At 70.7% G+C, this 57,671-nt stretch carries 51 protein-coding genes and 1 riboswitch (2 of these 52 only partly in view); of the genes, 39 read left to right on the top strand and 12 right to left on the bottom strand.

The window, feature by feature from the left end; genetic code table 11:
• On the bottom strand, positions 1–723 hold the 5' portion of the coding sequence (gene qcrC / locus E1P53_RS06350) for a cytochrome bc1 complex diheme cytochrome c subunit (protein WP_006900657.1). The gene continues 129 nt to the left of window position 1, outside the view; 723 of the gene's 852 nt are visible here — the first part of the coding sequence; the start codon lies at positions 721–723; its stop codon lies beyond the left edge, outside the window.
• Positions 724–842: 119 nt separating this feature from the next.
• Positions 843–1,454 carry an aa3-type cytochrome oxidase subunit III gene (gene ctaE / locus E1P53_RS06345; RefSeq protein ID WP_174320720.1) on the bottom strand — a complete coding sequence of 204 codons (612 nt, stop codon included), beginning with the start codon at positions 1,452–1,454 and terminating at the stop codon, positions 843–845.
• A 158-nt stretch (positions 1,455–1,612) separates the two neighbouring features.
• Between ctaE and E1P53_RS06340 the strand changes: the two genes are divergently transcribed.
• Both E1P53_RS06340 and trpD read left to right on the top strand, forming a co-directional pair.
• Positions 1,613–2,098, top strand: a complete 486-nt coding sequence (locus E1P53_RS06340) for a hypothetical protein (RefSeq protein ID WP_040526847.1) — start codon at positions 1,613–1,615, stop codon at positions 2,096–2,098.
• A 22-nt stretch (positions 2,099–2,120) separates the two neighbouring features.
• On the top strand, positions 2,121–3,197 hold the full coding sequence (trpD, locus tag E1P53_RS06335) for an anthranilate phosphoribosyltransferase (RefSeq protein WP_006900654.1): 1,077 nt from the start codon (positions 2,121–2,123) through the stop codon (positions 3,195–3,197).
• Positions 3,198–3,276: 79 nt separating this feature from the next.
• Here trpD and E1P53_RS06330 read toward each other — a convergent pair whose 3' ends face one another.
• Together E1P53_RS06330 and E1P53_RS06325 are read right to left on the bottom strand one after the other, a co-directional pair.
• Entirely contained in the window at positions 3,277–3,555 is a 279-nt protein-coding gene (locus tag E1P53_RS06330; protein ID WP_006900653.1) for an Lrp/AsnC family transcriptional regulator, read from the bottom strand.
• A complete protein-coding gene (locus E1P53_RS06325) occupies positions 3,552–5,390 on the bottom strand; it encodes a DEDD exonuclease domain-containing protein (RefSeq protein WP_131733743.1) in 1,839 nt (612 codons plus the stop codon). The genes E1P53_RS06330 and E1P53_RS06325 overlap by 4 nt, the downstream gene beginning before the upstream one ends.
• A 616-nt stretch (positions 5,391–6,006) precedes the next feature.
• Positions 6,007–6,240: riboswitch (cyclic di-AMP (ydaO/yuaA leader) on the top strand.
• A gap of 17 nt (positions 6,241–6,257) precedes the next feature.
• Between E1P53_RS06325 and E1P53_RS06315 the strand changes: the two genes are divergently transcribed.
• The 4 genes from E1P53_RS06315 (at position 6,258) to E1P53_RS06300 (ending at position 10,733) form a co-directional block, all read left to right on the top strand.
• Positions 6,258–6,935, top strand: coding sequence for a C40 family peptidase (locus E1P53_RS06315; protein WP_006900651.1), 678 nt, complete (start codon positions 6,258–6,260; stop codon positions 6,933–6,935).
• Positions 6,936–7,089: 154 nt separating this feature from the next.
• Entirely contained in the window at positions 7,090–8,169 is a 1,080-nt protein-coding gene (locus E1P53_RS06310) for a C40 family peptidase (protein ID WP_006900650.1), read from the top strand.
• 9 nt (positions 8,170–8,178) lie between these two features.
• Positions 8,179–9,609, top strand: coding sequence for a gluzincin family metallopeptidase (locus E1P53_RS06305; RefSeq protein ID WP_131733741.1), 1,431 nt, complete (start codon positions 8,179–8,181; stop codon positions 9,607–9,609).
• Positions 9,609–10,733 (top strand): glycosyltransferase family 4 protein, encoded by a 1,125-nt coding sequence (locus tag E1P53_RS06300; RefSeq protein WP_083900233.1) that lies wholly within the window; start codon positions 9,609–9,611, stop codon positions 10,731–10,733. Before E1P53_RS06305 ends, E1P53_RS06300 begins: the two co-directional genes overlap by 1 nt.
• Positions 10,734–10,779: 46 nt before the next feature.
• Here E1P53_RS06300 and E1P53_RS06295 read toward each other — a convergent pair whose 3' ends face one another.
• Positions 10,780–12,597: an AMP-dependent synthetase/ligase gene (locus E1P53_RS06295; protein WP_131733740.1), complete on the bottom strand. Its 1,818-nt coding sequence runs from the start codon at positions 12,595–12,597 to the stop codon at positions 10,780–10,782.
• A gap of 108 nt (positions 12,598–12,705) precedes the next feature.
• On the opposite strand from E1P53_RS06295, the gene E1P53_RS06290 reads away from it, so the two are divergent.
• The 6 genes from E1P53_RS06290 to E1P53_RS06265 all read left to right on the top strand — a co-directional run bounded on the left by E1P53_RS06290 (position 12,706) and on the right by E1P53_RS06265 (position 17,270).
• On the top strand, positions 12,706–13,146 hold the full coding sequence (locus tag E1P53_RS06290; RefSeq protein WP_131733739.1) for a hypothetical protein: 441 nt from the start codon (positions 12,706–12,708) through the stop codon (positions 13,144–13,146).
• Positions 13,146–13,583 carry an SRPBCC family protein gene (locus E1P53_RS06285; RefSeq protein WP_006900645.1) on the top strand — a complete coding sequence of 146 codons (438 nt, stop codon included), beginning with the start codon at positions 13,146–13,148 and terminating at the stop codon, positions 13,581–13,583. Before E1P53_RS06290 ends, E1P53_RS06285 begins: the two co-directional genes overlap by 1 nt.
• 20 nt (positions 13,584–13,603) lie before the next feature.
• Positions 13,604–14,812 (top strand): ArsA family ATPase, encoded by a 1,209-nt coding sequence (locus E1P53_RS06280; protein WP_131733738.1) that lies wholly within the window; start codon positions 13,604–13,606, stop codon positions 14,810–14,812.
• Positions 14,813–14,940: 128 nt separating this feature from the next.
• Positions 14,941–15,426 (top strand): hypothetical protein, encoded by a 486-nt coding sequence (locus tag E1P53_RS06275; RefSeq protein ID WP_131733737.1) that lies wholly within the window; start codon positions 14,941–14,943, stop codon positions 15,424–15,426.
• Positions 15,426–16,430, top strand: a complete 1,005-nt coding sequence (locus tag E1P53_RS06270) for an ROK family protein (protein ID WP_006900642.1) — start codon at positions 15,426–15,428, stop codon at positions 16,428–16,430. The genes E1P53_RS06275 and E1P53_RS06270 overlap by 1 nt, the downstream gene beginning before the upstream one ends.
• A gap of 132 nt (positions 16,431–16,562) precedes the next feature.
• Positions 16,563–17,270, top strand: a complete 708-nt coding sequence (locus E1P53_RS06265) for a lysophospholipid acyltransferase family protein (protein ID WP_109237824.1) — start codon at positions 16,563–16,565, stop codon at positions 17,268–17,270.
• A 174-nt stretch (positions 17,271–17,444) separates the two neighbouring features.
• Here the strand turns inward: E1P53_RS06265 and E1P53_RS06260 are convergent, their stop codons facing one another.
• Complete coding sequence (locus tag E1P53_RS06260) at positions 17,445–19,088, bottom strand: mannosyltransferase (RefSeq protein WP_131733846.1); 1,644 nt, start codon at positions 19,086–19,088, stop codon at positions 17,445–17,447.
• A 126-nt stretch (positions 19,089–19,214) separates the two neighbouring features.
• Here E1P53_RS06260 and E1P53_RS06255 point away from each other — a divergent pair, with 126 nt between their 5' ends.
• Together E1P53_RS06255 and E1P53_RS06250 are read left to right on the top strand one after the other, a co-directional pair.
• A complete protein-coding gene (locus tag E1P53_RS06255; RefSeq protein ID WP_109237643.1) occupies positions 19,215–19,709 on the top strand; it encodes a polyadenylate-specific 3'-exoribonuclease AS in 495 nt (164 codons plus the stop codon).
• 44 nt (positions 19,710–19,753) lie between these two features.
• Positions 19,754–21,154: a class II 3-deoxy-7-phosphoheptulonate synthase gene (locus tag E1P53_RS06250; protein ID WP_006900638.1), complete on the top strand. Its 1,401-nt coding sequence runs from the start codon at positions 19,754–19,756 to the stop codon at positions 21,152–21,154.
• Between the two features lie 35 nt (positions 21,155–21,189).
• Here E1P53_RS06250 and E1P53_RS06245 read toward each other — a convergent pair whose 3' ends face one another.
• Positions 21,190–22,425 (bottom strand): protein kinase domain-containing protein, encoded by a 1,236-nt coding sequence (locus E1P53_RS06245; protein ID WP_131733736.1) that lies wholly within the window; start codon positions 22,423–22,425, stop codon positions 21,190–21,192.
• 146 nt (positions 22,426–22,571) lie between these two features.
• Between E1P53_RS06245 and E1P53_RS06240 the strand changes: the two genes are divergently transcribed.
• The gene (locus E1P53_RS06240) at positions 22,572–22,937 is read left to right on the top strand and encodes an Rv2175c family DNA-binding protein (protein ID WP_006900636.1); all 366 of its coding nucleotides are present in this window, start codon (positions 22,572–22,574) and stop codon (positions 22,935–22,937) included.
• Here E1P53_RS06240 and E1P53_RS06235 read toward each other — a convergent pair.
• Entirely contained in the window at positions 22,925–24,457 is a 1,533-nt protein-coding gene (locus E1P53_RS06235; RefSeq protein WP_131733735.1) for an alpha-(1->6)-mannopyranosyltransferase A, read from the bottom strand. The genes E1P53_RS06240 and E1P53_RS06235 overlap by 13 nt on opposite strands.
• On the bottom strand, positions 24,454–25,641 hold the full coding sequence (locus E1P53_RS06230) for a polyprenyl synthetase family protein (RefSeq protein WP_131733734.1): 1,188 nt from the start codon (positions 25,639–25,641) through the stop codon (positions 24,454–24,456). The genes E1P53_RS06235 and E1P53_RS06230 overlap by 4 nt, the downstream gene beginning before the upstream one ends.
• Positions 25,642–25,652: 11 nt before the next feature.
• On the opposite strand from E1P53_RS06230, the gene E1P53_RS06225 reads away from it, so the two are divergent.
• Positions 25,653–26,630 (top strand): methylenetetrahydrofolate reductase, encoded by a 978-nt coding sequence (locus E1P53_RS06225; RefSeq protein WP_131733733.1) that lies wholly within the window; start codon positions 25,653–25,655, stop codon positions 26,628–26,630.
• Positions 26,631–26,689: 59 nt separating this feature from the next.
• On the opposite strand, the gene E1P53_RS06215 is transcribed toward E1P53_RS06225, so the two are convergent.
• The 3 genes from E1P53_RS06215 to E1P53_RS06205 are packed head-to-tail and all read right to left on the bottom strand — an operon-like array spanning position 26,690 to position 29,916.
• Positions 26,690–27,610 carry an LppM family (lipo)protein gene (locus E1P53_RS06215; protein WP_131733731.1) on the bottom strand — a complete coding sequence of 307 codons (921 nt, stop codon included), beginning with the start codon at positions 27,608–27,610 and terminating at the stop codon, positions 26,690–26,692.
• Between the two features lie 12 nt (positions 27,611–27,622).
• Positions 27,623–29,260 (bottom strand): phytoene desaturase family protein, encoded by a 1,638-nt coding sequence (locus E1P53_RS06210; protein WP_131733730.1) that lies wholly within the window; start codon positions 29,258–29,260, stop codon positions 27,623–27,625.
• Positions 29,257–29,916, bottom strand: coding sequence for a GNAT family N-acetyltransferase (locus tag E1P53_RS06205; RefSeq protein ID WP_131733729.1), 660 nt, complete (start codon positions 29,914–29,916; stop codon positions 29,257–29,259). The genes E1P53_RS06210 and E1P53_RS06205 overlap by 4 nt, the downstream gene beginning before the upstream one ends.
• Before the next feature lie 524 nt (positions 29,917–30,440).
• On the opposite strand from E1P53_RS06205, the gene E1P53_RS06200 reads away from it, so the two are divergent.
• The 23 genes from E1P53_RS06200 to E1P53_RS06085 all read left to right on the top strand — a co-directional run.
• Entirely contained in the window at positions 30,441–30,926 is a 486-nt protein-coding gene (locus E1P53_RS06200) for an SAV_6107 family HEPN domain-containing protein (protein ID WP_006900629.1), read from the top strand.
• Between the two features lie 179 nt (positions 30,927–31,105).
• The gene (locus tag E1P53_RS06195; RefSeq protein WP_006900628.1) at positions 31,106–31,507 is read left to right on the top strand and encodes an SCO2097 family morphological protein; all 402 of its coding nucleotides are present in this window, start codon (positions 31,106–31,108) and stop codon (positions 31,505–31,507) included.
• Positions 31,508–31,968: 461 nt separating this feature from the next.
• On the top strand, positions 31,969–32,412 hold the full coding sequence (gene mraZ, locus E1P53_RS06190; RefSeq protein WP_006900627.1) for a division/cell wall cluster transcriptional repressor MraZ: 444 nt from the start codon (positions 31,969–31,971) through the stop codon (positions 32,410–32,412).
• Positions 32,413–32,646: 234 nt separating this feature from the next.
• Positions 32,647–33,633: a 16S rRNA (cytosine(1402)-N(4))-methyltransferase RsmH gene (gene rsmH / locus E1P53_RS06185; protein ID WP_131733728.1), complete on the top strand. Its 987-nt coding sequence runs from the start codon at positions 32,647–32,649 to the stop codon at positions 33,631–33,633.
• 2 nt (positions 33,634–33,635) lie between these two features.
• Positions 33,636–34,538 (top strand): cell division protein FtsL, encoded by a 903-nt coding sequence (ftsL, locus tag E1P53_RS06180; protein WP_131733727.1) that lies wholly within the window; start codon positions 33,636–33,638, stop codon positions 34,536–34,538.
• Between the two features lie 83 nt (positions 34,539–34,621).
• Positions 34,622–36,568 carry a peptidoglycan D,D-transpeptidase FtsI family protein gene (locus tag E1P53_RS06175; RefSeq protein WP_006900624.1) on the top strand — a complete coding sequence of 649 codons (1,947 nt, stop codon included), beginning with the start codon at positions 34,622–34,624 and terminating at the stop codon, positions 36,566–36,568.
• A gap of 223 nt (positions 36,569–36,791) precedes the next feature.
• Positions 36,792–38,483 carry a UDP-N-acetylmuramoyl-L-alanyl-D-glutamate--2,6-diaminopimelate ligase gene (locus tag E1P53_RS06170; RefSeq protein ID WP_109237651.1) on the top strand — a complete coding sequence of 564 codons (1,692 nt, stop codon included), beginning with the start codon at positions 36,792–36,794 and terminating at the stop codon, positions 38,481–38,483.
• A complete protein-coding gene (locus E1P53_RS06165; protein WP_131733726.1) occupies positions 38,480–38,992 on the top strand; it encodes a UDP-N-acetylmuramoyl-tripeptide--D-alanyl-D-alanine ligase in 513 nt (170 codons plus the stop codon). The genes E1P53_RS06170 and E1P53_RS06165 overlap by 4 nt, the downstream gene beginning before the upstream one ends.
• Before the next feature lie 91 nt (positions 38,993–39,083).
• A complete protein-coding gene (gene mraY, locus E1P53_RS06160; RefSeq protein ID WP_006900621.1) occupies positions 39,084–40,181 on the top strand; it encodes a phospho-N-acetylmuramoyl-pentapeptide-transferase in 1,098 nt (365 codons plus the stop codon).
• On the top strand, positions 40,174–41,748 hold the full coding sequence (murD, locus tag E1P53_RS06155; protein WP_131733725.1) for a UDP-N-acetylmuramoyl-L-alanine--D-glutamate ligase: 1,575 nt from the start codon (positions 40,174–40,176) through the stop codon (positions 41,746–41,748). Before mraY ends, murD begins: the two co-directional genes overlap by 8 nt.
• A 5-nt stretch (positions 41,749–41,753) precedes the next feature.
• Positions 41,754–43,697 carry a putative lipid II flippase FtsW gene (gene ftsW / locus E1P53_RS06150; RefSeq protein WP_244941121.1) on the top strand — a complete coding sequence of 648 codons (1,944 nt, stop codon included), beginning with the start codon at positions 41,754–41,756 and terminating at the stop codon, positions 43,695–43,697.
• Positions 43,698–43,747: 50 nt separating this feature from the next.
• Positions 43,748–44,941 (top strand): undecaprenyldiphospho-muramoylpentapeptide beta-N-acetylglucosaminyltransferase, encoded by a 1,194-nt coding sequence (murG, locus tag E1P53_RS06145; RefSeq protein WP_083900163.1) that lies wholly within the window; start codon positions 43,748–43,750, stop codon positions 44,939–44,941.
• 74 nt (positions 44,942–45,015) lie between these two features.
• A complete protein-coding gene (gene murC, locus E1P53_RS06140) occupies positions 45,016–46,587 on the top strand; it encodes a UDP-N-acetylmuramate--L-alanine ligase (protein WP_006898377.1) in 1,572 nt (523 codons plus the stop codon).
• Positions 46,584–47,285: a cell division protein FtsQ/DivIB gene (locus tag E1P53_RS06135; RefSeq protein WP_006898378.1), complete on the top strand. Its 702-nt coding sequence runs from the start codon at positions 46,584–46,586 to the stop codon at positions 47,283–47,285. The genes murC and E1P53_RS06135 overlap by 4 nt, the downstream gene beginning before the upstream one ends.
• A 290-nt stretch (positions 47,286–47,575) precedes the next feature.
• Positions 47,576–48,748: a cell division protein FtsZ gene (ftsZ, locus tag E1P53_RS06130; protein WP_006898379.1), complete on the top strand. Its 1,173-nt coding sequence runs from the start codon at positions 47,576–47,578 to the stop codon at positions 48,746–48,748.
• Between the two features lie 6 nt (positions 48,749–48,754).
• Positions 48,755–49,477: a peptidoglycan editing factor PgeF gene (gene pgeF / locus E1P53_RS06125; protein WP_131733724.1), complete on the top strand. Its 723-nt coding sequence runs from the start codon at positions 48,755–48,757 to the stop codon at positions 49,475–49,477.
• A gap of 55 nt (positions 49,478–49,532) precedes the next feature.
• Entirely contained in the window at positions 49,533–50,285 is a 753-nt protein-coding gene (locus E1P53_RS06120; RefSeq protein WP_131733723.1) for a YggS family pyridoxal phosphate-dependent enzyme, read from the top strand.
• Positions 50,286–50,390: 105 nt separating this feature from the next.
• On the top strand, positions 50,391–51,077 hold the full coding sequence (locus E1P53_RS06115) for a cell division protein SepF (RefSeq protein ID WP_131733722.1): 687 nt from the start codon (positions 50,391–50,393) through the stop codon (positions 51,075–51,077).
• Between the two features lie 56 nt (positions 51,078–51,133).
• Positions 51,134–51,430, top strand: a complete 297-nt coding sequence (locus E1P53_RS06110; RefSeq protein ID WP_006898383.1) for a YggT family protein — start codon at positions 51,134–51,136, stop codon at positions 51,428–51,430.
• A 382-nt stretch (positions 51,431–51,812) separates the two neighbouring features.
• A complete protein-coding gene (gene wag31 / locus E1P53_RS06105; protein ID WP_109237659.1) occupies positions 51,813–52,598 on the top strand; it encodes a DivIVA-like cell division protein Wag31 in 786 nt (261 codons plus the stop codon).
• A gap of 35 nt (positions 52,599–52,633) precedes the next feature.
• Positions 52,634–53,488 (top strand): hypothetical protein, encoded by an 855-nt coding sequence (locus tag E1P53_RS06100; protein ID WP_131733721.1) that lies wholly within the window; start codon positions 52,634–52,636, stop codon positions 53,486–53,488.
• A gap of 388 nt (positions 53,489–53,876) precedes the next feature.
• Positions 53,877–57,095, top strand: coding sequence for an isoleucine--tRNA ligase (gene ileS / locus E1P53_RS06090; protein ID WP_371830988.1), 3,219 nt, complete (start codon positions 53,877–53,879; stop codon positions 57,093–57,095).
• A gap of 86 nt (positions 57,096–57,181) precedes the next feature.
• Positions 57,182–57,671, top strand: the start of a protein-coding gene (locus E1P53_RS06085) for an NAD(P)/FAD-dependent oxidoreductase (RefSeq protein WP_131733719.1). Its footprint extends 701 nt past the window's final position; 490 of the gene's 1,191 nt are visible here — the first part of the coding sequence; the start codon lies at positions 57,182–57,184; its stop codon lies off the right edge, out of view.

Genomic DNA, 57,671 nt, shown 5'->3' with positions numbered 1-57,671 from the left:
CACGTACTTGACGTAGGCGATGATGTCTTTCTTCTCATCCGGATTGAGCTGACGGTTCGAGAACTTCGGCATGTTCTGCGGACCGGTCAGCATCGCGGTGTAGATCTGCGCCTCGTCGACGCCGTCGAGGTTCGGTGCGAACTTGCCCGACGACAGGGCGCCGCCACGACCGGTGAAGTTGTGGCAGGACGCGCAGTTGAGGCGGAACAGCTCACTACCGCGGGCGATGCTGTCGCCACGCAGCGAACCCTCGGCGATCTCACCGTTGGCGTCACGCGGGGCACGGGGGCCACCGCCCTCGGCCTGGATGAAGGCGCCGAGCTGGTCGATCTGCTCGGTGGTGAACTTGGCGGGCTTGCGCTGCGCCTGTGCCTCACCACGGGCGGCCGGCATACGGCCGGTCGAGACCTGGAAGTACACGGCTGCGTCGCCGACGCCGAGCAGGGCGGGACCACGATCGGGCACACCCTGGAGGTTCGCGCCGTGGCAGGTGATGCACGAGGTCTCGTAGAGCTTGCGACCATCGTCGATCATGGCGGCGTTGCTCTCGTCGGCCACCGCGACCTGGGGGTCGGGGGTCAGAACCGAGGCGAGCACGCCGGCCATGACCAGACCGGCCAGGAGCAAGATGGTGCCGCTTGCACGTCGACGGAGCTTGCGTCGGGCCTTGGCGCGGCGGGCGTCGGTGCCGCTATCCGACGGTCGCGGTGGAGATGAACTCATCTGTGACTCTCTACTAAGCGGGACGGACTGATTCTTCTAGAGCTGGTTGCGCTGTGCGTTCGACAGGCGAGGTGCGCTCTGCTGCGGGCGTGGCCGCGAGGTGCGCGGGGTTGCCGGCGTCATCGGATGAAGTAGATCGTGACGAACAGTCCGATCCAGACGATGTCGACGAAGTGCCAGTAGTAGGAGACAACGATTGCGGCGGTTGCCTGCGCCGGGGTGAACTTCGAGAGCTTGGTGCGGATGAGCAGGTAGATGAATGCCACGAGACCGCCGATGACGTGCAGGCCGTGGAAGCCGGTCGCCATGTAGAAGACGGAACCGTACGCGCTCGAGCTGAGGGTCGTGCCCTCGTGCACCAGGGCGAAGTACTCGAAGATCTGGCCACCCACGAAGAAGGCACCCATCACGAACGTGATGATGTACCAGCGTCGGAGGCCGAAGACGTCACCCCTCTCGGCGGCGAACACGCCCATCTGGCAGGTGACCGACGACAGGATCAGGACCGTCGTCACCGGGATGGCGAGGGCCAGATTCAAGTGCGTCGGGGGCATCGGCCAGCCGACTGCGGAGTTGGCCCGGGCGACGAAGTACATCGCGAAGAGGCCAGCGAAGAACATGAGCTCACTGGACAGCCACACGATCGTGCCGACGCTGACCATGTTGGGACGGTTCAGCGAATGGACGCGCGAGGTGATGGCTGTTCCTGAGGTACCTACGGCGCTTGTCACAAGTGAAGTATGACGGTTCGTAGTAAGCGGTGACCACCCGGGTCGGAAATTGGGGGCTTATTTCTCTCTCCCCGCAGGTCGGGGGCCTGTCGGATGGGTTCCCGGCGTGTCTCGACGGCCGGTTCGCGGGCTCGGGGCCGGTGGCTACCGTGGGGGTCATGTCGAGTTCGGATGTCTCCGGTCCACGGGATCTCAACGGGCGGGTGGTCCGTCAGGGGCGCCTGGCCCGCCTGACGGCGAGGTTACGGGGCGGTTCGTCGTCGAAGCCGCTGGAACTGGCGGACGAGGTGGTCGTCGTCGCCGAATCCGACGACGACGCGGTCGCCAGTTCCACCGCGCTCGAGGGGTCGGACTGGCGGGCCGACGACGAGGTGATCCTCCGGCACGACCTCGAGCTGCCCTCGAACCGGGTGCAGGAGGCCGCGGAACTGGCGTCGCTCGACGGCTACGTGCGGATCCACGACGACAGGTGGGGGCCGCTGCCGGACGCGGCTGTCGCCGGACACGAGATGCTCGTGCTGGCGCGGGTGCAGACGCTCGACGCCCTGCATCTGTCCCAGGAGCGCTCCCGGATGGCCAGCCTCGGGTCCCGCCACGGCGGCATCGCGCGGCGGTGGGCCGTCCTTCAGCGTCCCGCGGGCTGATCGGGCATTAGGCTCAATGCCTGTGAACACCGCACAGCCCGCCTTCACCTGGCCGCAGATCCTCGGCAAGATCACCGACCGCATCGACCTGACCGCCGAGGAGGCGGGCTGGGCGATGAACGAGATCATGACCGACAGCGCGACCGGCGCCCAGATCGCCGCATTCGGCGTCGGGGTCAAGATGAAGGGCGCCGCGCCGACCGAGCTGGTGGGCCTCGCGCAGACGATGCTGGAACATGCGACGCTGGTCGACGTGTCGCGGCCCGCCGTGGACGTGGTCGGGACCGGCGGCGACCGTTCCCACACGGTCAACATCTCGACGATGACCTCGATCGTCATCGCCGCCGCCGGCATCCCGGTGGTCAAGCACGGCAATCGCGCCGCGTCGTCGAAGAGCGGCGGGGCCGACGTCCTCGAGGCGCTCGGCGTGGACATCTCGCTGCCGGCGCAGGGCGTGGCGCGCTGTGTCGAGGAACTCGGCATCGGATTCTGCTTCGCCCCGGTCTTCCATCCGGCGTTCCGGTTCACCGGCCCGCCGCGCAAGGAGATCGGCATCCCGACCGTGTTCAACGTGCTCGGCCCGCTGACCAACCCGGCGCGCCCGCGCAGCGGCCTGATCGGGTGCGCCTTCACCGACCTCGCGCCGGTGCTGGCCCAGGCCTTCGCCGACCGCGGCAACACGGCCCTGATCGTCCGGGGCGACGACGGCCTCGACGAGCTGACCACGACGTCGACCTCGACGGTGTGGCAGGTCGTCGGCGGTGAGGTCAACCAGCTGACCGTCGACCCGGCCGATCTCGGTATCGCACGCGTCGAACTGTCGGCCCTGCAGGGCGGCGACGCGGCCGCGAACGCCGTGATCGCGCGTGAATTGTTCGCCGGCACAACCGGTCCCGTGCGTGATGCGGTGCTGCTCAACGCGGCCGGCGCGATCGTCGCCTTCGAACAGACGGCTCCGATGACCTCGGCGGAGCTGGCCGCCGCGCTCGACGCGGCCCGCGGCCGCGCCGCCGAGGCCGTCGACTCCGGGGCGGCGGCGGAACTGCTCGACCGCTGGTCGATGCTGTCGACGCGCATTGCCGCGGAGCTGCGCGACTGACCGACCACGCAGACGCGCGCCTGATCGCCGCGTAGGCGACGGGATCAGGCGTTGCGCCGGCGAGAACTGTTGTGCGAGATCAGTTCTCGCCGATGGAGAAGCCGCCCTCGACGTCCGAGCTGGAGTAGCTGCGGAACGCGATGTGGGTGGCGCTCTTCACCACGCCCGGGAGCCGGTTGATCTTGCCGGTCACGACCGTGGCGATCTGCTCGTGATCGCGGACCCGGACCTTCGCGATGAGGTCGACGTCGCCCGCGCACGAGTACACCTCTTCGACGCCCGGGATGTCGGCGACGGCCTGCGCGGTCTCCGGGATCTGATGGATGTCGGCCTGGATGAGGACGATGGCAGTGATCATGGCGCAAGCCTAGTGGCCGGCCGCCCGCTGCTCGGGGAGCGCGGCGCGGTCCGTGGCGTCCGGTGCGGGGCCGAGAGCGCCTCGCGGGCCGCCTGCGACCACGTGCGGCGGCGCTCGGCGCATCCGGCGGGCAACGCGATCGGGTCCGTGGAGGACACGATGCGCGCCCCCGGCTCGGTGATCCAGCGATAGATCAGGGCCACCTCCTCGGCCGGCGCGCCTCGTAGCGGCCCCGGGGCCGGGATGACCGTCTCCGCCGACGCGACGAGGGCGTCGACGACCGGCATGGGGGACACCCCGCGCCGCGCCCGCCCGGCGGCCGCAAGGCGTCCGTGGCGGACCACGGCGAAGTGCCAGCCGCGCTCGTCGTCGGGGCGGGCGACGACGATCTCGGCGACTGCGCAGAGAGCGGCCAGGCGCTGGCACCGGGCGAGGGCGTCGATCGTCAGGGCGAGCCGATCGCGGAGCCGGGCGGCGGTCTCGAACATCTGGGCCTCGGCGAGGTCGGTCAGTCTCTCGGTGAGGCGGTCGAGCAGATCGTCGGCCTCGCCGCGCATCAGCCGCCGTGCGGCGGTGACGCGGGGCAGGTAGTCGGGAACGGTCTGCGGCCGTGCGGCGGCCGCATGACAGCCGCCGGGGCGCCAGACGCCGTCCTCGGCCGGGCACCAGTGGTGGCTCGACGCACCGAGGCGTGTGGTGCACGTCCGCAGGCCGGCCGCCGCGGCGATCACGTCGGCCACGGTCGCGGCGTCGTTGCGGTTGGCGATCGGGCCGATTGACTCGTCGGTGGGGGTGCGCCCGACCTTCAGGCGCGGGAAGCGCTCCTCGGTCAGGGTGACCCACCAGCCCTTGTGGGGCTGCGTCGACCTCCGGTTGTAGGCCGGGGCGTGCGCGGCGAGGAGCCGCAGCTCGCGCACGGCGGCCTCGAGCGCGTGGGAGCACTCGACGACGTCCACGCGCCTGGCCAGCAGGACCATCTCCGCGATACGGCGCCGCGGATCGCTGCCGTTGAAATAGGAGAGGACGCGACGACGCAGGTCCACCGCGGTCCCGACATAGAGGACCTCGTCGGCGGGGCCGCGGAAGAGATAGACGCCCGGTCGCGAGGGCACGTGGTCGGCGAGATGCCGCTTGGCGCGGAGTCGGGGGTCGGTGCGGGGGAGATAGGAGGTGAGGTCCCCGACCGTCGATATGCCCTGGTTGCCGACGCGCTCGAGGAGCTTGTGGAAGACCTCTACGGTGGCGCGGGCGTCGTCGAGCGCCCGGTGGGTGGGGCGGACCGAGACCCGGAACAACTCGGCGAGGTGGCCGAGCCTCACCGTGGGCGCCTCGTCGCGCGAGAGGATGCGCCGCGCCATCGTCACCGTGCACAGGCTGAGGCTGAACGGCCAGTCCAGGTGCAGGCGGAGCGCGTTCTGACGCAGGAATCCCATGTCGAAGCGTGCGTTGTGGGCGACGAGGATCGCGCCGCGGGCGAATTCGAGGAAGGCCGGCAGCACCGACTCGATGCGCGGCGCGTCGGTGACCATCGCGGTCGTGATTCCGGTGAGGGTGACGATCTGCGGCGGGATGGGACGCCCCGGGTCGACGAGAGTGGCGAACTCGCCGATGACCTCTCCGCCGCGGACCTTGACCGCGCCGATCTCGGTGATCCGGTCGTTGGCCGGGTCGGAGCCGGTGGTCTCGAGGTCGACGACGACGAGTGTGGTGTCGAACAGGGCGCGGTCGCTGAACTCGCCGGCGGATGCGTCGGGACCGGCGGCCCCGTCGGCAGCCTCCAGATCGGCGAAGGTGAGTTGCCCGGACGGGGATGCTTCTCCTCCTGTACGCGTCACCCGGCGAACACTAGTTCGACCCACCGACAGGCTGGAGTTCCAGTTTCGGTGTTACGCGTGTGACTGGTGAGTCGAACACTGTGCGAATGGTTTTGTCGGTGGCGGGTCCTAGTCTCCTCGGCGAGGTGAGAGCGCGCCGTGTCGTCTGCGGCGAACGCCGCCGCCGACCCGCCCGAGACGGGCCCGGATGGGCCCGGACGGCCAGATGAGATGGAGATCACACGATGCACGTCGACTGCGCCAGCTGCCCGGCCCGTCCCGTCGCCTGTGACGGATGCATGATGACGGTCCTGTTCGGCCCTCCGAGCTGGGACGATGTCCCGGTGCGAGGTGGAGCTACGGTAACGGCTGCACCCCTCGACGACGATGCCGAGCTGGACCTCGCGATCGGCGTCTTCGAGAATGCTGCATTGATCACACCTGCCGCTGCACGATCTGCAAGAGGGGCCAAAGTCCCACGTCAGAGGGCTTTCCGGGTCATCTCGTCGGCGGATTTGCGGGCAGGCTGATAACACGGCGTCCCGCGCCCGTCGGTCGCCTAGTGGACAGGGCGCCCACGATTTCGTAACCTTTCCGAGACCTTTGCGGAGCGTCCCGCTTCAACAGAAGTGGTCCGCACAAGTCGCCGCCTAATCGCCCTCGCGGGCGAACCGGGGAACCACTTACTTCGGGGCAGGGTGGTCAGCGTTTGCCCACGGGCATGACCTGCTGACACCAGTTCCGAATCGGGGTGAATCGCGTCGACGCGTATGCGTGTCCTCTCGGGGACACGCCTGTGCCGAAAACGCGTAGGGCCACTCTTCCGGCCCGAACCCGACAGCTAACTCGGTCGGCGGTCGAGGGAGAATTTGAAGGAGAACTCGCTTCGTGGCCAAACATCGTTTGGAAACCCCCAATCGCGGGAGCAAGGCCGCCAAGAAGGCGGTGATCGCCGGATCGATCACGCTCGGTTCGCTCGCCGCCGCCGGCGCCGGACCCGCTCTCGCCGCACCGGTGCACACCCCGCTCGGCACCTTCGAGATGCCGGCCCTGCCCGGTGACGAGAAGGCCCCGAAGGCCAAGCCGGTTGCCAAGGCGCCTGCGGCCACGGTCGAGATCCCGAACCTCGGGCAGTTCACCATCCCGGGCGTCGACCAGAACCAGATCCCGCAGCAGTTCCGTCCCAACGGTGGCGGAATCAAGAACTTCGGCCGGCCGCAGCTGAGCGTCGGCGAGAAGGCCGTCAAGGCCGCCGAGAGCAAGATCGGCTCCCCGTACTCCTACGGCGCGGCCGGCCCGAACGCCTTCGACTGCTCGGGCCTCGTCTACTGGTCCTACAAGCAGGCCGGCAAGACCATCCCGCGCGACAGCTACGGTCAGCTCGGCGGCGGTCGTCCGGTCTCCCTCGCCGAGGCCAAGCCCGGCGACGTGATGATCTTCAACGGTGGCGGCCACGCCGGCATCTACGTCGGCAACGGCATGTTCGTGCACTCCTCCACCTACGGCGTCCCGGTCAAGCGCGACGCAGTCAAGGAGTGGCAGCTCACGGGCATCCGCCGCTACTGACATCAACTGAACAACGAGCACGGACTGGGCGGATCGCGAGCTGGTGGCGGTCCGCCCGATCCGGTCCTCGGGGCCGAAACGACGCCGGAGGGGTTCGGGGGAGAACCATGATGGTGGTCCTGGGGAAACGAGCGGTAGAGGAGTGAGAAGGATCGTGCATTCCGGGGAGGGGCGAGTGAGCGCATCACGTCCACGCACACGATCGGGTCCGCTGACGCTCGTCGCATGCCTGTTGGCGGCCCTCGTCGCCGTCATCCCGCTCGTCGCCGGTGGTACCGGCCGCGTCGCCGCGGCGCCCGGACAGTCGTCGGATCAGCTGCTCGAGCGCTACAAGAAGCTCGGCGACGAGGCCGAGAAGACCACCGAGGCGATGCACAACGCCAAGATCGAGTACGACAAGCAGCGCGACATCGTCGCCACGGCCAAGAAGGCCGCGGCCGACGCGCAGGCGAAACTCGATCACAGCCGTGCGCAGCTGAAGGATCGTCAGGACCGCGTCGACGCCATCGTGCGTGCCAGCTACCAGGGTGCGCGGGTGAGCGGACTCTACGCCGTGATGGTCAGTGACTCCCCGCAGGCCCTCCTCGACCAGATGTCGGGCCTGGACATGATCGCCCGCCAGGCCTCGGCCGACCTCACCGCGGTCAAGAAGATGCGCGCGCAGACCGAGTCCGCCAAGAAGGACGCCGAGGCGAAGGCCCTCACGGCCTCTGAGGCCGTCTCCCGCGCCGAGCGTGTGCGTGGGGAGTTGCAGGCCAAGCAGGCCGATCTGCAGATGCAGGCCATCAAGATCCGGGCCATGTACCAGGCGATGACCGGCAAGCAGCTCGCTGCGCTCCGCGGTCAGAGCTTCGACTTCGACCCGCGACTGGTCCCCAAGGGCACGGCCCCGGCGCTCATCGCGGTCAACGCCGCCCTGACGCGTCTCGGCGACCCCTACGTGTGGGGCGCCACCGGTCCGCATGCGTTCGACTGTTCGGGTCTGATGGTCTGGGCCTACAAGCAGGCCGGCAAGACGATCCCGCGGTCGAGCCAGGCCCAGATGGCCGGCGGGACCCCGGTGTCGCGCGAGGACATGAAGCCCGGCGATCTGGTCATCTACTACCCGGACGCCCACCACGTCGGCATGTACATCGGCGAGGGCTACGTCATCCACGCCTCGACCTTCGGCGTACCGGTCAAGATCGAGCCGGTCGACGAGGCCGGCCCGTTCAACTCCGCCCGACGGTTCTAGAATCCTCTGGTGCTCTCACCCCGTGGGCGGTCGGGCCCGATGCTCGCGCCCCCGGTCCTGCTGCTGACCGGAGTTCTCGTCGTCACCGGTGCGCTCGCCGGATGCTCCGACGCCACGGATTCCGGTTCGGCGGCCTCGTCCTCGGCGGTCGCGTCGTCGACGACGACCGCGAACATCTACGAGCAGCAGCGCGCCGAGGGCGTGACGCGCCTGCTCGACGCGCTCACCGAGTCGATCACCTCCGGTGACGAGCGCGAGGTCGGCCGGCTCCTCGACGCCGCGGCCACGACGGACTTCCGCGACCGGTTCGAGACCGCGGCCGCCAACCTCCGCACCAGCGGTCCCTCGTCGGGCGGGGGAGCAGGCGCGGCGGACTCCGGCCCGCTGCGGTTCGCCCGATTCCGGTATCAACTGGCTCCCACCGAGGAGGCCGAGACGCTGGTTCCCGCGGCGATCCAGGATCGACTCGTCGCCGCCGGCAGCTCGGATGCCTGGGTCGCCCCGGTGGAGCTGCGATACGCGCTGGGAGGGCAACGGGCCCCGGGTGTCGACGAGCCCGAGGTGGTCGTGGCGACCCAGTTCGTGGTGGCACGCTACGGCGACGAGTGGAAGCTCGTGGGCGACTCCGCACTCCTGGACGCCGATCCCACTCCGGTCCAGTTGTGGGAGCTGCCCGGACTCGCCGCCTCCGACGCGCCCACCGCGGGAGGAACGTCGGTGATCGCCTCGTATCCCGAGACCTCGACGACGGTTCGGTCGCTGCGCCGCCAGCTACCCGGGGCCGTCGACGCGGTCACCGCGTTCTGGGGCCCGGACTGGCAACGACGCGCCGTCCTGGTCACCACCGCCGAGGCGGGGCAGTTCGAGGCCCTCGTGGCCCGGTCCCGAGGCGTGACCGGAACCGCCGCGGCGGCAACGATATTCAGCCGGGTCGACTTCCCGCAGCGAATCGCGACCGGCCAGCGGGTCGTCTTCACGCCGGCTGCCAACGACCTTGCCGAGCCGACGCTCGCGGTCGTGCTGCGCCATGAACTCACCCATGTCGCGGCACGGACGCAGACGGCGTTCGACGCGCCCCTGTGGATCACCGAGGGCGTCGCCGAGTACGTGGGGCGCAAGGGCACCTATCGTCGTCTCGCCGACGCCGCTCCCGACCTCGCGGCGGCGGTGCGTGCCGGTGCGACACCGGACGGGCTCCCCGACGACGCGATGTTCGCGACGAACGGGCCGTCCTCACAGATCGCCTATCAGAGCGCGTGGTCGGTGGCGGCATATGTCGCCGACCGCTACGGCGAGGCCCGGCTGAAGAAGCTCTATCTGGGCGTCGCGGAGAGCGCACAGCCCGAGCGCCGGGATGCCGCGATCCGCTCGGCCCTGGGCGTCGATCGCACGCAGCTCGTCGCCGACTGGCGTCGCTGGCTCGACGGGCAGGTCGGATGATGCCCCGAACACTGTTGATCACCAACGACTTCCCGCCGCGCCCCGGCGGAATCCAGTCGTATCTGGAGAATCTGGTCGACCTGCTGCCGCCGGAGGACGTCGTCGTCTACGCGCCGCGCTGGCGGGGTCGCTCGCACGTCGAGTACGACGCCCGGGCGCCCTACACGGTGTACCGGCATCCCACGACCCTGATGCTGCCCACGCCGTTCGTCGCCCGCCGGGCGGCGCAGATCATCCGGGACGAGGAGATCTCGACGGTCTGGTTCGGGGCGGCGGCACCGCTGGCGGTGTTGGCGCCGCTGATGCGGCGCGCCGGCGCACAGCGCGTCCTGGCGAGCACCCACGGGCACGAGGTGGGATGGTCGATGCTGCCGGGCGCCCGTCAGGTGCTCCGGTTCATCGGCCGCCACACCGACGTGATCACCTTCGTCAGCAAGTACACGCGCGGGCGGTTCGCATCGGCGTTCGGCGCCGACGCGTCGCTCGAGTACCTGCCGCCAGGGGTCGACGTCGACCGCTTCCGGCCCGATCCGATAGTCCGGCAGGAGTTCCGAGACCGTCTCGGGCTGGGGGAGCGGCCGACGATCCTGTGCCTGTCACGCCTCGTGCCGCGCAAGGGACAGGACGTCCTCATCCGCGCGCTGCCGATGATCCGCCGCACGATGCCGGACGCGGTGCTCGTCGTCGTCGGCGGCGGCCCGTACGCGGAGAAGCTGCACGCGATCGCCGCGGAGACCGGGGTGACCGATCACGTGATCTTCACCGGATCGGTGCCCTCAGAGGAACTCCCGGCGTATCACACCATCGCCGACGTCTTCGTGATGCCGTCGCGCACCCGCGGCGGGGGGCTGGACGTCGAGGGACTCGGGATCGTCTACCTCGAGGCCTCGGCGACCGGGGTGCCGGTGGTCGCGGGGCTCTCGGGCGGCGCGCCGGAGACGGTGATCGAGGGCGTCACCGGGACCACGGTCGACGGCCGGGACGTGGACGCGGTCGCCCTGGCCGTGCTGTCGATCCTCGGTGACCGGGGTGCGGCGGCCGAGATGGGCGCCGCGGGACGACGTTTCGTCGTCGAGAACTGGCAGTGGAGCCAGATGGCGGCCCGGTTGCGGCAGCTGCTCTAGGCCCTCGCCCGTCAGCCGTCCGCCGCAGACCGGGCGGCACATCACGTCACTTGGAGTAGATCGCCTCGATGTCGCCGTGGCGCTTCTCGACGACCACGTTGCGCTTGACCTTGAGCGTCGGGGTCATCTCGCCGCTCTCCTCGGTGAAGTCCGACGGCAGGATGCGGAACTTCTTGATCGCCTCGGCCGCCGAGACGGTCTTGTTGGCCTCGTCGACGGCGTGCTGGACAGCGGCGACGAGGTCCCCGTCGGAGATGAGATCGGCGACGGAGGCGTCGGCGGGCTTGCCGTGGCGCTCCTTCCACGCCGGGAAGGCCTCCGGGTCGATCGTGATGAGCGCGGCCACGAACGGCTTGGCGTCGCCGACGACCATGGCCTGCGAGACCAGCGGGTGTGCGCGGATGACGTCCTCGAGACCGGCGGGCGAGACGTTCTTGCCGCCCGCGGTCACGATGAGTTCCTTCTTGCGGCCGGTGATCGAGATGAAGCCCTCGGAGTCGACGGTGCCGAGGTCGCCGGTGTGGAACCAGCCGTCGACGATCGCCGAGGCCGTGGCCTCCGGGTTCTGCCAGTACTCCTGGAACACCACGGGTCCGCGCAGCAGCAACTCGCCGTCTTCGCCGACGCGGACCGAGTTGCCCGACAACGGCTTTCCGACGGTGCCGATCTTCCACGCGGACGGGGTGTTGACGCTGAACGCGGCGGTGGTCTCGGTCAGGCCGTAGCCCTCGAAGACCGGGATGCCCACACCGGAGAAGAAGTGGCCGAGGCGGGCGCCGAGCGGGCCGCCGCCGGAGATCGCCATGCCGCACTCGCCGCCGAGGGCGGCGCGCAGCTTCTTGTAGACGAGTGCGTCGAACACGGCGTGCCGGAGCTTGAGAACCAGTCCGATGCTGCCCTTCTCGCGGGCCTCGGAGTAGGCGATGGCGGTCTCGGCCGCGGCGTCGAAGATCTTGCCCTTGACCGGGCTCTCGTCGTAGGCCTTCTGCTGGGCCGAGTTGTACACCTTCTCGAACACGCGCGGCACCGAGAGGATGAGCGAGGGCTTGAAGACCGCGAACTCGTCGACGAGGGTCTTGATGTCGCTGGTGTGGCCGACCTCGGCGCCGGCCTCGATGGCGACCAGGGTGATGGCGCGGGCGAGGACGTGGGCCAGCGGCAGGAACATCAGCAGACGCTTGTGATCGCGCCGGCGGAGCTCGTCGAGGATGTCGCCGGCGAGGATCGCCTTCATCTCGGCGAGCATGTTCGAGTGGGTGAGGATGCAGCCCTTGGGGCGTCCCGTGGTGCCCGAGGTGTAGATGAGCGTGGCGGGAGTGCTCGAGCGCAGGGTCGCGCGCCGCTCGGTGACCTCGGCGTCGGCGATGTCGGCTCCGGCCGCGGTCAGCTCCTCGATCGCGCCCGGACCGCCGTCGGTGCGGTCGATCTGGAAGACCTTGACCGGCTGGGTGAGGGAGTCGATCGACTCGAATGCGGCGCGATGGGCGTTGTCCTCGAGGACGATCGCGACGGCTCCGGAATCGCGCATGATCCATTCGATCTGGCCGGCCGAGGACGAGTCGTAGATAGGCACGGTGATGGCGCCCGCCGACCAGATGGCGAAATCGACCAGGTTCCACTCGAGGCGGGTGCGCGACAGCAGCGCGACGCGGTCACCGGGCTGGACACCGGAGGCGATCAGGCCCTTGGCGATGGCGGTGATGCGGGCGGCGGCATCGGCGGCGGTGATCGGCGCCCAGTCGTTGCCCTGCTTGTGTCGGAACACGATGTGCTGGGGCGTCCGCTGCGCCAGCCCGAAGATGATGTTCGTGCAGTTCTCGTCGTCGGCGATCGAGAACTTCGCCGGCACGCTGTACTCGCTCATCGTGGTTACCCTCCAGTAGATGCCAATGAGGCGATGGTATCCCTGCAACCGAACGCTGTTGTCCGGGCCACCGCCTTCGGGTGCACTACCCTGCGCCGTCGGGAGTATGTGAAGCTAGTGGGCGTGACGAGCATCCAGGTGGCCGACGAGGTCTTCGTCGCCGCGGCACCGGCCCTGAGCACTGCCGTGATCGGCAATCCCGCCAACTGGCGTCGGTGGTGGCCCGACCTGCGACTGACGGTGACCGAAGACCGTGGGGAGCAAGGGGTCCGGTGGCGCGTCGACGGGCCGGTGGCCGGAACGATGGAGATCTGGAACGAGGCCGTCCTCGACGGTTTCGTACTCCACTATTTCCTGCACGGTGAGCCGACGGGACCGTTGCCGGGCGAGCGCAGAGACGACCCGCAGGCCCGTTTCGAGGCGCTGGCCGAGGAGAACAAGCGCCGGCGCGTCGCGGGCAAGGACATGTCGTTCGAGGTGAAACGACGCCTCGAGGAGGGCCGCCACGTCGGCGGGCCCGCCATCCCGGCACCGGCGGAGGTCGGGTGATGGCCGACCACACCGAACGCGACATCGTCATCGGGGCCGACGCCGCCGACATCATGGCCGTGATCGCCGATTTCGAGCACTACCCGGAGTGGGTGACCGCGGCGCGCGAGGTGCAGGTGCTGCGCACCGACGACGCGGGTCGCGCGCTCGAGGTCCGGTTCGAGCTCGACGCCGGCGTGCTGCAGGATACCTATGTGCTTGCCTACGAGTGGGATCCGGACGGCACCTCGGTCTCGTGGCGACTCGTCTCCAGCGACCTGCAGAAGGACCAGCGGGGCCGCTACATCCTCACCCAGCAGGTCCCGGGATCGACGAAGGTCACCTATCAGCTCATGGTCGACCTCCAGGTCCCGATCATCGGTCAGCTGAAACGCCGTGCGGAGAAGGCGATCACCGACGCCGCGCTGCACGACCTGAAGAAGAGGGTCGAAGGCTGATCGATCTCACACCCATCGATGTGGTGCTCGGTCCCGGAGGCTCCGGCGTCTCCGCTGTCGCCGCTGCGGCGGCGTCCCAGCGACCGGGCGCCTCACGGGATTCTCGTCGCGTCGTCAGCCGGCCGGAGCAGCACACGCTCCTCGTCACCGTCGACCGGTGGTCGCCGGTGTGCGAGTGGGCGCGGGTCTACCGCCGGCCGGGTGAGCCGCTGGCGGTGTCCAAGTACCTGCACCTGCTGACGCTGGACCGCCTCGACCTCGTCGAGAAGACCTGGTCGGCATTCGTCGACGTCCTCGAGCACACGGCCGGACGCAGCAAGCACGTCCTGCCCGGGGTGTCGACGCTGGCGGGCGTCGACGCCGCCGAGCTGACCTCCCTGCCCGGGATCGACGACTTCCTGCTGCTGCGCCGGATCCGCGACGAGGCGACGAGCGGCCGGTGGCACCGCATCGTCGTCGACGCCTCCGGCTGCGGCGACGTGTTGCAGTTCCTGCGGGGCGGGTCGGTGCTGAGTCAGGCGCTCAACCGGTTCTGGCCCCGGCACCGCCGCCTGGCGGCCGCAGCCGAGCGGCCGGTCATGGCGCAGCTGACCGCGGCCGTCGACGCCCTCGACCGCGACTGCGCCGACGTCGCCGAACTGTTCACCGATCCGCATGCGGTCGCGATGCATCTGGTCCTCGGCGCCGAGGACCGGTCCCGCCGGCTGGCCGAGCACTATCTCGCGGGCGCCGACGTCATGGGACTCCCGCTCGCGTCGATACTCGTCAACCGCGGGGTGGGGGCCGAGGACGCCGACGGCGTCGTCGCGCACGTCGGGTCGCTGCTCGGCGCCGGCGACGCGCAGGTGCGGGTCGGTACGGTCGAGCGGTCCGCCGAGGCGATCGACCGCATGGCGCGCGTGCGCAAGCTCGGGGTCCGGCTACCCGGGCCGCACGGCGTTCCGCGGGGCTCCGCCGCCTCGAGGGTCGACGTGCTCGGCGGCGAGGGGGCCCGGCCGGGCACGTCGGCATACCGGTTGTCCTGGCCCCAGCGGCTGCCCGACCCGGACTCGCTGGCGCTGGGCCGCAGCGGTGACGACCTGCTGGTGACGGTGTCGGGGTTCCGGCACCCGGTGCGGCTGCCGTCGGTGCTGCGGCGCTGCACGGTGACCGACGCGGCCTGGGAGCAGGGCCGGTTGTCGGTGGGCTTCGTGCCCGATCCCGCGGTGTGGCCCCAACGGCAGCCGTAGGGGGCGATCATCCGGCACCGCCGGTGGCCGTGGGGGCGGTGGCCTCCGGTACGTTCGAAGACCGCGTGAAGAGTACCCGCGCGGTACGGTGCCTGGGACGCCAGTGCAAGCGGAGGGGAGAGACGCGAATGGCCACGGACGACGGGACGTCATCCGGCGGCGGAGCCGGTCGCGACGAGAACGGTGGACACGCCGACCCGGTCCGGGACCTGCTGCTCGGACTGGCGAACCAGATCGACGCGCTGGCCGCTCTCTTCGCCGGTGGGGGCCATCACGGTGCCGCGTCCGACGACGGCACGACCGCCGGCTCGCCGCTCGCGGGTTATGCCGCCGCCTTCTCCGCCGACGGTCCGGTCGGGCACGCCCTGGCCGGTGCGTCCGGGGAGATCACCTCGCTGCTCACCGAGATCGGCGACCTGATCTCGCGTCTGCTGGCGGCGGTCATCGCGGTGCTGGAGGCGATCGCGGAGGCCTTGCGTTCCTCGCCGGCCACGACGACGCCGCCGCGGCACTACGAGCCGATCGCGGTGCGCGTCTCCGCGCCCGGGGCGCGGCCGGGCGGGAGCGATGTGCGCGGACTGACGACGAGTACCGGACCCGACCAGGAGCAGTGATGGGTGAGCTGACGATCGGCATCGACATCGGCGGCACGAGCGTGCGCGCCTCGGTGGTCGACGACCGCGGGACGATGCTCGACACGCTGCGCGCGCAGACCCCGTCGACCGTGGAGGCGCTCGAGCACTGCCTGGACCGCCTCGTCGGCGAGCTGGTCTCGCGCTGGGACGCCAAGGCGGTCGGCCTCGCCATCGCGGGGTTCCTGACCACCGACCGCAGCATCGTGCGATTCGCCCCGCACCTGCCGTGGCGTGAGGCCCCCGTCGCCGAGGACATGACGCGTCGCCTGGGCATCCCGGTCTACGCCGAGCACGACGCCAACGCCGCCGCGGTCGCGGAGGTGCGTTACGGCGCTGCGGCGCGCGGACACAACACCGTGGTTCTCGCGATCGGCACCGGTATCGGCGCGGGTCTGGTCATCGACGGCGAGATCTACCGCGGAAGTTTCGGCGTCGCACCGGAACTCGGGCACCTGACGATCGTCCCCGACGGTCGCGCCTGCGCGTGCGGCAAGCGCGGGTGCTGGGAACGGTATTGCAGCGGTACGGCTTTGGTCGACACCGTGGTGGAGCTGCTGGCCGACGGCGACTGGGGGCGCAGCCAGCTGGCCGCCGACGTCGCCGCCGATCCCGGTTCTCTCACCGGCCGGCGGGTGGCCGGTGCCGCGGCCGACGGCGACGCCGTGGCGCTCGCGGCCTTCGGGAGATTCGCGACCTCGCTCGGCCAGGGTCTGGCGATGATCGCCGACATCTTCGACCCCGACCTGATCGTGCTCGCCGGAGGGGTGGGCGCCGCGTCGGGCCTGTTCCTCGACGAGGCGCGGGAGCACTACGCCCGGCAGGTCACCGGCGCCGGCCACCGGCAGCTCGCCCGCATCCGCGGCACGCAGCTCGGGGAGACCGCCGGCGTGGTCGGGGCGGCAGAGGTTGCGCGCCAAGCATTTCGGGCCGCGCAGAACGAAAATGCGGAGCAAGCCGGAGGCAGTCGGGTCGCCCGCGGCTAGAAACCGGATCCCCTGCGCGGGGCCCGACGCGGGTATGGTTCTGATGTCGGGGCCACGCGTGCGGCGGTGGCCCCTTCGGATGGGTCCGCGGTCGGCGATGACGGCGGGAAAGTGCGCGGCGAGGAGAGTCTCATGTGGTACTGGGCGTTCAAGTACATCTTCCTGGGGCCGTTCCTCCGGTTGCTGGGACGCCCGACGATCGAGGGCCAGGAGAACATCCCCGCCGACGGCCCGGCGATCCTGGCGAGCAATCACCTGGCGGTGATGGACAGCTTCTTCCTGCCGCTGATGGTCAACCGTCGCATCTACTTCCTCGCCAAGAGCGAGTACTTCACCGGCACCGGCCTCAAGGGCGCCTTCCAGCGCTGGTTCTTCACCGCCGTCGGCCAGATCCCCATCGACCGGTCCGGCGCAGCGGCCGCCGAGGGCGCGTTCATCGCCGCCCGGCGTCAGCTGCGCAAGGGCAAGCTGATGGGCATGTACCCGGAGGGCACCCGCTCGCCCGACGGTCGTCTCTACAAGGGCAAGACCGGCCTCGCACGCCTCGCCATGGACACCGGCGTCCCCGTCATCCCGGTCGCGATGGTCGGCACCGACAAGTTCAACCCGCCCGGCACCATCCTGCCGCGGCCGAACAAGGTGACCGTGCGGATCGGCAAGCCCCTCGACTTCTCGCGCTACGAGGGCATGCAGGGCAACCGCTACATCGAGCGCGCCGTCACCGACGAGATCATGTACGAGCTGATGCAGCTGTCGGGCCAGCAGTACGTCGACGTCTACGCGGCGACGCTGAAGAACGCCAAGCCCGAGGTCACCCCGCCGGCGGCCGACGCCGCCTGAGCGTCACGCCCTGCCGGGGTGAGACCCGGCCCGGGCGCCCGCACCGGGCTGAGCGTCGCACCGGGCTGAGCACCCGCACCGGGCTGGGCACGGCACCCGGCTGAGCGTCGAATCGGGCTGCGTCGTTCCCGTCGAGCACCGGACCCGGCCGGCACGGACCCGGCCGGCACCTGATCAACCGGCGTCGCGGACCCGCGTCTCCTCGAGTGCGCGGCACAGATCCGGAATCCAGCCGCGGTCGGCCGGCACGACGTCCTCGGCGTCGAGCGCACGCAGTTCCGCGGCGGTGAACCAGCGCATCTCGAGGTGTTCCAGCGCGGCCGGGGTCCCCGACCGCAGCCGGGCCCGGTAGGCGTGCAGCGTCAGGCCGTTCGGCAGGGCCACCGGCGTCCCGATCCCGTCGCCGGCCTCGACCTCGGCGCCGAGCTCCTCGCGGATCTCCCGGACCAGCGCCTGCGCGTGGGTCTCGCCCGACTCGACCCGGCCGCCGGGCAACTCCCATTTGCCCGCGAGAGCGGCCGGGTGGGCGCGCTGTGCCAGCAGCACGCGATCACGGTCGATGACGGCCGCGGCGACCACGTCCCTCGGCCGGTCGTCGGACTCCGGGTTGGCGGCGGCCTCCGGGTTGGCAGCGGCCTCGGGGTCGTCGGCGGGGCCGGCGTCGCGGTGCGCACGGGTGGCGATGAGCCAGCCCATCGTGACGAAGGTGGCGATCGGCCAGGCCGCGCCGAAGACCGCCACGACCGCGTCGGCGGGCTGCGGTCCGTACTCGTCGAGCACGCGCAGCACCCACGGGACGCCGAGTCCGGCGATCACCACCCACATCGCGAACACGGCCCGGGCACCCGGGCGGCGGGCGCCGGCGCCGTGCACCAGCCAGATGCCGAGCGGGACGACCCACACCCAGTGGTGCGCCCAGGAGATGGGGGAGACGAGCAGCCCGAGGAACTGGACCACGAGCAGGATGCCGAGCAGGTCGGACACCGCGCGCCAGGCGAAGAACGCGACGACCGCCGCGACGAGGACCCCGACGAACCAGATCCACCCGTTGCCGACGTCGAAACCGACAAGGCGCGACAGCGTCCCGCGCAGGCTCTGGTTCATCACCTCCTCGACGGGGCCGATCCGATCCGCGTCGCCCAGCAGGGTCCCGTAGTAGGTGCGTGTCACCTCGGGGAACAGCAGCAGGCAGCCGAGGACGGTGCCGACGAAGGAGACGGCCGCCCACAGCGCGCCCCAGGGGCGACGGGCGGCGAGGTACCAGAGGCCGGAGACCGCCGGGGTCAGCTTGATCCCGGCCATCAGGCCGATGAGCACGCCTCCGGCGATGATCCCGCGATCGCCCGGCGAGCCGTTGGTGCGGCGGGCCCAGTAGATGGCCAGCAGGGTGCCGAGCATCAGGAAGATGTTGATCTGCCCGTAGTCGAGCGTCACCCGGACCGGCTCGCACCAGATCGCCGGCGCGGTCCACAGCGCGGCCAGGTAGTGGACGCCGGTGCTCCTGCCGGTCAGGCGCAGGGCCAGCACCACACACGCGTACAGGGAGGCGAAGGTCGCCAGCTGCCAGCCGACCGCCACGATGTCCCAGGGGATGAGCGAGAGGGGATAGAGGACCACCGCCGCGAACGGCGGGTAGGTGAAGGGAAGCGCGAAGTCGGTCTCGCCGGCGTAGGTGAACAAATAGAGCGACCCGTCGGCGAGGCCCGCCGAGCCATCGCGGTAAACATGCAGGTCGACGAAGTTCCTGCCGTTGACGGTCAGCGTGTCCCACACGAGCCGCGCGATGATCGACGCCGCCAGGAAAGCGGTCGCCAGCACAGACCTGGAGCGCACGGATTACCAGGGTAGCCAGCATGAGGTGCGGATGCCCAAATGTGCGTCGGACCCGCGCGGCGCCCGTCCGCGGATGCGGCCTCGCGGGCCGACGCCGTGAATACTGTCCCCATGCGGTTCTTCTACGACTCCGAGTTCATCGAGGACGGAAACACCATCGAGCTGGTCTCGATCGGAGTCGTCGGTGAGGACGGTCGCGAGTTCTATGCGGTGTCCACCGAGTTCGACCCCGGCCGGGCCGGGGACTGGGTGCGCGCGAACGTCCTGCCGAAACTGCCGTCGCCGTCCTCGCCGGTGTGGAAGGACCGTCGTCGCATCCGCGACGACCTCCTCGACTTCCTCACCGCCGACGGCACCGACATCGAGCTCTGGGCGTGGGTCGGCGCCTACGACCACGTCGTGCTCTGCCAGCTGTGGGGCCCGATGACCGCACTCCCGCGGGCGATCCCGCGGTTCACCCGGGAGCTGCGACAGCACTGGGAGGCGGCCGGACGCCCGCCGCTGCCGCCCGCGCCGTCGGATGCCCACGACGCGCTCAGCGACGCCCGCCACAACCTGCGACGCTGGGAGGCGATCGAGAAGGCGCGTGCGGCCCGCGGGAACTGACCCTGCCGGGTGTCCGGGCCGCGACGCTCCATTAGTCTGGAACGGTGGTGAACTGGACCGTAGACGTTCCGATCGACGAACTCCCCGAACTGCCCCCGCTGCCGGGCGGCCTGCAGGAGCGGTTCGACGCCGCGCTGAGCCGACCGGCGCTGCAGCAGCCGAGCTGGGATCCCGACGAGGCCCGCAGGATGCGCACGGTCCTCGAGTCGGTTCCCCCGATCTGCATGCCGGCCGAGGTCGAGTCGCTGCGCGATCAGCTCGCCGCCGTCGCCGAGGGGCGCGCGTTCCTGCTGCAGGGCGGTGACTGCGCGGAGACCTTCGCCGACAACACCGAGCCCCACATCAAGGCCAACATCCGCACGCTGCTGCAGATGGCCGTCGTCCTGACCTACGGCGCGAGCCTGCCGGTGGTCAAGGTCGCCCGCATCGCCGGCCAGTACGCCAAGCCGCGGTCGTCGGACACCGACGCCCTGGGCCTGCCGTCCTACCGCGGTGACATGGTCAACGGTTTCCCGGCCGACGAGGCCGTGCGCCGCCACGACCCGTCACGCCTGGTGCGCGCCTACGCCAACGCCGCCGCCGCGATGAACCTGGTCCGCGCGCTCACCCAGGCCGAGGCCGACCTGCACCGCGTCCACGACTGGAACCGCGAGTTCGTGCGGACCTCGCCGGCCGGCGCCCGCTACGAGGCGCTCGCCGCCGAGATCGACCGCGGCCTGCGCTTCATGGACGCCTGCGGCGTGACCGACTCGAGCCTGAAGTCGGCGGCGATCTACGCCTCCCACGAGGCCCTCGTCCTCGACTACGAGCGCGCGATGCTGCGCCTGGCGGACAGCCCGCGTGGTGCCGAGGGCGCCGAGAAGGTCCTCTACGACCTGTCGGCCCACTTCCTGTGGATCGGGGAGCGGACGCGCCAGCTCGACGGCGCGCACATCGCCTTCGCCGAGCTCATCAACAACCCGATCGGTGTGAAGATCGGCCCGTCCACCACTCCCGAGCAGGCCGTCGAGTACGTCGAGCGGCTCGACCCGCACAACCAGCCGGGCCGTCTCACCCTCGTGGCCCGCATGGGCAACAACAAGGTGCGCGAGGTGCTCCCGGCGATCGTCAGCGCCGTCGAGGCGACCGGACACAAGGTCATCTGGCAGTGCGACCCGATGCACGGCAACACCCACGAGGCGTCGACCGGTTACAAGACCCGTCACTTCGACCGCATCGTCGACGAGGTGCAGGGCTTCTTCGAGGTCCATCGCGCGCTCGGCAGCCATCCGGGCGGTGTCCACGTAGAGCTCACCGGCGAGGACGTCACCGAGTGCCTCGGCGGCGCGCAGGAGATCTCCGACGCCGATCTCGCGGGACGTTATGAGACCACCTGCGACCCGCGCCTGAACACCCAGCAGTCGCTGGAGCTGGCATTCCTCGTCGCGGAGATGCTCCGCGGCTAGTCATTGCGAGGCGGTCGGACGGTCGCCGGGCGTGGTCAGAACACCGCGAGATAGGTGGCGCCCACGTAGAACCCGGCGGCGCCGAGGCCTGCGACCACCAGCAGCACGAACAGGATCCACAGCACCGAACCCAGGCGGCTGCCGCCGATGAACTCGGGTTCGAGGTCGGTGCGGTCGTCGAGCTCGGCGGACCGGCGCGGCGCGGGCCGCTCGGGTCGGGGCGGTGCCGGCGACGGATCGCCGACCGCCGCGACCGGACGGGGCGACTCCACGGGGGCCGGGGCATCCGCTGCGGAGTTCCCCGGTTCGTAGGGTCCCGGACGCGACTGGACCCGGGTGCCGTGACCGGCCGGCGCGGCCGCGCGGTAGCGCGCACGGATCTCCCGCTCCCGCGAACGGCGCGGGGCCGGGACCGTGTACGGCGGCAGGTCGAGTTCGTCGGCCACCGCGAGCAGCGCCGCCTGCATCTCGAAGCCGTCCGCGTACCGGTCGTCGGGGTTCCGCTCGGTGGCGCGCAGCACGATTTCGTCGAACTCGGCCGGGACGCCCGCGATCACGTCGCCGGGCGCGGGCACGTCGTAGGACAGTCGCTGGTAGGCCAGGGCGAGCGGCGAATCGCCGTGGAAAGGCGTTCTGCCCGTGAGGAGCTCGAACATCATCACGCCCATCGAGTAGACGTCGCTGCGGGCGTCGGCATGGGTGGACTCGACCTGCTCGGGGGAGAGGTAGGCGGCGGTGCCCAGGATGACGCTGGCCGAGGTCACGCCCGCCTCGGCGACCGCCCGCACCAGTCCGAAGTCGGCGACCTTCACCTCGCCGGCGTCCGAGATGAGCACGTTCTCGGGTTTGACGTCCCGGTGGACGAGTCCGGCGGCGTGCGCCGTGCCGAGACCGCCGAGGACCGGATCGGCGACCGCCACGACGGCATGCGGCGGCATCGGGCCCCGCTCGCGGAGCAGCTCGCGGAGGCTGCCGCCGTCGACGAGTTCCATGACCAGGAACGCGATCCCGCCGTCGATGCCCTGGTCGTAGACCGCGACCAGCCCGGGATGCTTGAGTCCGGCGACCGCCCGGGCCTCGAACTCGAAGCGGCGCAGGAACTGTGGGTCGGCGGAATACCGCGGGTCCATGACCTTGACCGCGACGTCGCGTCCCAGCCGCAGGTCGACACCGAGATAGACCGCCGACATGCCGCCCCGTGCGATGGGTGCGTCGATGCGGTACCGGTCCTCGAGGACGGTCCCGAGCATCGTGTCGACGGGGGAGTTCACGACGCTGAATCTACCTGCACGCCCGCGCGGTCGGGGTCATCGGAGCCGGTGATCCCGACCGGTGTCGGCCGATCGTGCGGATCGACCGACACCGGGTGCCGGTGCTGCGGTTTCACCGGCCCCGCGCAGCCGCTACGCTGCATCACGTGGGTTCCCTACCGTTGTCCCCGGACACTCTGCCCCCTGATGTCGAGACACTCTCGGTCGAGGATGTCGCCAAGCGTCTCGGCGTGTCGTCGAACCGTGTCCGCACCCTGATCCGCGACCATCACCTGCTCGCCGTCTCCCGCGGCGGTCAACCGGCCGTCCCGGCGGTGTTCTTCGACGACCTCGGAGTGGTCAAGCACTTCTACGGTCTCGTCGAGGTGCTGCTCGACGGCGGCTACACGCGCGACGAGGCGCTGGCGTGGCTGTTCACCGTGCAGGAGGATCTCGGCCTCCACCCGGCCGCCGCGCTGCACACGCACTCCGCGCGCGAGGTCATCAGACGGGCGCAGGCTCAGGCCTTCTGACCGGTGACCCCGGCCGGGGTTCCCGCGGCGTCCTCGGCGCCCCACGCCCAGCGGCCGAACCGGCCGAGCCGCAACGGATCCGGCCGCACGAGTGACCAGGCCGCGAGTCCGGCGAGCGCGAACGCCAGCACGAGTTCGAACGGCTTGTAGAAGACGATCGCGTCGTCCGGCTGGAAGACGATCAGCAGGAACGTCGACGCCCCGACCACCGTCGCGTACGTCCAGCGGTGCAGCGTGAACGCCACCGCGACCACGAGCACCCACGTGTAATACCAGGGGAGCGTGGACGGTTCGAGCACCAGGACGGCGAGCATCGCCCACGCGATGCCCGCGACCGCGGTCCGCTCGTCGTGACGCTTGCGCCACCACAGTGTGACGAGGACCAGCGCCAGCACCGCCGAGCCGATGGCGCGCGTGATCTCCAGCACCGGTTGCAGATTCAGCGCGACGAAGGGCGCCGCGACGAGGGTCACGACGTGCGCGACGAGGGTCGGGATCGTGAACCAGTTGATGATGACGTCGGCCCACCCGAGTCCGGTCAGCCAGCCGACGCCCAGCCCGACGACCAGCGTCCAGAAGCCGAACACGGCCAGCGAGATCGCCACGATCGCGGCGAAGACCCCGACGACGTCGCGCGGGGTCACCGGACGCCGGGACCGGATGTGCGACAGCCAGATCCACAGCACGAACGGCACCGCGACCCCGGCGGTGATCTTGATCGAGACCGCCATCGCGAGAACCGCCGTGCCCCAGGCGTGGCGCCCGGCGACGACCAGGGCGAGGCCGGTGGCGAGCACGCCCATCATGAGCATCTCGACGTGCGGGCCGGCGACGATGTGGATGAGCACCATCGGGTTGAAGAGGGCCAGCCACAGTCCGGTCTGCGGGGACGCGCCGAAATGAGCCGCCAGGCGCGGGATCGCCCAGAGCGACAGGAAGAGTCCGGGCAGCAGGACCAGCCGGATGGCCAGGACGCCGAGCACGACGTGGTCGCCGGTGACGTCGGTGACCACCCGGAACAGGCCCATCGTGAACGGTCCGTAGGGGGCCGTGGTGGTGGCCCAGACCGTGGCCATGGAGTCGACGAGGGGCCCCGGGTTGTGCGCGGGCCCGTCGGCGTAGGGGTCGAAGCCCGCGCCGAACACCGCGCCCTGCGCGAGGTAGGCGTAGACGTCGCGGCTGTAGACCGGCGCGGCGACCAGCAGCGGTGCCGCCCAGGCCAACAGCCAACGCTGCAGCGTCCGGGTGCCCGGCGCGGGCGGTGCGTCGTCCCCGCCGTCCGGTCGTCGAGCCGCACGGAGGAGTCCGCGCCCCAGCCGGACCCACGCGAACACCATGCAGAAGACCCCGGCCCAGAAGAGGACGCCGGAGACGTTCTTGCCGTGGCCGTAGGTGATCCAGCTGATCCCCAGGTCGGTCAGGACGGTCCAGTTGCGGGGCGGGTCGCCGACGCCGAAACTGCCCAGGCACACCAGGACCGAACCCAGTGCGCCGATCAGGAGATCGCGGCGGATGGTCATGCCTCGCGATGCGCGGTCCGGTGCGCCACCGCGGTGAGTTCGGCCCGGATGTCGTCGCCGATGTCCGCGGAGTCCAGTGCGGCGAGTGCGTTGCCCAGCAGGTCGTCGATGGCGGTCTCGATCTCGGCGACCGCGCCGACGTCGACGAGAATGCCGCGGGCCGAATCCAGTTCGGCGTCGTCGAGCGGGCGTCCGATCAGCTCGCGCAGATGCTGCCCCAGTGCCGGGTCGGTGTCGTCGGCGCGCCGCAGCGCGGTCCCCAGCAGGGCGGTGCGCTTGCCGGACACGAGGTCGTCGCCGGACGGTTTGCCGGTGCGGGCGGGATCGCCGAAGACGCCGAGCAGGTCGTCGCGCAGCTGGAACGCGATGCCGAGGTCGTGGCCGATCCGGCGCAGCGTCGCCACCAGGGGCTCGGACGCACCGGCCAGGCGGGCGCCGAGTTCGAGCGGGCGGGCCACCGTGTAGGCGGCGGTCTTGAACTCCATCACCCGGTATGCCGCCGCGGCCGACTCGTCGCCGCTGGCCTCGTTGACGATGTCGAGGAACTGCCCGCCGAGCACCTCGGTGCGCATCGACGCCCACGTGGCCCCGACCGCCGGGGGCAGTGCGCGATACCGCCGGTCGGCGCCCTCGGCCGATTCCGTCGGTGCCCCCGGCCGGTGGTCGTGCACGAGGTCGTCGGCCCAGGCGAGCGCGAGGTCGCCGGCGAGGATCGCGGCCGCCACGCCGTGCTCGGCGGCGTCACCGGCCCACTCGGCCTCCACGTGGCGCGACTGGAAGACGCGGTGCAGCGTCGGGTTCCCCCGGCGGGTGTCGGAGTGGTCGATGATGTCGTCGTGGATCAGGGCGCAGGCCTGGACCAGTTCGAGTGCCGCACCGACGCGCAGGGCGTCGGAGGCGTCGCGGCCCACCGTGGGGTCGTCGAGACCGGAACCGTCGGCCGCAGATTCGTCGGGCCGCGCGGATTCGGTCATCCCGCAACGCCAGCCCGCGAAGGCGAACACCGGACGGATGCGCTTGCCGCCTTGCAACACGAACTCGCGGACGAGCCCGGCCGCGGCGCCCACCACCGGGGCGATCTCGGTGGCCGCGGGCACCGCGGTGTCGAAGAACGTGCGCAGTTCGGCCTCGACGGCCGCCGGGACCGCATCGAGCGAGGCCGGCATGGGGATGGCGGAGGTCACCCTGCCAGGCTATGCGAATCGCTCTCTACACTGAGCGGGTGACCCCAACCGCTCCGGCACCTTCGATCGTCGAACGCCTGTCCGCTCCGCACCGTGGACCGGTGCCGTTCTCCGTCGAGTTCATGCCCCCGCGCGACGCCGACGGCGAGGCCCGGCTGTGGCGCGCGGTGCGCATCTTCGAGCGGTTGTCCCCGGCCTTCGTGTCGATGACCTACGGTGCGGGCGGGTCCACGCGCGACCGGACGGTGCGCATCACCGGCGAGCTCGCCGCCCAGACCACCCTGCTGCCCGTCGCGCACCTGACCGCGGTCAACCACAGCGTCGACGAGCTGCGCGCGCTGGTCGGCGCCTACGCCGATCAGGGCATCACGAACCTCCTCGCCCTGCGCGGCGACCCGCCCGGTGATCCGCTGGGCGAGTGGGTCAAGCACCCCGACGGCGTCGAGTACGCCGTCGAACTCGTCCGGCTCATCAAGGAACTCGGCGACTTCCACGTCGGCGTCGCCTCCTTCCCCGAGGGGCACCACCGCGCGATCGATCTCGAGCACGACACCGCCAACCTGGTGAACAAGCTGCGTGCCGGTGCCGAGTACTCGATCACCCAGATCTTCTTCGACGTCGAGGACTACCTGCGCCTGCGCGACCGGGTGAGCAAGGCCGACCCCGAGCAGGGCGCGAAGCCGATCATCCCGGGCATCATGCCGGTGACCTCCCTCGCGAGCATCAAGCGCATGGCCTACCTGTCGGGCTCGGTGATCCCGCCGGCGGTGGAGGAGCGATTCGCGAAGGCCGCCGGCGACGGGCCCGAGGAGAACCGCGAGGCGGTCCGCGCCGTCGGCATCGACTTCGCGACCGAAACCGCCGAGCGGCTCATCGCCGAGGGCGCGCCGTGCCTGCACTTCTGCAGCCTCAACTTCGCGAAGGCGACCACCGAGGTGCTCGGCCGGCTCGGCGTCGACGTCGACGCGGTGCTCCACGTCCCGGCCTGACGTCCGCTGCCGGGCGGGCCCGCTGGGCCTGCGATCCCGGGTTGCCGGTTCGGCGCCGGTCAGGCGTCCTTGCCGGAGGCCTCTCCCGACGAGTTGTTGCCCGATGATCCCTTGCCCGCGGTGGCCGGGGGAGTCGGGTCGGCCGCGGCCGACAGTCCTTCGGCGGACAGCGAGGTCGACGTGGTGTTCTTCGTCGGACGTCCCGGGCGCGGGCCCTTGTAGCGCATCCGGTAGGCCATCCGCGCGATGACGGCGACCACCAGCAGGCAGACGATCGCGAGGAACCACGACCAGCTGCTCACCGCCGCGGTCGCCGGATCGGGGTAGGTGGCGTCGGCGCTGAGGTCCGACGGTTCGCCCGGCTTCGGTGTCCAGGTGACGGTCGACTCGCCGACCTGCTCGCCGTTGGTGGCCGTGACCGGCCCGCCGAAGGTCACCGTGAGCTGCACGTGGTCGCGATTGGGCACGAGCTCGGAGAGGTCGGTGTCACCGCGGAACCGGACCACCTCGCCGCTGCGCTTGGCGGTGAGGTCCATCGTCAGCGAGGTCTCGCCGTAGGCGTCGGCGACGATGTCGCCGAGCTGACCGAACTGGCCGGCGGTGAGATCGGTGAAACTCGCGCGGGTGCCGACCCGGGTGACCTTCTCCTCGTCCTTCTCGTCCCCGCTCTTGTCGTCCCCGTTCTCGTCGTCCGGGCTCTCCTTGTATTCCGTCACCGAGACCTGGCCGAGCATCGATTCCGGGATGTCGAGCTGGGGCGCTCCCCGCGGGTTGTCCGGGGAGGTCGCGACGATGACGTTGCCGGAGTAGCGGTCGCCGACGGTCGTCGACCGCTCGAGGCAGCCGGCCGTCAGCGGCGACAGCAGCAACGCCGCGAGGAGGACCGCCAGCGGTGTCAGGCGGCGACGGGACCGGTGGCCGCGAGCGGCATCGAGGGTCGGTGAATCCGTATCGGGAGTCGACGATCGCACGCTGCTCATCGTGCCAGACGCTCAGCCGAAGAGCCGTCTGCGCCGCAAGACGGCGTGGGCGGCGATGTATCCGCTGGCGCCGGTGACGCCGCCGCCGGGGTGTGTCGACGCCCCGGCCAGGAACAACCCGTCCGCGCCGGGCACGCGGTGACCGGCGAGATCGGGCGTGGGACGCCACATGAACATCTGGTCGATCGACATCTCCACGTGCATGATGTTGCCGCCGATCATGCCCAGCTCTTCCTCCAGGTCGGCCGGCGTCTGGACGAACCTGTGATCGATGGACTCCGCGAAACCGGGTGCGTGCCGGTCGACCTCGGCGCACACGGCCTCGGCCGCGGCGGCACCGGCGTCCGCCCAGTCGCCTGCGGCGAGCCGGTACGGATGCCACTGCGCCCACAGGTTGATCGCGTGCCGGCCCTCGGGGGCGAGGCCCGGGTCGATCGCCGAGAAGCTCATCGCGACCACCGCCGGTCGCGGCGGCAGCTCACCGCCCGCCGCCGCGGAATGCGCGCGCACGAGGTGCGACCGGTCGGTGACGAGGAGTCCGAGGGCGGAATGCACTCCGTGCGCGGGCAGGTCGTCGGGCAGGCCCTGGTACTCGGGCAGCGCGGTGGTGCCCAGACGCACGGCCATCCCGATCCCGGTGCCGACGACGATGTCGCGTCGCCAGCGCTCGATGGTCGCCGGGTCGAATCCGCCCGCCGCGAGCAGGTCCAGCGTCGTCAGGACGTGGCACGCGCTGATCACCGTCGGCGTGCAGCGGCGATCACCGGACGCGGTCTCGACCCGCCAGTGGTCGCCGCATCGCGTGATCGACACGGCGGGGTCGCCGCACGAGATCTGCCCGCCGTCGGCGCCGATCCGGCTCACGAGCGCGTCGGTCAGGGCCCCGCTGCCGCCGACCGCGCGTCCCGGGGGAATCCGGTGCATGAGTGCGGCGAAACCGATCATCGGCGCGGTGCCCGGCGCGCTCATGGGCGGGCCGGACTGCGCGCCGAACCAGGCGAGGCCGGCCTTGAGGTGCTCGGAGTCGAACCAGCGGTCGAGCAGCGCGTCGCCGGGGGCCATGAGCTCGGCGGTCAGGTTGAGCATCTCGCCCCCGCGGCGGCCGATCACGCCGGTGCGGGCCGACGACGCGGTGGACCCGAGGCCGAGGAAGGAGCGGCCGAAACGGCCCATCGTCGCCGGCTGGTAGAACGCGTCCATCACCGCCGCGGCCCGCGGGGTCCAGGTCGCGACGAACTCCCGGTAGGCGGCGGCATCCCTTGCGCCGCAAGAACGTTCGATCGAAGCGCAGGTGGCGTCGAGGTCGGTGCGGAAGACGATCGCCGGAGCCGAGTCGGTGGCCGGGACGAATGCCCACGGGTCGCAGTCGATGTACCGCAGCCCGTGGGCGGCGAGGTCGAGGTCGTCGAGGACGGGGGAGTGCCGGATCATCAGGTGCGCCGACGAGCCGCGGTCGATGCGGTGTCCCGGAAAGCGCTCGACGGTGGACACCGCGCCGCCGGGGATGGCGTCGCGCTCGAGCACCTCGACGTCGCGCCCGGCCTGCGCGAGATAGGCCGCGGCGATGAGACCGTTGTGGCCGCCGCCGACGATCACCGCATCGCGCCGGAGGCCGTGCGGTGTGGCCGACGGGGTGCGCGGCGCGGTCATCCCGCCTCGCCGGCCTGCGGGCGGAACTCGAGGGGCAGCGGGCGGCCGAGGAAGGCGAACGGGCGCGGGTCGCCGGTGAAGGTGAAGCTGCGCAGGACGTCCTGGAAACCCATGCGTCGGTACAACGACCAGGCCCGGTTGCGCTCGGCCGGGATCTCCGGGGTCGACAGCAGGACGTGGCGTTCCGGACGGTCGGCGAGCAGGTTGACCAGCAGCCATTGTCCGATGCCGTGCCCCTGGGCGGTGGGGTGGACGTGGAGCTCGGTGAGCTCGAAGTAGTCGCGCGCGATGGCCTCGATGTCCTCGGGGGAGCGGCCGGTCTGGCGCAGTCCGAGTCGCAGCTGCTGGTTCCACCACTGGCCGGTGGCGCCGGTGTAGCCGTAGGCGATGCCGACGAGGACGTCGCCCGGGCCCCGGCCGACGGGCGGGGCGACCCGGCGCCGCGCGGCGGGCATGGCCTGCGCCTCGTCCGGTGGGATGGTCGCGATCGCCCCGATCGCGCGCCAGCCGGGCCGGGCGATGTGCTCGCGCCACAGGGCGGCGCGATGGATCTCGGTCCCGCGGGGGTATCCCATCGCGGTCACGTACACGTCGAGCGCCGGCTCGAGCCAGATGTGCGAGTCCTGACCGCTCAGGGTCACCAGCCGGATGGTCACGGCCGGGCCGCCTGTCGATCGGCGCCCGTCGTCCACACCCGGTGGGTCGCGGTGTTCTGGACCATGCTGGTGGGACTGTCCTCTCGGTGCAGGCTCCGCCCGTGGCCCCGAACCCGCCGGTCGCGGAATTCGGGCCGTGGGCCCTGGTGTTGAACCAGTTGCGTTCGATCCACGTGCGTGTGCCGATCGGCCGATCCGCGCCCGCACGAAGGTGACGGTCCACGTCTTGAAGAGGTGCCCGTCGCTAGCTATATTGAACGTGTCGAACGGGTGTTCGATGAATGTGCCTCCGCAAGCTGTTCGCGTTCATCCGACGACTCGGGCGGTCCGGTGGCGGACGAGGGAAGCGTCTGCCGCCGGACACGCCTCGCCGCCGCACGTGTGGTGCACTCCGCCGAGTGAGCGGGCCGAGCGATGTCAGACCCTTCCGGCAGGCTTCGGTACGACACAGCCCCGGCGGCACGGAACGCCGGGTGTTGCCGGCCCGGTGCACGAGAGGGGTGCACGGCAGAGAGGAGGACGCCATGCCCAGCAGGACCACCACCCGCCGGTCTGCATCGGGGTCGCGCCGCGGGGTTCCCGTCGACCCGGTCATGGTCGGTCGTGCCCGGGATCTCCTCCAGCGCGCGCATCTGCTCCTCGACAACGCCGACGGTGTCACCGACGACGCCGAGCGTTTCCGGCAGCTCTATCTGGTCGCGCTGCGTGCCGCAGGTGCGGCGCTCGCGATCGGCGAGCCGCCGACCACGACGCGGCGCAGGACCTCCAACGCGTGGACGCGCATCGGGGTCGTCGTGCCCGAGCTGGCCGGTCCCGCCGCGCGCTTCGCATCGCTGTCGTCTGTACGCATGAAGATCGAGTCGGGGATCATCCGGACTCTCGATCCGGAGAGCGTCGCCGGCATGCGGTTGCTCGTCGTCGACTTCCTTCGCAAGGTCGAGACCCTCGTCATCGCCTACGAACAAGGCAAATTCGGGACGGACGAGGTCCATATCGGGCAGACCGCGTGAGGTGCGGCACGTTTCCTGTGTGCTCGGCATGAAACCGTGATCGGTTCGTCCCGTACAAGACCCGGTTATGGTGGTCGCGGCCGATTTCACCTCGTATCATGGGTGTATATATGGCGCAGACGCCCTACCGGTCGCGGTTGACCGACGTCGGCGTCGCGGATCAGGGAGAAGGAGGGTCGGTGCCACTTTCGGAGCACGAGCAACGCATGCTCGAACAGATCGAGAGCGCTCTGTACGCGGAAGACCCCAAGTTTGCGTCCAGCGTCAAGAGCCGTCGGCTGGGCAGGTCGAGTGGCCGTCGCCGCCTGCAGGCCGTGGCGATCTTCGCCGTCGGCCTGGTACTGCTCGTCGGCGGTCTCATCGTCAAGATCGACATCGGGGGTTTCCCGATCGTCAGCCTCCTGGGCTTCCTGGTGATGTTCGGCGCCGGACTCTTCGCCCTGTGGGGTGACGATTCCGACGACGCGACGGTGACCCCCATCGGTCGCGGCGCCCGCAAGCCTGCCGGTGGCCGCGGAGGCAAGCGCAAGCTGTCCGAACGGATGGAGGAGCGCTTCAACCGCCGCTTCGAACAGGAGTGAGGCCCCACCGCGCCCCCTGAGGGCGTCGGTGGCCCCGATACGACTCAGAGACAGAGCCGCGTCCCGTCTCGGGACGCGGCTCTTTGCGTGTATGTCGGACCCGGTACCGCGGCTGCCGGCCCGACGGTACGCGGCCGCCCGCCACGCGTTCCCCCACTGCTCCCCACCGGGAGTCCCCACTTCCCCCCACCTGGGCTCCCCACTTCGCCCCACTCCGGGACAAATGCAGGTCGCAGACGCCTCTCACGTCACATGAGGCTCGGGTGTAACCGCGGTTCGACGTGGTCCGATCGTCGGGACACGCAGATCGACCCAAAATTTCACCCTTCTGAACTGGGGATTTACTGCCGATGGGAGATCGAGTGGGCACCTGGGGTGGAAAGTGGGGGAAAGTGGGGTACTGTGACAGCACTGGGTGAAGCGATCCGGAGCGTGAATCCCAGGGGGCAGGAGGTGTCGACATGTCGTCTGTGCGATTTGTCGGCGAATACCGGCCCAAGTTGGACGACAAGGGGCGACTCACGTTGCCTGCGCGGTTCCGCGACGATCTGGCGGGAGGATTGGTGGTCACGAAAGGCCAGGATCACAGCCTGTCGGTGTATCGGACCGAGGAGTTCGACGCGATCGCGGCGAGGATCGTCGAGGCGTCACGCAGCAACCCCGATCTGCGTGCGTTCCAGCGGACGTTCTTCGCCGGTTCGGAAGAACAGCGGCCGGACGGTCAGGGCAGGATCGTCCTGTCCGCCGCCCATCGGACCTACGCGGGACTGTCCAAGGAATGCGTGGTGTTCGGCGCCTACGACCACGTCGAGATCTGGGATTCGGCCGCATGGGACGAGTACCAGGCCCGGCACGAGGAGGACTTCTCGGCAGCCAACTCGGCCGCGTTGAACGCGGTCCTGTAGCCGAGGGGCCGCAGAAGAGGACCACGGCTTCGGGTGGCACGAGGCCCCGGTCCGGCACGACCCTGGCGTACTTCCCCAACGCCAGGTGCGTGATCGGACCGGGACCCCGCTCCATCCGGAACCCCGGACCCGCACTCTGCGACCCTGCCCGAGACGTCACCTCGGTGACACAGATGGAAGAGCCGACACGAACCTGCCGAACGATCAGGCCGAAACGCCGATGGGGGCCCTCGAGTGGATGACACTGGTGACGACACACGCCGGTCCGGCGAGTTCGGCCACATCCCGGTCATGGGGCGCCGGATCGTCGAACTGCTCACCCCGGCACTGGAATCGGACGAGACCCGCGTCTTCCTCGACGCCACTCTCGGAGCCGGCGGGCACAGCGAACTCATCCTGAACGCCTTCCCGAACGTGCGGGTCATCGGCATCGACCGGGACTCCTCGGCACTCGACATCGCGCGGCGTCGGCTCGAGCCGCACTCGAACCGGATCTCGCTGCACCAGGCGACCTTCCACGAGATCGACGACGTCCTCGCCGAGGCGGGGGAGACGTCGATCGACGCCGCCCTGTTCGACCTCGGGGTCTCTTCGATGCAGCTCGACCAGGCCGGCCGCGGCTTCGCCTACTCCGTCGACGCCCCGCTGGACATGCGGATGAATCCCGCCGACCCGCTGACCGCCGCGGACATCCTCAACACCTACTCGCACGGCGAACTGGCCCGGGTCCTCTCCGAGTACGGGGAAGAGCGCTTCGCGGGCAAGATCGCCTCGGCCGTCATCCGGGAGCGGGAGAAGGAACCCTTCACCACCAGCGCACGCCTGGTGGAGCTGCTGTACGCCACCATCCCGGCGGCCACCCGCCGCACCGGAGGGCATCCGGCCAAGCGGACCTTCCAGGCCCTGCGCATCGAGGTGAACCACGAACTCGACGTTCTCCGGGAGGCGCTTCCGGCCGCGCTCGACGCCCTCGTCGTCGGCGGACGGGTGGTGGTCATGAGCTATCAGTCGCTCGAGGACCGGATCGTCAAGCGGGAGTTCGTCGCCCGTACGACGTCGAAGTCGCCGCCCGGGCTTCCGGTCGAACTGCCCGGCATGGCGGCCGAATTCCGTCTCGTGACGCGCGGTGCCGAGCGTCCGGACGAGGAGGAACTGACCAGCAATCCGCGATCCGCCCCGGTGCGGGTCCGGGCGATCGAACGAGTCGAGAAGAAGGGCTGAGCATGACTGTCGCGCAAGAGGCCCCGACGCGCTCGGGCTCACGACGTTCGGAGTCCAGGCGGTCGGACGCCCGCGGTCGGGGCGACGCGGGACGCGGATCACGACGCGGCGCCGCGGCCGGTGACACCCGGCTGTCGCGGCGTGCCCGGATGGAATCCGAGCGGGCCACCCGGTCCAAGGCTGCGCAACGTGCCCTCGATCGCAGGCGCAAGCGCATGGCGGCGACGACACCCGCAACCCGCGGGGGACTGTCGCTGGCCGGGGTGTCGTTCCGGGAACGGTTGCAGCACACGCCTTTCGTCGTCCCGGTGATCGCGCTGCTCGTCCTCGGGCTCGGACTGAGCCTGTGGCTGTCGACGAAGGCGGCGCAGGACTCCTACCGTCTCGGGATCGAGCGGGCGGAGAACCAGGCCCTGATCGACCAGCGGGACGCCCTCAAGCGCGATTACGAGTCAGGCAACTCGGCGCCCGAGTTGTCCCGGGAGGCAACACGTCTCGGCATGATCCCGGCGCAGAACCCGGCCCGGATGATCGTCGACGATCCCCGTCGGCCGCGGATCGTCGGCAAGCCCGCGCCGGCCTCCGGCAAGCCGATGGTGGACCTGAACCCGCAGCCCACCCCGGACCCGACCGAGAAGATCGACCCGAAGCAGGTGGACGACTCGATCGGTCTGGGCGGAAGCGCTGCGGCCGCCCCGGCGAACCCGCCCGCCCCGGCGCCCTCCGGACAGCCGGCGCCGCCGTCGCCCTCCGGACAGCCGGCGCCACCGGTGAACACGCTCCCGCCGACCCCGGGGGCAGGCCAGGCACCTCCGAGCCCGGACCCCCGGTCGCCGGCGCAGCAGTCCCCGGCGCCGCGACCGACGACGCCCGTACCGGCCCCGAACGTGGTGCCCCGCACCTGAGGTGGCGGATGCGCACGGACGAATCGCGAACCACCGAAGCCAAATCCCTGATACGACCCTGAAGCGGTGAAGAATTGACCAGCATGACACGTGCGACCTTCGAGCGAGTCGGCCAGGGGCCGTCCCGCCCGGGACGTCGCCCGGGCCGCGGTTCCGGCGGGAGCGCCGGACGATCCGGTTCCGGCGGCAAGCCGCCACGTTTCGGCGGAGGCGGCCCCCGCAACGGCGGGGGTTTCTCCTCGTTCGGCTTCCGGACACGCGTGTTCGGCGTCGTCGTGCTGCTCATCGTGCTCGCGGTCGCGACCAAGATGATCGTCGTCCACACCATCCAGTCGGGCTCGATCTCGGCCGAGGCCGCCCAGCAGCGCGAGTACACCCAGGTGCTCACCGCCAAGCGCGGTTCGATCCTCGACCGCAACGGCCGTCCGCTCGCCTACACCGACGAGGCGCGGGCGCTGACCTTCCTGCCCAAGGCGGTGCGCAAGTCGATCGCCGACGAGCACGAGAAGAACCCGGAACTGCCCGACGTCGACACCCGGCTGAAGGAGATCGCGCGTGGCGTCTCGGAGATGCTCGGCGGGTCGATCGAGGAGAAGGACCTCCTCGAGAAGATCACCGGCGACGAGACCTTCGTGTACCTCGCACGGTCGGTGAGTCCCGATGTGGCGTCGCGGATCACCGAGAAGTACCCGGAGGTGGGCGCCGACCCGCAGAGCATCCGGCTCTACCCGGGCGGCTCGCTGGCCGCGAACGTCGTCGGCGACGTCAACTACGACGGCAACGGGCTGATCGGACTCGAGGCGTCGCTCGACGCGATCCTGTCCGGAACCGACGGGTCCCGCACCTACGACCGGGGTTCCGACGGCGCCATCATCCCCGGCAGCATGCGCAACGTGCACCCGGCGATCAACGGCGCCACGGTCCGGCTGACCCTCGACTCCGACACCCAGTGGTTCGTCCAGAGCGAGGTCATGAAGGCCAAGCAGCTCTCCGGCGCCAAGTCCGCCTCGGCGGTGGTCCTCGACGCGAAGACCGGCGAGGTCCTCGCGATGGCCAACGACGGCACCTTCAACGCCTCGCTGCCGCTGTCGGAGCAGCCGAAGGCCGAGCTCGGCAACCCGTCGGTCACCTCGCCGTTCGAGCCCGGCTCGGTCAACAAGATCGTCACCGCGGCCGCCGCGATCGAATACGGCCTGACCACCCCGGACACCGTGCACAAGGTCCCCGGCAGCATCCAGATGTCCGGGGTCACCGTCCGTGACGCGTGGGCGCACGGCGTCGAGCCGTACACGACCACCGGCATCTTCGGCAAGTCCTCCAACGTCGGCACCCTGATGCTGGCCAAGAGGGTCGGCGAGGAGCGCTTCGCCGAGATGCTGTCCAGGTTCGGGCTGGGGCAGCGGACCGGCGTCGGCCTGCCCGCCGAGAGCGCCGGCGAGGTCCCCGCGCTGAGCCAGTGGTCGGGCGGTTCGTTCGCGAACCTGCCCATCGGACAGGGCCTCTCGATGACGCTGCTGCAGATGACCGCGATGTACCAGGCCATCGCCAACGACGGTCTGCGCATCCCGCCGCGCATCCTCATCTCCGAGGAGCGCGACGGGCAGGAGCCCGAGGAGCGCGCGCGTCCCGAGCCGATCCGGGTGGTGAGTCCCCAGACGGCACGCGTCGTCCGCGACATGTTCCGCTCGGTCGTGCAGGACGACCCGATGGGCGAGCAGATGGGCACCGGCGCCAAGGCCGCGGTGAGCGGCTACCAGATCTCGGGCAAGACCGGCACCGCGCAGCAGGTCGACCCCTCGTGCGGTTGCTACTCGAACTCGCGCTACAACATCACGTTCGCGGGGATCGCGCCGGCCGACAACCCGCGCTACGTCATCGGCATCATGCTCGACAACCCGCGGCGCAGCTCCGACGGCTCCGGGGGACAGTCCGCGGGCCCGTTGTTCTCGACCATCGCCTCGTGGATGCTGCAGCGCTCGCAGGTGCCGTTGTCGCCGCCGGCCCCGCGCCTGACCCTGACCGCGCGTTGAGGCCCGTCGACCGACGCCGAGTCGCCGGGATCGGGTCGATGGGGGTCGGGCACTAAGGCCCACCGCGTCCCGGCACGGGTTCGACGGGTCGGTATCGTGAGTGGGATTCTGCGCTCCGCACGCAGTACCCGACCGGCAACGGCCGGGACCGTTTCCGCCCGCCCGGCCGACGGCCGGTGACACCGACCAGAACACCCGACCAGGACGAGGAGGCGAGATACGCATGGCGTCTCGTGGCTCTGCCGGTAAGGGGACCGGTGGCAAGAAGAAGGGCGCCAAGGTCCCCGGCCGCCCGCGCGAGGTCGCGCCCACCGCGGTGACCGTGCTGTCGACGGCGACCGGCGCCCGCCTCGACCTCGTCGGCGGCGCCGACCGGGACACCGCCGTCCGCGGCGTCACACTCCGGGCCCAGGACGTCCGGCCCGGCGACCTCTTCGCCGCGCTACCCGGCGCGTCGACCCACGGTGCGCGATTCGCCGACCAGGCCGTCGCGGCCGGGGCGACCGCCATCCTCACCGATTCCGCGGGCCGCGCGGAACTCGCGCGCGTGCTGCCGCCGGAGACCGCGGTCGCGGTCCTCATCCATTCCAACCCGCGGTCGGTGCTGGGCAGCGTCTCCGCCCGCGTGTACGGCAACCCCTCGCAGCGGCTGAAGCTCATCGGCATCACCGGAACCTCCGGCAAGACCACCACGTCGTACCTCGTCGAGGCCGCCCTGTTGGCCGCGGGTCACTCGGTGGGTCTGATCGGCACCGTCGAGACCCGCGTCAACGGGGTCGCGCAGCCCAGCTCGCTCACCACCCCCGAGGCGCCCACCCTGCAGGCCCTGCTGGCGTCGATGCTCGAGGACGGCGTGGACGTCGTCGTCATGGAGGTGTCCAGTCACGCCCTGTCGCTGGGGCGCGTCGACGGTGCCCACTTCGCGATCGGCGCCTTCACCAACCTGTCGCAGGACCATCTCGACTTCCATCACTCGATGCGCGCGTACTTCGACGCGAAGGCGCAGCTGTTCGCGCCGGCGTCGCCGGTGCACGCGGTGCGGTCGGTGATCTGCGTCGACGACGACTGGGGCCGGCGCATGGCCGAGATCGCCCGCCGGCCCGGCGAGGCGCCGCACATGCAGCCGGTCACCGTGTCGACCGGGCCGACCCCGGCCCACTGGCGGGCGGGGGAGTCGGTTCCCGCCCCGGACGGCACCACGCACACGCCGATCGTCGAGCCCGAGGGTCGCCACGAGCTCGTGATCCCGTTGCCGGGCCGCTACAACGTGGCCAACGGCCTGCTCGCCGTCGCGGTGGCGCACGCCGCCGGGGTGCCGGTGAGCACGGCTCTCGAAGCGGTCGCGAAGGTGAGCGTGCCCGGACGCCTCCAGCGCGTCGACCTGGGACAGCCGTTCCTCGCGCTCGTCGACTACGCCCACAAGCCCGGTGCCGTCGAAGCGGTCCTGACCACCTTGCGCGGACAGCTCGGCGGGACGGAGTCGTCGGCCGGCCGGCTCGCCGTCGTGCTCGGCGCCGGCGGCGACCGTGACGCGGGCAAACGGCCGCTGATGGGTGCGGCCGCCGCGCGCGGCGCCGAGCTGGTCGTGGTCACCGACGACAACCCGAGGTCGGAGGACCCGGCCGCGATCCGAGCTGAGGTCCTGGCCGGCGCCCGCGGGGTCGACGAGGCAGATCGCCCGCCCGGTGCGGAACCCGTGCGCGAGGTCGGCGACCGGGCCGCGGCGATCGCCGAGGCCATCGCCTGGGCCCGGCCGGGAGACATCGTGCTGGTCGCGGGCAAGGGACATGAGACAGGGCAGGAGATCAACGGCGTGAAGCATCCGTTCGACGACCGGGAGGTCGTCGCTCAGGCGCTCGAATCGGTCATCGGGGACGCCTCGGCGTCGACCCCGGCGGCGGAGGGCGATCGATGAGCGACGCGTTCGTCACGGTCATCCGCCCGGATGCGCCCGTGTCGGTCGACGACGCGCGAATCCTGCTGCGCCGCCTCGTCGAACGCGCGGCCGCCGAGCGCGCCGTACCCGGCGAGGGGCCGCGCACCTGGGCGGTCATCGCGGAGGTGGCGACGCCGGAGGGGATCGAGGAGAATCAGCGGGTCGTCGAGCACGACCTGCTCGGTCGTCAGGCGGTCCGCCTCGCCGTGGACAAGACCCTGTGCGTCGGAGACTCACGCTGTGTCCACGCCCTCCACCAGGGCGCGGTCATGGAGGGGTCGTGGGGCGACGAGGCCCGGATCGTCGACTCGGTCGAGGCCGCCGCGGCGCTGCCGGCCGCCGAGCCGGACTGGCGCCCCGCCGCCGGCGACGTGATCCTGCTGGCCGCCGCCACCGCCGACCTGCGGTCGGTGATCGAGGCATGGGGCGAGACCTGCGGGTGGCGGATCCGGTTCGAGGATCCGGAATCCGAGGACGCAGACGCATGACGGCGCGCACGCCGGCGCGGCCGGACAACAGCACAGGAGTCGGAGAGACAGGCGTGGTCGGGAACAGACGAGTCAACACGGGGGCAGCACGGTGACCCAGATCCTCCTCGCGGGTGCGATCGCGATCGCGGTGTCGATCCTGCTGACCCCCGTCCTCATCAAGGTGTTCTCCCGCCAGGGATTCGGTCAGGAGATCCGGGTCGAGGGCCCCAAGAGCCATCAGACCAAGCGCGGCACGCCGTCGATGGGCGGCGTCGCGATCCTCACCGCGCTGTGGGCCGGCTACTTCGGCTCGCATCTCGTCGGCGTCTTCACCGACCCGGGCAACGGACCCACCGCCTCGGGCCTGCTGGTGCTCGGTCTCGCCACGGCGCTGGGCCTCGTCGGCTTCCTCGACGACATGATCAAGATCCGCAAGCACCGCAACCTCGGCCTGAACAAGACCGCGAAGTCGGTGGGGCAGTTCATCGCCGCCATCCTCTTCGGCGTGCTGGTGCTGCAGTTCCGCAACGACTACGGACTCGCGCCCGCGAGCACCAACCTGAGCTACGTCCGCGACATCGACGCGATCGGCCTCGGCGCGGTGGTCTTCGTGATCTTCTGCTGGCTGGTCGTGGCCGCCTGGTCGAACGCGGTGAACTTCACCGACGGGCTCGACGGCCTGGCCGCCGGCTCGATGGCGATGGTCCTCGGCTCGTACGTCCTGGTGACGTTCTTCCAGTTCGTGAACGCCTGCGCCGGCGGCGCCAAGCCGCCGAGCGAGATCCCGACCGGCTGCTACCAGGTCCGCGACCCGCTCGACCTCGCGATCATCGCGGTGGCCGGCGGCGGCGCCTGCCTCGGCTTCCTGTGGTGGAACGCCGCACCGGCCAAGATCTTCATGGGCGACACCGGTTCGCTGGCCCTCGGCGGCCTCCTGGCGGGCCTGTCCATCACCACCCGCACCGAGCTCCTCGCGGTCGTCATCGGCGCCCTGTTCGTCGCCGAGATCATGTCGGTGGTCATCCAGATCGCGTTCTTCCGCACCACCGGACGCCGCGTCTTCCGGATGGCGCCGTTCCACCACCATTTCGAACTCGGGGGCTGGGCGGAGACCACGGTCATCATCAGATTCTGGTTGCTGACCGCCATCGCCTGCGCGCTCGGCCTGTCGCTGTTCTACGGCGAGTTCCTCACCTCCAATGGCTGACGGCTCGATGGATGACCTCGGCCGGACCGGCGACGACCCGTTGGGCCTGACCGGCCGGACCGTGGTGGTCGCCGGTGCGGGAACCGCGGGCCTGTCCGCGGCGCGGTATCTGCTGACCCGCGACGTCCGCCTGGTGCTGGCCGACGACCGGTTCGCCGCGGCCGATGCCGATGCCGACGCCCGCCGGGCCGCCGTGGACGCCGTCGCCGGGGCGGCCGAGCTGGTCGAGCAGGGCGCGCGGGCGGTGTCCGTCGGCGATCTCCTGGCCGACGACGGCTGGGCGTCGGACACCGCGGTCGTCATCGTCTCGCCCGGGTTCGCGCCGACCCACCCCCTCGTCGTCCGCGCCGGGGAAGAGGGAGTCCCGGTCTGGGGCGAGGTCGAGCTGGCGTGGCGAGTCGACGCGGCCGGGCTGCTCGGCGAACCCCGCACCTGGCTGGTGGTGACCGGGACCAACGGCAAGACCACGACCACCTCGATGCTCGCCGAGATCGTCGAGCGGTCGGGCCGATCCGGCGCGGCCTGCGGCAACATCGGCCTGCCGGTCCTCGACGCGATGCGGGCGACCCCGCGCGTCGACGTCCTGTGCGCCGAGCTGTCGTCGTTCCAGCTGCACTGGGCCCCGTCGGTGCGGCCGGCCGCCGGAGTCGTGCTCAACATCGCCGACGACCACCTCGACTGGCACGGGGGCTTCGAGGCGTACGCGGAGGCGAAGACCGGCGCGCTCCGCGGGGACATCGGCGTGGTCGGCCTCGACGACGCCGTCGCCTCGACCCTGTCCACCGCAGGACGCCGTGTCGGGTTCACGCTCGCGCCGCCGGAGGACGGTCAGCTCGGCGTCGAGGACGGCCGGCTCGTCGACCGCGCGTTCGGCGCCGGCGAGCTGGTCGAGGCCGACGCCATCCGGCCGGCGGGCCCCTCGGGGGTGGCCGACGCCCTGGCCGCGTCGGCCCTCGCCCTCGCGATCGGGGTGTCCCGCGACGCCGTCGGGTCGGCCCTGCGCGACTTCCGTCCCGGTGCCCACCGCGGCGAGGTGGTCGCCGAGCGCGACGGGATCGTCTTCGTCGACGACTCCAAGGCCACCAACCCGCATGCCGCGCAGGCCGCGGTGTCCGCGTTCGGCCGGGTGGTGCTGATCGCGGGCGGTCTCCTCAAAGGGGCGTCGATGGACGACATGCTGACCGCGGTCGGCGACCGGCTCGCCGGAGTGGTCGCCATCGGCCGCGATCGTGACCTGGTCGTCGAATCAATTGCACGACACGCCCCAGAAGTCCCAACAGTCACAGTATTCACAGGGGACGATGGCACTGTGAACGTGCATCGCCCGGGACATGCCGATCCCGTCCCCTTCTCGATCGATTCGTCGGGTGTGGACACCGCCGTCGCCGTGATGGAGCGGGCGGTCTCCGAGGCCTGGGAGCTCGCGGTCGCGAGAGACCCGGCGCCCGACGCGGTGCTCCTCGCACCCGCCGCGGCGTCGCTGGACATGTTCGCCGGATACTCCCGGCGCGGCGACGCCTTCGCCGATGCGGCCCGACGCATCGCCGGCACCAGCGCTCGGCGGTGAGCCGGATGCGCACCGACGACGCGGTCGACGCCACCGCGTCGGATGACGCCGTCCCGACCGGTCCCGACGAGCACGAATCCGAGAACGGATCTGCGATGAAGGACGAGAACGACACCACTGCGAAGCGGTCCCGGCGAACGCGGGACGCGGAGTCGAAGGACGCTGCGGCTCCGGCCTCGACGGCCGCCGCGCGCGGCTCGGACGCCGCCGCGATCACCGCGTCGATCCCGGCGATGGTCGTCGACGCGGTGCGCAACCTGCTCGCGCGTCCGCTCGCGTCGTACCAGCTCGTCCTGACCCTGGCCTTCCTGCTCACCGCGTTCGGCCTCGTGATGGTTCTCTCGGCGTCCTCGGTGGAGGGCTACTCGCAGGACGGTTCGGCCTACGGGCTGTTCACCACCCAGGTCATCTTCGCCGGTCTCGGCCTGATCGTCTTCTACATGATGCTGCGGCTGCGGGTGAGCCTGATGCGCCGCTTCGCAGCTCCCGCGATGGTGGTGACGATCGTGCTCCTCGCGTTGGTCCTCGTGCCCGGCATCGGCACGTTGAGCCAGGGCGCCCGGCGCTGGTTCGTCATCTCCGGCATCTCGGTGCAGCCCTCGGAGCTGGTGAAGGTCGCCCTGTGCGTCTGGGGCGCCCACCTGCTGGCGTCGCGCCGCCGCGACAACGCCTCACTGAAGGAACTGCTGATCCCGCTCGTGCCGGTCGCGCTGCTGATCTGCGTGCTGATCATCCTCGAGCCCAACCTCTCCACGACGATCACGATCGCGATCATCGTCGGCGCGCTGCTGTGGTTCGCGGGCCTGCCGATCAAGGTGTTCGCCGCCTTCGCGGCCACCGGCGTCGCGCTCGCGGTGACCCTCGCGCTCGTCGAGGGCTACCGCTCGCAGCGCGTGATGAGCTTCCTCGGCAACGTCGACGACCCGCAGGGTGCGGGCTACCAGGCGCGGCAGGCCACCTACGCGCTCGCCAACGGCGGCGTCTTCGGCGTGGGACTCGGCCAGTCCAGCGCCAAGTGGAACTATCTGCCGAACGCCCACAACGACTTCATCTTCGCGATCATCGGCGAGGAGCTCGGCCTCATCGGCGGCTTGTTGGTGGTGTTCCTGTTCGTCCTGCTCGGCTACGTGGGGTTCCGGATCGCGCACCGGTCCACCGATCCGTTCCTGCGCCTGATGACCTCGACCATCACCGTCCTGATCCTCGCCCAGGCGTTCATCAACATCGGTTACGTGATCGGGCTGCTGCCGGTGACCGGCATCCAGCTCCCGCTGATCTCCGCCGGCGGCACGTCGACGCTGACCGTCCTGGCGATGCTGGGCCTGCTCGCCAACGCGGCGCGGCACGAACCCGAGGCGGTCGCGGCGCTCACGGCCGCCCCGCCGAGCCGTGTGGCGCGGTGGCTGCGGCTGCCGGCCCCGGTCGCCTACCGGCAGTCGCGGGTCGAGATGGCTCGCGAGCGGCTCGACCGTCGCCGGAAGGCGGCCGGGCAGGCGAGGGGCACCTCGTTCCGACGCGAGCCCGGACCCTCGCGTGGACGCGGGGCCGCGCGCGGCGACGGACGTGTGGACGGTCGCGGCGCGAGAGGCGGCCCGGCGACCGTCCGCCGCGGCGCCGCTCCCCGCGCGCGGGCGGCCGGCGAGGCCGCTCACGGCCGGTTCTCCATGCCGTGGAAGCGAGGCGAGAAGCAGGACGTGACGGGCGCGAAGGCGCCGGATCCGGCGTACGGGCGACGCGCATCGACGCGGCACCCGGGTGTGGGCGGGCGCACACGACCTGCGCCGACGGCCCGCACCGGCGTCGACTACCGTGGCGGGTATCCCGCCGCCGGCGCCATGCGTGGCTCGGCGTCCCCGGGATGGCGGGCGGGCGCGCACCAGCCGCGTACGTCGCGGTCCGCCGATCCCGGGCGCGGCAGGTCGTCCCACGGCCGCGCGGGACGCCGCTGACGAAGGCGGGACAGACGTGCACAGTGGCTGGGGATGGAGTGACGACGCCGGTGAGTTCGGCTGCAGGACAATCTGATAAGACCGGAACGCCGAACGGGCGAGGCCTGTCGGTCGTGGTCGCCGGTGGCGGCACGGCCGGGCACATCGAACCCGCGCTCGCCGTGGCCGACGCCATCCGGCGCCTCGACCCGACCGCACGCGTCACCGCTCTCGGCACCAGGCGCGGGCTCGAGGTCGACCTCGTCCCCGAGCGTGGCTACGACCTCCGGCTGATCCCGCCGGTCCCGCTGCCCCGCAAGCCCGGGGTCGAGCTCGCGAAGACGCCGGGCAGGCTGGTGTCCTCGGTCGCGGCGACGCGCAAGGTCCTCGCCGACGTCGACGCCGACGTCGTGATCGGTTTCGGCGGCTATGTGTCGGTCCCGGCCTACCTCGCCGCCCGCATGCACCTGCGCGGCCGTCGCCGCGTCCCCATCGTGATCCACGAGGCCAATGCCTCGGCCGGCATCGCGAACAAGGTCGGCGCGCGATTCGCCGACCGCATCCTGGCCGCGGTCGAGGGTTCCGGTCTCGACGCGACCGTCGTCGGCATGCCGGTCCGGGGTGCCCTCACCGAACTCGACCGGCCCGCGCTGCGAGCGAAGGCGCGCCACTACTTCGGGCTCGACGAGCACGCCCCGACGCTGCTGGTGTTCGGCGGTTCGCAGGGCGCCCAGCGTCTCAACGCGGCCGTCTCCGGCGCCGCCGAGGCCCTGGGCAAGGCCGGTATCGGCGTCCTCCACGCCTACGGCCCCAAGAACTCGATCGACCCGGTGGCGGTCGACGGCGCGCCGCCGTACCGCGCGGTCAGCTACCTCAAGCGGATGGATCTCGCCTACGCCGCCGCCGACTTGGTGATGTGCCGGTCCGGCGCGATGACGGTCGCCGAGGTCTCGGCGACCGGGCTGCCGGCGATCTACGTCCCGCTGCCGCACGGCAACGGCGAGCAGCGACTCAACGCGCGGCCGGTCGTCGAGGCGGGCGGCGGGTTGCTCGTCGAGGACTCCGAGGTGGATGCGGAATACGTCGAGCGCGAGGTGATCGCGCTCCTGCAGGATTCCGAACGACTGCAGAAGATGTCGGCGGCCGCAGCCGGGACCGGGCATCGGGACGCGGCCGCGGTGGTGGCGGAGGCCGCTCTCGAGCTCGCGCGCGACCACCGCGCGAACACCGGTGGGGCCTCGCGGCGATCGGCACGGCGGCGGTGACGGGCAGACGTGGCGGTGAGATCGGTGACGCGGCAGACGACAACGGGTCGGGACACGACGCGGGAGGTGACGACATGAGCAACACGACCGGCGGGGAGCTGCCCCCGGAGCTGTCCCGGGTGCACATGGTCGGCATCGGCGGCGCGGGGATGTCCGGACTCGCACGCATCCTGCTGGCGCGCGGCGGCCAGGTGTCCGGCTCCGACGCCAAGAACAGCCGCGCCATCCTCGAACTCCGCACCCGCGGGGCGCGCGTCCAGGTGGGGCACGATCCCTCCGCCCTCGACCAGATCCCCGGCGGCCCGTCGGTGGTCGTGACCACGCACGCGGCGATCCCCAAGACCAACCCCGAGTTGGTGGCGGCCCGGTCCCGGGGGATCCCGATCCTGCTGCGGCCCCGGGTGCTGGCACAGCTGATGGAGGGGCAGCGGACCCTGCTGATCGCCGGGACCCACGGCAAGACGTCGACGACCTCGATGTCCGTCGTGGTCCTGCAGCACGCCGGCAGCGACCCGTCCTTCGCCATCGGCGGCGAGCTCAACGAGTCCGGCACCAACGCCCACCACGGCGGCGACCCGGTGTTCGTCGCCGAGGCCGACGAGAGCGACGGTTCGCTGCTCGAGTACACCGCCGACGTCGTGGCGGTGACCAACATCGAATCCGACCACCTGGACTTCTTCGGGTCGGTCGAGGCCTACGTGCAGGTGTTCGACGACTTCACCGGACACATCCGCAGCGGCGGCACGCTGATCGTCTGCCTCGACGACCCGGGCTCGGCGGCGCTCGCCGGCCGGGTGTCCGCGACGCTCGCCGACCGCGGTGTCACCGTGCTCGGTTACGGTCGCGGAACCCACGCCGACCTCGCGCCCGGCGTGCCCAACGCTGCGACGCTCCTGTCCTGGGAGGCCCACGGGAGCGGGGGAGCGGCCCGTGTCCGCTTCGACGCCCCGGTCGCCGCGGGCACGACGCCGGTGGAGCGCGAGCTGGTCCTCCCGCTGCCGGGAGAACACATGGCGCTCAACGCGATCGCCGCGATCATCGGTGCCGTGCGGGTCACCGGCGCCTCGGAGGCACGGCGCGCCGAGACCCTCGACCGCATCCTGACCGGCATCGGGGCCTTCGGCGGCGTGCACCGCAGGTTCGAGTACCGCGGCCGCCGCGGCGGGGTGGAGGTCATCGACGACTACGCCCATCACCCGACCGAGGTGCGGTCGGTGCTGACCGCGGCGCAGGCGATGCTGGCCGCGCGGGGCGGCCCGGACGGTACCCGCGGTCGCGTCATCGCCGTCTTCCAGCCGCACCTGTACTCGCGGACGGTCGAGTTCGCCGACGAGTTCGCCGCCGCCCTCGACCTCGCGGACGCGGTGGTGGTCGCCGACGTCTACGGGGCGCGCGAGGAGCCGATCCCCGGCGTGAGCGGCCGGACGATCGCCGACAAGCTGACCTCCCCGGCGCTGTTCGCCCCGGATCTGTCCCGGCTCGCCGACCAGGTGGCCGGGCTCGCCCGGCCCGGCGACGTCGTCCTCACGCTCGGGGCCGGCGACATCACCATGCAGGGGCCGGAGATCCTCGCCGCGCTCGGTGCCCGGGAATCGGGTGAGGGGACCGGCGATCACGCCGGCGACCTCACGGGACGGGTGTCGTGATCGGCTGGCCCACCCGCCGCCGGTCGCGCCTGCTGCTCGGCACGCTGATGGTCGTCGCCGCGGGGGTGGGCCTGGTCCTGATCGCCTATCTGACACCGCTGATGTCGGTGCGGAGCACCGACATCCGGGAGAGCGGTTCGGTGCCGACCGACGAGATCCTGCGCGCGGCGGCGGTCCCGCACGGGACGCCGCTGCTGCAGGTCGACACCAAGGCGGTCGCCCAGCGGATCGCGACCATCCCGACCGTCGAGTCCGTGCGCGTGCAGCGCGCCTACCCGTCGACGTTGCGGATCACCGTCACCGAACGCGTGCCGACGGTGATCGTGAAGTCCGGCGACGAGGTCCACGTCCTCGACCGGTCGGGAGTGTCGTTCCTGCACTACGACAAGACCCAGGGCGTGCCGCCCGAGGTCCTCAAGCTCCCCGTTCTCGAGACGCCCAACCCCGGACCGGCCGACCCGACCACCCGGGAGGCGATCACGGCGGTCGCCGGGCTGCCGGATCCGTTGCGGGAACAGGTGATCCGGGTCAGTGCGCGGTCCCCGGTGGACATCACGTTCATCCTCACCGAGAACCGGCGGGTCATCTGGGGAGACGCCGACCGCGGGGCGGACAAGGCCAGAACTCTCACCTACCTGTTGAGACGTGAGGCCAAGGAGTACAACGTCACGAGTCCGGAATTCCCCTCCTACAAGTGATCACGGCCGCCGCGGGTCGCCGTTGACCTCACGTTTTCCCGGGATCGCACGCGACTGCGGGAATTTCGCACCGCGACTTGCCGACACGCCGGGCGTGAATCTGGATACCGGGGCCCGCGGTGCATAGCGTCTCTATCACCAACCACTTGACATAACTCTAAATCTATGGTTCAGGTTTAGGGTTTTGTCGACACCCGAGACGGGGTCCGGCAGGCGGTGAACCCGCCGTTCACGCCGCGGCACCGGCAACCGAAACATCGAGCACGACCCATTACGAGGAAGGCGAGCGCATGACGCCACCGCACAACTACCTGGCCGTCATCAAGGTCGTCGGCATCGGCGGCGGCGGCGTGAATGCCGTCAACCGCATGATCGAGCAGGGGCTCAAGGGAGTCGAGTTCATCGCGATCAACACCGACGCGCAGGCCCTGCTGATGAGCGACGCCGACGTCAAGCTCGACGTGGGCCGTGACTCGACCCGCGGCTTGGGCGCCGGTGCCGACCCCGAGGTGGGCCGCCGCGCCGCCGAGGACGCGCGCGACGAGATCGAGGAGCTCCTCAAGGGCGCCGACATGGTCTTCGTGACCGCGGGCGAGGGAGGCGGCACCGGCACCGGCGGCGCACCTGTCGTCGCGCAGATCGCGCGCAAGCTCGGCGCGCTGACCGTCGGCGTCGTCACGCGGCCGTTCTCCTTCGAGGGCAAGCGTCGCGGCAACCAGGCCGAGGCCGGCATCGCCGCGCTGCGCGAGTCGTGCGACACCCTGATCGTCATCCCGAACGACCGCCTGCTGCAGCTCGGCGACGCCAACGTCAGCCTCATGGACGCCTTCCGCAGCGCCGACGAGGTGCTGCTCAACGGCGTGCAGGGCATCACCGACCTGATCACCACGCCGGGCCTGATCAACGTCGACTTCGCCGACGTCAAGGGCGTCATGAGCGATGCCGGCAGCGCCCTGATGGGCATCGGTTCGGCCCGCGGCGAGGACCGGGCCAAGAAGGCCGCCGAGGCGGCGATCAACTCGCCGCTGCTCGAGGCCTCGATGGAGGGCGCGCGCGGCGTGCTGATCTCGATCGCCGGCGGCAGCGACCTCGGCCTGTTCGAGATCCACAATGCGGCCACCCAGGTGCAGGAGGCCGCACACGAGGACGCCAACATCATCTTCGGCACCGTGATCGACGACAACCTCGGCGACGAGGTCCGCGTGACCGTCATCGCGGCCGGCTTCGACGGCGGCGCGCCGCGCAAGCGCACCGACACCCCGGCCGCCGCCGGGCGTTCGGGCGTGGCCGCGGGCCAGGCCGGCGCCGTGTCGGCCCCGCCGAAGAACGACCCGCTGTTCGGCGAGATGCCCAAGAGCTCGGGCGACCCGTTCGGCTCCGACCGCGAGCCCGAGCCGCCGCGCCGCAACACCGTGCATCTCGACGACGACGACGTCGACGTGCCGTCCTTCATGAAGCGCTGACCCGCGATGCGGGTACGTCGCGTCGTCACCACGCGTGCCGGCGGCGTCTCGGTGGCACCGTATGACTCGTTCAATCTCGGTGACCACGTCGGAGACGACCCCGCCGCGGTGGCCGCCAACCGGAAACGGCTCGCCGAGCAGATCGGGCTCGAGGAGTCCTCGGTCGTCTGGATGGAGCAGATCCACAGCCGCAACGTGACCGTCGTCGACGGTCCGGTGCAGGGCGCGGTCCCGGCGACCGATGCGCTCGTCACCGCCACTCCGGGGCTCGCGCTCGCGGTGTTGTCGGCGGACTGCGTGCCGGTGCTCCTCAGCGACGACGAGGCGGGTGTCATCGCCGGCGTCCACGCCGGACGCGTGGGCGCCCGGATCGGCATCGTCCCGGAGACCTTGCGCGTCATGGTCGAGCTCGGGGCGAAGATCGAACGCATCGGCGCGTTCCTCGGGCCGGCCGCGAGCGGCGAGCACTACGAGGTGCCGCCGGACATGCAGGCCGACGTGGAGAAGCATCTGCCGGGTTCGGCGTCGCGCACCCGGAAGGGGACGACGGGCCTCGACCTTCGTGCCGGGCTGCGGCGCCAGCTCCTCGAGGCCGGCGTCACCGCGGTGGCGGTCGACCCCCGCTGCACGATCTCCGATCCCGACCTCTTCAGCCACCGCCGTGGCGCACCGACCGGCCGGCTGGCCTCGGTGATCTGGATGGACGAGAGCGAACCCGACGGGCGCTGACGCCCGGGCGAAACGCCCTCGAAAACCTTTGTCACAGCGGAGAATGATCAGGGACATGAACGATTCACCCGATGCCCGTACCGCCGAACTGTCCGAGCGCCTGCAGGCGGTCCGCGACCGGCTCGACGCGGCGCTCGCCGCCGCGGACCGGCCGGCCGGCTCGTGCACGCTGCTGGTGGTCACCAAGTTCTTCCCGGCCGACGACGTGCGCCGGCTGCTCTCGCTGGGCGTGCGCGAGTTCGGCGAGTCGCGCGAGCCGGAGGCCGGCCGCAAGGTCGCCGAGGTGCTCGCGGACTGGCATCCGGCCGATCCGGGTGACGCGCCCGCGTTCGACATGATCGGCACCGTCCAGTCGAAGAAGGCGCGCTCGATCGCGCGCTGGGCCCGGACGGTGCACTCGGTGGACCGCCCGAAGGTCGCCGACGCCCTCGACCGCGCGGCCCGCGCCGCGCTCGACGAGGGGGAGCGGACCGACCCGCTCGGCGTGCTGCTGCAGGTGAGCCTCGACGGCGATCCGCAACGCGGCGGCGTCGTGGAGGCGGAGTTGTCAGCGCTCGCCGATCGGATCTGCGCGGCCGATGCCCTGAGTCTGCGCGGCCTGATGGTGATCGCCCCGCTGCACGGCGAGCCGGAGCACTGGATGGCCGAAACGGCCCGTATCCACACCGCTTTTCGCGACAGGTACCCCGACGCGGCCGAGCTGTCGGCAGGGATGAGCGGCGACATGGAGATCGCGGTCGCAGCAGGCTCGACATGCGTGCGTGTCGGAACCGCGATCATGGGCGAGCGGCCGCTACTCTCTCAGTAATCACATTGGTAACAGCAGAACCAAGTGACACAACAAGCTCAAATGACATCAGAAGCACCATCCGGCACGGCTGCACACCGGCGACGCACGACAGAGAGGCCGCTCATGACCACGATGCAGAAGTTCAAGGCATACTTCGGCATGGTGCCGCCCAGCGAGTACGAGGACGACTACCTCGAGGAGGCGGCACCCTCGCACCGTCCGGCGTCGCGTGAGCGTGTGTACCGCGACGAGTACTACGGCGACTCGTCGTACGACGCCGGCTACGAGTCCTCGGTCGGCTACCGCGACGAGATGGCCTACGACGACCGCTTCGAGCCCGCGTACGAGATGGCCGGTGACTTCGCGCCCGAATTCGCCTACGCCGCACCACGTCCCGTCTCGGAGGCCCCGATGCGTCCCTCGGGTCGTCTCGAGCCGCTGCAGCGTTCGTCGAGTGCCGCCATCCGCGCCGCGTCGTCGCGTCCGGTCGCCGAACACCGCGACTTCGAGCGCGTCTTCCCGGAGGGTCCGTTGCAGAAGATCACCACGCTCCGCCCGTCGGACTACAGCGAGGCCCGCACGATCGGCGAGCGCTTCCGCGACGGCAACCCGGTCATCATGGACCTCGTCGACATGAGCAACGACGACGCCAAGCGTCTCGTCGACTTCGCCGCCGGACTGGCCTTCGCGCTGCGCGGTTCCTTCGACAAGGTCGCCACCAAGGTGTTCCTGCTGTCGCCGGCCGACGTCGACGTCTCGCCCGAGGACCGTCGCAAGATCGCCGAGACCGGCTTCTACAACCACGCCTGACCAGCGTGGGCACCCTCGGTTCGCACTCGCCGGTGATCTTCAGGCAGTCTTGACGCGTGGCTGCGATTCTGTTGGGCGTCTTGTATTACGTCCTGTTGGTCTTCTGGTTGCTGCTCCTCGGACGCCTCGTCGTCGAGTTGGTGCGCACGTTCGCCCGCGACTGGCGCCCCACCGGGGTGGCGGTCGTGATCATCGAGTCGGTGTTCACGGTGACCGATCCTCCGATCAAGGCCCTGCGGCGCGTCCTCCCGCCGATCCCGTTGGGTCCGATCCGGCTCGACCTGTCCCTGATGATCGTCATGCTGGTGGTCATCATCGCGATGAACGTGGTGGGCGGATTCGCCGGCCGCTGACCGACCGGCCCTCGCGAGCTGCCGGCCGATCATGCCAAACGGGCCGAAGACGCGCCGCCCGGGACATCCCGTGGTTGGTTCATCCGCCCGGCCGACGCCCGGCCGGGCTGCGGGCCCAGGCCCGGTTCGGCCGGGTACCTTGAGGAACGGCGATCGACTACCGTTGGTGATCGCCTCCGTCTCGCCCTTTGAACTCCCGGTGAGAACAAGGGGGTGCGACCCGCGGTTCGCATGTGACAGGATTGGACGCCAGTTACAGTTTTTGACTGGTATGAATAGTTAGTGACAACCTGTATTGGTCGAACGACTCAGGTCGGGCGATCGGGGTTGGACGGTACGCCAACTGAACACAAGCTTCACCACAGACACGAGGGGAACCGACATGCGGCTGACTCCAGCTGATGTGCACAACGTCGCGTTCAGCAAACCGCCGATCGGTAAGCGCGGCTACAACGAGGATGAGGTCGATCAGTTCCTCGATTTCGTCGAGGCGGAGCTCGCCCGGCTCATCGAAGAGAACACCGACCTGAAGCAGCGGGTCGAGGAGCTCGAGGGTGAGCTCGCCGATGCCCGCTCCGGAGCCGGTGCGCCCGCTTCGGAGGAGCGCACCCAGATGTTCGCCAAGGCCCCGGCCCAGGAGGCGCCGTCCAACGACGACGCCAACGTGCGCGCCGCCCGCGTCCTCGCCCTGGCGCAGGACACCGCGGACCGTCTGACCAGCAGCGCCCGTGCCGACGCCGATGCGCTTCTCTCCGACGCGCAGACCCGTGCCGACACCCTCGTGTCCGAGGCCCAGGCCAAGTCCGACGCGATGCTCGCCGACGCCCGTCAGCGCTCCGAGGCCATCCTGGCCGACGCGCAGACCCGCTCGGAGGCGCAGCTGCGGCAGGCACAGGAGCGTGCCGACGCCCTGCAGGCCGATGCCGAGCGCAAGCACAGCGAGATCATGGGCACCATCAACCAGCAGCGCGGTGTCCTCGAAGGCCGCATCGAACAGCTCAAGACGTTCGAGCGTGAATACCGCACCCGCCTGAAGACCTACCTGGAGTCGCAGCTCGAGGAGCTGCAGCAGCGCGGAAGTGCTGCCCCGGTGGAGGGTGGACGCCCCGACCAGTCGTTCTCGAACGATCCCGGCAGCGGCGGCTTCAGCAGCTATTCGCCGAGCTGACCCCGGTAGGTGGTCATGCACCCTAGGCTGGTGATGTGCTGACCTTGGCCCTGGGCGCGACCCTCGTGGGGTTCGTGCTGCTCATCCTCGGTCTCGTCACCGGGACCGTGTGGCTCGCCGTCGCCTGTATCGTCATCTGTCTCCTGGGACTCGGCTTCCTGCTGGTCGACGTGTTCGCCTCCCGTGGACGGGAAAACACCCGATCACTGGAGGACTTGGTCCCGGGCGCCGCGCGTGCCGACGACGAGGACGAAGCGTTCGACGACTTCCCCGAGGACGCCGACGCCGCCTCGACGGAGTCCGCTGTCGGTGAGACGGGCGGTCGGGTCGATCCGAGTCCGACCGGGCGCGCTCCTATCGAGGCTCCCCGGTCCGAGCCGCCGACCCGCGGATTCGAGCCGAACGCCCCGGCCGGGTCGGCCCCGTACGAGCCGCCGCCCTTCCAGCCCGGTATGGCGGATCCGGTCGACAGGCCGAGCCCGCAGTCGCCGTCCGCTCCGGTGCGTCCGGCACCGGAGCGCCGCGAGGGCACCTACGAGGACTACCTGCGTTCCGTGGGTGGCGACGCCGATCTCGGCGCCCCCTCCACGGGACCGCTGTCGTCCCCGCAGCACCGGAGTGCCGGGGGCGGTCCGCAGCAAGGGGCCGGCGCACCGCGTTCCGGGTCTGCACAGCCCGGGCCGGGACCGTCTGGCCCGCAGCGTTTCGGTCCGCCGCCGCAGCCGGGTCCCGGTTCGCAATCCGGCCCCGCTCCGCGACCGGCACCGGATCCGCAGGGCGGGGGAGTCCCGTCGCAGGGTGGCGAGCAGGCCGGCCCGCCGTCGGGCCGCCGGCGTCGTCCGGACTTCGATCCGCTGGACCCGAACTGGAAGCCCCCGCTCGAGGATTGACGCGGCTCGAGGACCGCGACTCGAGGACCACAGCGCCCCGACGTGCCGGTGCGGCACGTCCGAACCGTAGAACAGAACACCGACGACGCCTCGCCCGCGCATCCGACACCGATTGGATTGTGCGGGCGAGGCGTCGTTACACTGGTTGACGCGTTGATCCGGCCATCACCGGGGAGCACCCGGAAGAACAGAGCAGCACCGATTCGGTGGCGGCTCCCAGTAGAACCGGGCGGGCGTGGCCCGTCACAGCCACCGGACCGTACGGAGTCTCCGCGCGGTCCCTGAGAGGCGTCGGGTTTCCGATGCAAGCGGGGTGGTACCGCGTATGCCGTCAGGTGTGCGTCCCCGTGCCGAAGGTGACAGACATCCAGGCACGAGGAGACGAGCCGTGGCGGACACGAACGAAAAGGGCGCCGGCGAGCCGGGCACCACCGAGACCGGGCGTGCGTACCCCAAGGTCGACATGACGGGTGGGACAGGGCGCGGCGCCCCCCATTTCCCCTTCGTCGAGCAGAAGGTTCTCGACTACTGGGAGTCCGACGGCACCTTCGCCGCATCGATCGCCAACCGCGCCGACGCCGAGGAGTTCGTCTTCTACGACGGGCCGCCCTTCGCCAACGGCCTGCCGCACTACGGGCACCTGCTGACCGGCTACGTCAAGGATGTCGTGCCGCGCTACCAGACCATGCGCGGCAAGAAGGTCGAACGCCGATTCGGTTGGGACACACACGGTCTGCCCGCAGAACTCGAGGCCGAGCGCCAGCTCGGGATCACCGACAAGTCGGAGATCGAGAAGATGGGCATGGAGAAGTTCAACGAGTACTGCCGCGACTCGGTTCTCCGCTACACCGGCGAATGGCGCGACTACGTCACCCGTCAGGCCCGCTGGGTCGACTTCGACAACGACTACAAGACGCTCGACCTCGACTTCATGGAGTCGGTCATGTGGGCGTTCAAGGCCCTCTACGACAAGGGCCTGATCTACCAGGGTTACCGCGTGCTGCCGTACAGCTGGTACGAGCAGACCCCGCTGTCCAACCAGGAGTCCAAGCTCGACGACGCCTACCGCATGCGGCAGGACCCGGCGGTCACCGTGCGGATGCCGTTGCGGGTGCCCGAGGGTCCGCTGTCGTCGCTCGACGGCGTCAACGCCCTGATCTGGACCACCACGCCCTGGACGCTGCCGTCGAACCTCGCGATCGCGGTCAATCCCGAGGTCACCTACGTCCACGTCAAGGCCGCCGACGGGCAGGAGTACCTGCTCGCCGAAGCCCTGCTCGGCGCGTACTCCAAGGAGATCGCGGATCCGGAGGTGCTCGGCACCCACCTCGGCAAGGAACTCGAGAACCTCTCCTACACACCGCCGTTCGACTTCTTCCTCGGGCACCCGAACGCGCACCGCGTGCTGCTCGGCGACTACGTCACCACCGACAGCGGCACCGGCGTCGTCCACCTCGCGCCGGCCTTCGGCGAGGAGGACATGGAGCTCGCTACCTCCTACGGGATCGAGGTCGTGCAGCCGCTCGATCCGGGCGGCCGCTTCACCTCGCAGGTCCCGCCGTACGAGGGCCTGATGGTCTTCGACGCCAACCCGGTCATCATCAAGGACCTCAAGGCGGCCGGGCGCATCCTGCGCCACGAGACCATCGAGCACTCCTACCCGCACTCGTGGCGGTCGGGGCAGCCGCTGATCTACATGGCGGTGCCGTCGTGGTTCGTCGCCGTCACCAAGTTCCGCGATCGCATGGTCGAGCTGAACAAGCAGATCACGTGGGTGCCCGAGCACATCCGCGACGGCCAGTTCGGCAAGTGGCTCGAGGGCGCCCGCGACTGGAACATCAGCCGCAACCGGTACTGGGGCGCGCCGATCCCGGTGTGGATCTCCGACGACCCGGAGTACCCGCGCATCGACGTCTACGGTTCGCTCGACGAGCTCGAGCGCGACTTCGGGGTGCGGCCGGACAACCTGCACCGCCCGTACATCGACGAGCTGACCCGGCCGAATCCCGACGACCCGACCGGGAAGTCGACCATGCGTCGCGTGCCCGAGGTCCTCGACTGCTGGTTCGAGTCCGGGTCGATGCCCTACGCCCAGGTGCACTACCCGTTCGAGAACCGGGAGTGGTTCGACGGCGGGGACTCGGCCGACGCGCCGCCGCACAACCCCGGCGACTTCATCGTCGAGTACAACGGCCAGACCCGCGGCTGGTTCTACACGCTGCACGTGCTCGCGACCGCGCTGTTCGACCGCCCGGCGTTCAAGACCGTTGCCGCACACGGCATCGTGCTCGGTGACGACGGGCAGAAGATGTCCAAGTCCAAGCGCAACTACCCGGACGTCAACGAGGTCTTCGACCGCGACGGCTCCGACGCGATGCGCTGGTTCCTGATGGCCTCGCCGATCCTGCGCGGCGGCAATCTCGTGGTGACCGAACGCGGCATCCGCGAGGGGGTGCGCCAGGCGCTGCTGCCGCTGTGGAACGCCTACAGCTTCCTGCAGCTGTACGCGGAGCGCCCGGCGACGTGGCGGACCGACTCGCAGCACGTGCTCGACCGCTACATCCTCGCCAAGCTCGCCTCCACGCGGGATGCGATGACCGAGGCGCTCGACACCTACGACATCGCCGGTGCCTGCGAGTCGTTCCGCGAGTTCGTCGAGTCGCTGACCAACTGGTACGTGCGCCGTTCGCGCGCCCGCTTCTGGGCCGGTCAGGACGCCGACACCGACGCCTTCGACACGCTGTACACGGTGCTCGAGGTGGCCTGCCGCCTGGCGTCGCCGCTGCTGCCGCTGGCCACCGAGGCCATCTGGCGCGGCCTCACCGGCGAGCGTTCGGTGCACCTGACCGACTGGCCGACCGCCGACGAGCTGCCGGCCGACGCCGATCTGGTCGCCGCGATGGACGAGGTGCAGGCGGTGTGCTCGGTGGCTTCCAGCGTCCGCAAGGCCAACAAGCTGCGCGTGCGCCTGCCGCTGCCCGGACTGACCGTCGCGTCGCCGACCGCGGCCGCTCTCGAGCCGTACGTCGACCTGGTCAAGGACGAGATGAACGTCAAGTCCGTCACGCTCGCCACCGACGCCAGCGAGTACGGCCGCTACGAGATCGCGGTCAACGCACGTGCCGCCGGCCCGCGCCTGGGCAAGGACGTCCAGCGTGCGATCAAGGCCGTGAAGTCGGGTAACTGGGAGGTGCGGACCGACGCCGAGGGCAACGAGGTCGTCGTCGCCGACGGCATCGAGCTCCTCGACTCCGAGTACACCCGCAAGCTCGTGGCCGTCGAACCCGATTCCACCGCCGAGCTGCCCGGTGGCAAGGGTCTGGTCGTCCTCGACACCAACGTCACGCCGGAGCTCGAGGCCGAGGGCTGGGCCAAGGACCGGGTGCGCGAGCTCCAGGACGCGCGCCGCAACCTGGACCTCGACGTCTCCGACCGCATCACCGTGCGGCTGGTGGTCCCCGCCGAGCGTCTCGAGTGGGCGCGGACCCACTCCGACCTCATCGCCGGTGAGGTCCTGGCGGTCGAGTTCGACGTCGTCGCCGACGGCGGGCCAGGCGCCATCGAACTCGGTGACGGCGTCACCGCCGATGTCGCGAAGGTCGGCTGACCAGCGAGTTCGCGACAGCTGTCACGTTCTGCCTCCCGTCGGTGTCTCGAGGATGACCACCTCGAACACCGACGGAAGGCAGAACGATGAACACATCCGACATCACCACGATCGCCCCTACCCGCGTCGTCGTCCTCGGCGGCGGCTACGCCGGCGCGATGGCGGCCAACCGGCTGCGTCGCAAGCCCGATGTCGACGTCACGGTCGTCAATCCCCAGCCGTTCTTCGTGCACCGGATCCGGCTGCACCAGTTCGTCGCACGGACCGGTGACCCGCAGGTCGGGTTCGACGCCGTGCTCGGCGACGGCATCGACGTCGTCGTCGACACCGCCGTCCGCATCGAGGCCGCGGCGCGGCGTGACCATCTGGCGTCGGGCAAGCACCTCGACTACGACCACCTGATCTACGCCATCGGCAGCCGGAATCGCCTGCCGGAGATCCCCGGCGCGGCCGACCACGCTCTGTCGGCCTCGGACTGGGCGGCGGCGCAACGACTCCGGGCGCGTCTCGACACCCTGGACAGCGGTGCCCCGGTGGGCGTCGTCGGCGGCGGACTCACGGGCGTCGAGCTCGCGG

Origin of the sequence: Gordonia paraffinivorans, from assembly GCF_900683595.1 — a bacterium.
Classification (GTDB): Bacteria; Actinomycetota; Actinomycetes; order Mycobacteriales; family Mycobacteriaceae; genus Gordonia; species Gordonia paraffinivorans.
Note: the sequence above shows the minus strand (reverse complement) of the source record. Positions and strands in the feature narration are given on the sequence as shown.

Bases quoted from the DNA above. Each gene is read 5' to 3' on its own strand.
- E1P53_RS06255 (WP_109237643.1), top strand. From the start codon at position 19,215: ATGCGGTTCTTCTACGACTCCGAGTTCATCGAGGACGGAAACACCATC.
- E1P53_RS06210 (WP_131733730.1), bottom strand. From the start codon at position 29,260: ATGACCGCGCCGCGCACCCCGTCGGCCACACCGCACGGCCTCCGGCGC.
- E1P53_RS06120 (WP_131733723.1), top strand. From the start codon at position 49,533: ATGAACGATTCACCCGATGCCCGTACCGCCGAACTGTCCGAGCGCCTG.
- E1P53_RS06330 (WP_006900653.1), bottom strand. From the start codon at position 3,555: ATGATCACTGCCATCGTCCTCATCCAGGCCGACATCCATCAGATCCCG.
- E1P53_RS06340 (WP_040526847.1), top strand. From the start codon at position 1,613: ATGTCGAGTTCGGATGTCTCCGGTCCACGGGATCTCAACGGGCGGGTG.
- E1P53_RS06295 (WP_131733740.1), bottom strand. From the start codon at position 12,597: ATGAGCGAGTACAGCGTGCCGGCGAAGTTCTCGATCGCCGACGACGAG.
- E1P53_RS06300 (WP_083900233.1), top strand. From the start codon at position 9,609: ATGCCCCGAACACTGTTGATCACCAACGACTTCCCGCCGCGCCCCGGC.
- E1P53_RS06265 (WP_109237824.1), top strand. From the start codon at position 16,563: ATGTGGTACTGGGCGTTCAAGTACATCTTCCTGGGGCCGTTCCTCCGG.
- E1P53_RS06270 (WP_006900642.1), top strand. From the start codon at position 15,426: ATGGGTGAGCTGACGATCGGCATCGACATCGGCGGCACGAGCGTGCGC.
- ftsW (WP_244941121.1), top strand. From the start codon at position 41,754: ATGCGCACCGACGACGCGGTCGACGCCACCGCGTCGGATGACGCCGTC.
- E1P53_RS06165 (WP_131733726.1), top strand. From the start codon at position 38,480: ATGAGCGACGCGTTCGTCACGGTCATCCGCCCGGATGCGCCCGTGTCG.
- E1P53_RS06115 (WP_131733722.1), top strand. From the start codon at position 50,391: ATGACCACGATGCAGAAGTTCAAGGCATACTTCGGCATGGTGCCGCCC.
- E1P53_RS06225 (WP_131733733.1), top strand. From the start codon at position 25,653: ATGCGAATCGCTCTCTACACTGAGCGGGTGACCCCAACCGCTCCGGCA.
- E1P53_RS06175 (WP_006900624.1), top strand. From the start codon at position 34,622: ATGACACGTGCGACCTTCGAGCGAGTCGGCCAGGGGCCGTCCCGCCCG.
- ftsL (WP_131733727.1), top strand. From the start codon at position 33,636: ATGACTGTCGCGCAAGAGGCCCCGACGCGCTCGGGCTCACGACGTTCG.
- ftsZ (WP_006898379.1), top strand. From the start codon at position 47,576: ATGACGCCACCGCACAACTACCTGGCCGTCATCAAGGTCGTCGGCATC.
- E1P53_RS06275 (WP_131733737.1), top strand. From the start codon at position 14,941: ATGGCCACGGACGACGGGACGTCATCCGGCGGCGGAGCCGGTCGCGAC.
- murD (WP_131733725.1), top strand. From the start codon at position 40,174: ATGGCTGACGGCTCGATGGATGACCTCGGCCGGACCGGCGACGACCCG.
- E1P53_RS06235 (WP_131733735.1), bottom strand. From the start codon at position 24,457: ATGACCATCCGCCGCGATCTCCTGATCGGCGCACTGGGTTCGGTCCTG.
- E1P53_RS06215 (WP_131733731.1), bottom strand. From the start codon at position 27,610: ATGAGCAGCGTGCGATCGTCGACTCCCGATACGGATTCACCGACCCTC.
- wag31 (WP_109237659.1), top strand. From the start codon at position 51,813: ATGCGGCTGACTCCAGCTGATGTGCACAACGTCGCGTTCAGCAAACCG.
- E1P53_RS06170 (WP_109237651.1), top strand. From the start codon at position 36,792: ATGGCGTCTCGTGGCTCTGCCGGTAAGGGGACCGGTGGCAAGAAGAAG.
- murC (WP_006898377.1), top strand. From the start codon at position 45,016: ATGAGCAACACGACCGGCGGGGAGCTGCCCCCGGAGCTGTCCCGGGTG.
- mraZ (WP_006900627.1), top strand. From the start codon at position 31,969: ATGTCGTCTGTGCGATTTGTCGGCGAATACCGGCCCAAGTTGGACGAC.
- E1P53_RS06285 (WP_006900645.1), top strand. From the start codon at position 13,146: ATGGCCGACCACACCGAACGCGACATCGTCATCGGGGCCGACGCCGCC.
- E1P53_RS06200 (WP_006900629.1), top strand. From the start codon at position 30,441: ATGCCCAGCAGGACCACCACCCGCCGGTCTGCATCGGGGTCGCGCCGC.
- pgeF (WP_131733724.1), top strand. From the start codon at position 48,755: ATGCGGGTACGTCGCGTCGTCACCACGCGTGCCGGCGGCGTCTCGGTG.